This is a genomic window from Abiotrophia sp. (assembly GCF_057275535.1).
On sequence record NZ_DBHIRJ010000003.1, the window covers coordinates 81,708 to 139,378 of the forward strand.

Annotated in this window: 45 protein-coding genes (1 of these 45 only partly in view); 4 read left to right on the forward strand and 41 right to left on the reverse strand. The window is 46.2% G+C overall.

Annotated elements, in window-relative coordinates; all coding sequences use genetic code 11:
* From ACO53F_RS03080 to ACO53F_RS03120, 9 genes are all read right to left on the reverse strand, one after another.
* Positions 1-1,473: SEC10/PgrA surface exclusion domain-containing protein (locus ACO53F_RS03080; RefSeq protein WP_485137259.1), on the reverse strand; the 1,473-nt coding region annotated here is incomplete at its 3' end.
* Positions 1,474-1,989: 516 nt separating this feature from the next.
* Entirely contained in the window at positions 1,990-6,297 is a 4,308-nt protein-coding gene (locus tag ACO53F_RS03085) for a PolC-type DNA polymerase III (RefSeq protein WP_485137260.1), read from the reverse strand.
* Between the two features lie 118 nt (positions 6,298-6,415).
* A complete protein-coding gene (rseP, locus tag ACO53F_RS03090) occupies positions 6,416-7,684 on the reverse strand; it encodes an RIP metalloprotease RseP (RefSeq protein ID WP_485137261.1) in 1,269 nt (422 codons plus the stop codon).
* A gap of 129 nt (positions 7,685-7,813) precedes the next feature.
* Entirely contained in the window at positions 7,814-8,608 is a 795-nt protein-coding gene (locus ACO53F_RS03095) for a phosphatidate cytidylyltransferase (RefSeq protein WP_023392020.1), read from the reverse strand.
* Positions 8,605-9,336, reverse strand: coding sequence for an undecaprenyl pyrophosphate synthase (uppS, locus tag ACO53F_RS03100; RefSeq protein ID WP_485137262.1), 732 nt, complete (start codon positions 9,334-9,336; stop codon positions 8,605-8,607). The genes ACO53F_RS03095 and uppS overlap by 4 nt, the downstream gene beginning before the upstream one ends.
* A gap of 109 nt (positions 9,337-9,445) precedes the next feature.
* Entirely contained in the window at positions 9,446-10,351 is a 906-nt protein-coding gene (locus tag ACO53F_RS03105; RefSeq protein WP_485137263.1) for a YitT family protein, read from the reverse strand.
* Positions 10,352-10,357: 6 nt separating this feature from the next.
* Complete coding sequence (locus ACO53F_RS03110; protein WP_023392017.1) at positions 10,358-10,798, reverse strand: hypothetical protein; 441 nt, start codon at positions 10,796-10,798, stop codon at positions 10,358-10,360.
* 127 nt (positions 10,799-10,925) lie between these two features.
* Positions 10,926-11,141 carry a YneF family protein gene (locus ACO53F_RS03115; protein WP_023392016.1) on the reverse strand — a complete coding sequence of 72 codons (216 nt, stop codon included), beginning with the start codon at positions 11,139-11,141 and terminating at the stop codon, positions 10,926-10,928.
* A gap of 67 nt (positions 11,142-11,208) precedes the next feature.
* On the reverse strand, positions 11,209-11,460 hold the full coding sequence (locus ACO53F_RS03120) for a DUF896 family protein (protein ID WP_485137264.1): 252 nt from the start codon (positions 11,458-11,460) through the stop codon (positions 11,209-11,211).
* Positions 11,461-11,541: 81 nt separating this feature from the next.
* On the opposite strand from ACO53F_RS03120, the gene lexA reads away from it, so the two are divergent.
* On the forward strand, positions 11,542-12,159 hold the full coding sequence (lexA, locus tag ACO53F_RS03125; protein ID WP_485137265.1) for a transcriptional repressor LexA: 618 nt from the start codon (positions 11,542-11,544) through the stop codon (positions 12,157-12,159).
* Positions 12,160-12,212: 53 nt separating this feature from the next.
* On the opposite strand, the gene ACO53F_RS03130 is transcribed toward lexA, so the two are convergent.
* The 18 genes from ACO53F_RS03130 to ACO53F_RS03215 form a co-directional block, all read right to left on the reverse strand.
* On the reverse strand, positions 12,213-12,725 hold the full coding sequence (locus tag ACO53F_RS03130) for an adenine phosphoribosyltransferase (RefSeq protein ID WP_023392013.1): 513 nt from the start codon (positions 12,723-12,725) through the stop codon (positions 12,213-12,215).
* Between the two features lie 6 nt (positions 12,726-12,731).
* Entirely contained in the window at positions 12,732-15,059 is a 2,328-nt protein-coding gene (gene recJ, locus ACO53F_RS03135; RefSeq protein ID WP_485137266.1) for a single-stranded-DNA-specific exonuclease RecJ, read from the reverse strand.
* 3 nt (positions 15,060-15,062) lie between these two features.
* Positions 15,063-15,584: a LapA family protein gene (locus ACO53F_RS03140; RefSeq protein ID WP_485137267.1), complete on the reverse strand. Its 522-nt coding sequence runs from the start codon at positions 15,582-15,584 to the stop codon at positions 15,063-15,065.
* Positions 15,585-15,587: 3 nt separating this feature from the next.
* Complete coding sequence (locus ACO53F_RS03145; RefSeq protein ID WP_485137268.1) at positions 15,588-16,397, reverse strand: SDR family NAD(P)-dependent oxidoreductase; 810 nt, start codon at positions 16,395-16,397, stop codon at positions 15,588-15,590.
* Positions 16,382-17,332, reverse strand: a complete 951-nt coding sequence (gene rnz, locus ACO53F_RS03150; protein WP_485137269.1) for a ribonuclease Z — start codon at positions 17,330-17,332, stop codon at positions 16,382-16,384. Before rnz ends, ACO53F_RS03145 begins: the two co-directional genes overlap by 16 nt.
* A 33-nt stretch (positions 17,333-17,365) precedes the next feature.
* Positions 17,366-19,213: an acyltransferase family protein gene (locus ACO53F_RS03155; RefSeq protein ID WP_485137270.1), complete on the reverse strand. Its 1,848-nt coding sequence runs from the start codon at positions 19,211-19,213 to the stop codon at positions 17,366-17,368.
* Positions 19,214-19,228: 15 nt separating this feature from the next.
* A complete protein-coding gene (obgE, locus tag ACO53F_RS03160) occupies positions 19,229-20,533 on the reverse strand; it encodes a GTPase ObgE (protein WP_485137271.1) in 1,305 nt (434 codons plus the stop codon).
* 37 nt (positions 20,534-20,570) lie between these two features.
* Entirely contained in the window at positions 20,571-22,616 is a 2,046-nt protein-coding gene (glyS, locus tag ACO53F_RS03165) for a glycine--tRNA ligase subunit beta (protein ID WP_485137272.1), read from the reverse strand.
* Between the two features lie 3 nt (positions 22,617-22,619).
* Positions 22,620-23,513: a glycine--tRNA ligase subunit alpha gene (gene glyQ, locus ACO53F_RS03170; RefSeq protein ID WP_070755037.1), complete on the reverse strand. Its 894-nt coding sequence runs from the start codon at positions 23,511-23,513 to the stop codon at positions 22,620-22,622.
* 353 nt (positions 23,514-23,866) lie between these two features.
* Entirely contained in the window at positions 23,867-25,006 is a 1,140-nt protein-coding gene (gene rpoD, locus ACO53F_RS03175; protein WP_485137273.1) for an RNA polymerase sigma factor RpoD, read from the reverse strand.
* An 11-nt stretch (positions 25,007-25,017) separates the two neighbouring features.
* Positions 25,018-26,916, reverse strand: coding sequence for a DNA primase (dnaG, locus tag ACO53F_RS03180; RefSeq protein ID WP_485137274.1), 1,899 nt, complete (start codon positions 26,914-26,916; stop codon positions 25,018-25,020).
* A gap of 26 nt (positions 26,917-26,942) precedes the next feature.
* Positions 26,943-28,193, reverse strand: a complete 1,251-nt coding sequence (locus tag ACO53F_RS03185) for an MFS transporter (protein WP_485137275.1) — start codon at positions 28,191-28,193, stop codon at positions 26,943-26,945.
* A gap of 11 nt (positions 28,194-28,204) precedes the next feature.
* Positions 28,205-28,792: a ribosome biogenesis GTP-binding protein YihA/YsxC gene (gene yihA / locus ACO53F_RS03190; RefSeq protein ID WP_314211318.1), complete on the reverse strand. Its 588-nt coding sequence runs from the start codon at positions 28,790-28,792 to the stop codon at positions 28,205-28,207.
* Complete coding sequence (clpX, locus tag ACO53F_RS03195; protein ID WP_311465831.1) at positions 28,789-30,063, reverse strand: ATP-dependent Clp protease ATP-binding subunit ClpX; 1,275 nt, start codon at positions 30,061-30,063, stop codon at positions 28,789-28,791. Before clpX ends, yihA begins: the two co-directional genes overlap by 4 nt.
* Positions 30,064-30,170: 107 nt before the next feature.
* On the reverse strand, positions 30,171-31,451 hold the full coding sequence (gene tig, locus ACO53F_RS03200) for a trigger factor (RefSeq protein ID WP_485137276.1): 1,281 nt from the start codon (positions 31,449-31,451) through the stop codon (positions 30,171-30,173).
* Between the two features lie 144 nt (positions 31,452-31,595).
* Positions 31,596-32,717 (reverse strand): peptide-methionine (R)-S-oxide reductase MsrB, encoded by a 1,122-nt coding sequence (gene msrB / locus ACO53F_RS03205; protein WP_485137277.1) that lies wholly within the window; start codon positions 32,715-32,717, stop codon positions 31,596-31,598.
* A 35-nt stretch (positions 32,718-32,752) separates the two neighbouring features.
* Entirely contained in the window at positions 32,753-33,334 is a 582-nt protein-coding gene (locus tag ACO53F_RS03210; protein ID WP_485137278.1) for a redoxin family protein, read from the reverse strand.
* A gap of 18 nt (positions 33,335-33,352) precedes the next feature.
* On the reverse strand, positions 33,353-34,030 hold the full coding sequence (locus ACO53F_RS03215; protein WP_485137279.1) for a cytochrome c biogenesis CcdA family protein: 678 nt from the start codon (positions 34,028-34,030) through the stop codon (positions 33,353-33,355).
* Positions 34,031-34,227: 197 nt separating this feature from the next.
* Between ACO53F_RS03215 and recU the strand changes: the two genes are divergently transcribed.
* Entirely contained in the window at positions 34,228-34,869 is a 642-nt protein-coding gene (gene recU, locus ACO53F_RS03220) for a Holliday junction resolvase RecU (RefSeq protein ID WP_485137280.1), read from the forward strand.
* A gap of 24 nt (positions 34,870-34,893) precedes the next feature.
* Positions 34,894-37,491: a transglycosylase domain-containing protein gene (locus ACO53F_RS03225; protein ID WP_485137281.1), complete on the forward strand. Its 2,598-nt coding sequence runs from the start codon at positions 34,894-34,896 to the stop codon at positions 37,489-37,491.
* Positions 37,492-37,554: 63 nt separating this feature from the next.
* On the opposite strand, the gene ACO53F_RS03230 is transcribed toward ACO53F_RS03225, so the two are convergent.
* The 8 genes from ACO53F_RS03230 to ACO53F_RS03265 form a co-directional block, all read right to left on the reverse strand.
* Positions 37,555-39,018 (reverse strand): hypothetical protein, encoded by a 1,464-nt coding sequence (locus ACO53F_RS03230; protein WP_485137282.1) that lies wholly within the window; start codon positions 39,016-39,018, stop codon positions 37,555-37,557.
* 26 nt (positions 39,019-39,044) lie between these two features.
* The gene (locus tag ACO53F_RS03235; RefSeq protein ID WP_485137283.1) at positions 39,045-40,325 is read right to left on the reverse strand and encodes an ABC transporter permease; all 1,281 of its coding nucleotides are present in this window, start codon (positions 40,323-40,325) and stop codon (positions 39,045-39,047) included.
* Positions 40,318-41,226, reverse strand: a complete 909-nt coding sequence (locus tag ACO53F_RS03240) for an ABC transporter ATP-binding protein (protein ID WP_485137284.1) — start codon at positions 41,224-41,226, stop codon at positions 40,318-40,320. The genes ACO53F_RS03235 and ACO53F_RS03240 overlap by 8 nt, the downstream gene beginning before the upstream one ends.
* A gap of 86 nt (positions 41,227-41,312) precedes the next feature.
* Positions 41,313-43,619 (reverse strand): DNA internalization-related competence protein ComEC/Rec2, encoded by a 2,307-nt coding sequence (locus tag ACO53F_RS03245; RefSeq protein ID WP_485137285.1) that lies wholly within the window; start codon positions 43,617-43,619, stop codon positions 41,313-41,315.
* Positions 43,620-43,732: 113 nt separating this feature from the next.
* Positions 43,733-44,401 (reverse strand): helix-hairpin-helix domain-containing protein, encoded by a 669-nt coding sequence (locus ACO53F_RS03250; RefSeq protein WP_485137286.1) that lies wholly within the window; start codon positions 44,399-44,401, stop codon positions 43,733-43,735.
* A gap of 141 nt (positions 44,402-44,542) precedes the next feature.
* The gene (gene pyk, locus ACO53F_RS03255) at positions 44,543-46,300 is read right to left on the reverse strand and encodes a pyruvate kinase (RefSeq protein ID WP_023391987.1); all 1,758 of its coding nucleotides are present in this window, start codon (positions 46,298-46,300) and stop codon (positions 44,543-44,545) included.
* A 23-nt stretch (positions 46,301-46,323) separates the two neighbouring features.
* Positions 46,324-47,289 carry a 6-phosphofructokinase gene (gene pfkA, locus ACO53F_RS03260; protein WP_485137287.1) on the reverse strand — a complete coding sequence of 322 codons (966 nt, stop codon included), beginning with the start codon at positions 47,287-47,289 and terminating at the stop codon, positions 46,324-46,326.
* Between the two features lie 117 nt (positions 47,290-47,406).
* A complete protein-coding gene (locus tag ACO53F_RS03265) occupies positions 47,407-50,757 on the reverse strand; it encodes a DNA polymerase III subunit alpha (protein ID WP_485137288.1) in 3,351 nt (1,116 codons plus the stop codon).
* A 201-nt stretch (positions 50,758-50,958) separates the two neighbouring features.
* Between ACO53F_RS03265 and ACO53F_RS03270 the strand changes: the two genes are divergently transcribed.
* On the forward strand, positions 50,959-51,171 hold the full coding sequence (locus tag ACO53F_RS03270; RefSeq protein ID WP_485137289.1) for a YjzD family protein: 213 nt from the start codon (positions 50,959-50,961) through the stop codon (positions 51,169-51,171).
* Positions 51,172-51,244: 73 nt separating this feature from the next.
* Here ACO53F_RS03270 and ACO53F_RS03275 read toward each other — a convergent pair whose 3' ends face one another.
* From ACO53F_RS03275 to ACO53F_RS03300, 6 genes are all read right to left on the reverse strand, one after another.
* Positions 51,245-51,904: a hypothetical protein gene (locus ACO53F_RS03275; RefSeq protein ID WP_485137290.1), complete on the reverse strand. Its 660-nt coding sequence runs from the start codon at positions 51,902-51,904 to the stop codon at positions 51,245-51,247.
* On the reverse strand, positions 51,901-52,587 hold the full coding sequence (locus ACO53F_RS03280) for a SatD family protein (protein ID WP_485137291.1): 687 nt from the start codon (positions 52,585-52,587) through the stop codon (positions 51,901-51,903). The genes ACO53F_RS03275 and ACO53F_RS03280 overlap by 4 nt, the downstream gene beginning before the upstream one ends.
* Positions 52,588-52,748: 161 nt before the next feature.
* Complete coding sequence (gene ccpA / locus ACO53F_RS03285; RefSeq protein WP_485137292.1) at positions 52,749-53,753, reverse strand: catabolite control protein A; 1,005 nt, start codon at positions 53,751-53,753, stop codon at positions 52,749-52,751.
* 1,135 nt (positions 53,754-54,888) lie between these two features.
* Positions 54,889-56,232 carry a DEAD/DEAH box helicase gene (locus ACO53F_RS03290; protein WP_485137293.1) on the reverse strand — a complete coding sequence of 448 codons (1,344 nt, stop codon included), beginning with the start codon at positions 56,230-56,232 and terminating at the stop codon, positions 54,889-54,891.
* Between the two features lie 24 nt (positions 56,233-56,256).
* Entirely contained in the window at positions 56,257-57,591 is a 1,335-nt protein-coding gene (locus tag ACO53F_RS03295) for an FAD-dependent oxidoreductase (protein ID WP_485137294.1), read from the reverse strand.
* Positions 57,592-57,665: 74 nt separating this feature from the next.
* A protein-coding gene (locus ACO53F_RS03300) for an FtsK/SpoIIIE family DNA translocase (RefSeq protein WP_485137295.1) crosses the window boundary here: on the reverse strand, positions 57,666-57,671 show its end. 2,646 nt of this gene lie beyond the right edge of the window; the window shows 6 of its 2,652 coding nt (coding positions 2,647-2,652); its start codon lies beyond the right edge, outside the window — the gene reads right to left on this strand; it ends in the stop codon at positions 57,666-57,668.

The following is a 57,671-nucleotide window of genomic DNA, read 5'->3' on the forward strand; positions in this document are numbered from 1 at the left end:
AGTCGGTTGTGTTGGCTGAGTTGGTTCAGTCGGTTGCGTTGGCTGAGTTGGCTCAGTCGGTTGTGTTGGCTGAGTTGGTTCAGTCGGTTGCGTTGGCTGAGTTGGCTCAGTCGGTTGCGTTGGCTGAGTTGGCTCAGTCGGTTGTGTTGGCTGAGTTGGTTCAGTCGGTTGCGTTGGCTGAGTTGGCTCAGTTGGTTGAGTCGGTTGTGTTGGTTGACTATCGTTTGAGTAGTCATTACCAGGCGTAAACTCAGTCGCGCCATCTTTTGGTGCGAACATGGTATAGTACTGGGTACCAAACTTGCTACTGTCGTTCGCCCCCGCACGGTTGGTCGCAACCCCTAAGTAGACATCCTTGTTACCATATGGGTTTTCGAAGAGCAAGAAGTTTCTTGCGTGTCCGAAGTTAGCATGGCTATCATCGAAAAGCATCCAAACAGTTTGGTAATGGAATTGTTGCTTAAGTGAATCCATGGTCGTCGTATTTGGACTAATGGTTGCTAAGTTTTCACCCCAACCATTGGCCACATTAGCCAAGGCACGTGTCGTTGCATTGACGTCATGGCTATTAGTCCAAGCATACCAGTTATCTTCTTGGTAAGCATTAGCAACCTTCTGTGCCGCGTTCAAAGAACCTGCGTTAACCTTAAAAGGTTGTTTGCCAAATTGTTGACGGATTGGGTTGATTAAGTTAGCAATGTAGAGAGATAACTCTTTACGTTGTTCCTCAGTCAAGTTGTTGACATCAACAATACGATTCTTGTCAGCTTCATTTGACTTATAGGTGTTAAGGGCACGGCCAGGTTTAGCAATTGCGTCAATCTGACTAGCTGTATAAGCCCCTTCCTTAAATAAATCTGGTGTAAAGCCAGGAGGCAAGACAAGCTTGTTATCAGAAGTATTGTTAGCATTAGCCAATGGTTTAACTTCTTCCGCCTCATTGGCACCATTAACTACCGCGGCTTGCTTAGCTATAGTTGATTCTGCTTCTGCCAAACTTGCTTTTTGGTCTGAACTTGACGCTTCTTCTGCTGGATTTTCTTTTGCATCTGAAACATCCTTAGCCAAAGCCTTAATTGTTGCCTCTTGAGTCGCTGAATCTTGTGATTCTACATCCTCAGGCAAATCTAAATTAGCTAGTTCAGAGGCAATAGATTCTGCTTCTTCTACCGGAACGGGGGTGTTGATTTCAACGGGTTCAGTATTGGTTACAGGCGATTTGTCTGCTTCCAGTGCCTTAGTGTCCACATCTAAGTCAGAGTTAGGGAGCCCTTGACTCGGAAGCTTCTCTTCTATTTGCTCAATTTCTGATGAACCTGCATTGGCAACGAAAGCTGATTCTTGGTTCAAATCTGCTGCGTTAACTAGGTTATTCCCAGAACCCAGGAACATCAAGGCCGCTACTGCGATTGAAGCAGTGCCGACTTTGAGCTTACGGATCGCATAGCGATAAACCGTATTGGTGTGCTTCATTATAAAACCTCCAATGTTTTTTTAAGTTATGCCTCTATTATATCTAGAAATTTATAGCCTCACAATGCTATTAGGGCTTTCTTCACTAGACTGAAACATACTTAACACCTGTAAAAAACCTTGCTTTACGCTATATACCAAGCTTTGTAAGACATAGATTTAGGCTTAAAGAGAAATAAGCTGTAACTTAAACCCCTCTTACTTGCTGTAAATTTTATACTAATATTTGTGAGATGTTTTCTCATTTATAGGCTAGATTTACTCCTATATATCTAAAATCATAAAGTATCTCTTTAAAAAAGAGGAACATTACACATATCCGTATCCCCTTACACCTAGCGTTTCTGCAGGCTAGTTGCCAGTTTGCTGTTCTAAATCAGATTAAATATAGTGATACACAATTGCAAATAGGACGACTAAAGGATAGCAAATCTATGAAGAAGCAAACCTGCCTATATTACAAGGAGGTGTCAAAACAGTAAAAAACGCCTGCCACTAGGCAGACGTTGTCATACATTAAAAGAGACTGAGTTGATCCGAGTCAGGTAGGCCATTAAGGACACCATGTTCAGTCAAGTAATCAAGGATGGTCTTTGAGACCTTGCCGCGTTTTTGCAAGTCCTCTTTAGACAGGAATGGGGCTTCCTGACGCGCCTTAATAATCTGTTGGGCCACGTTGGCACCCAAACCAGGTACAGCCCGGAAAGGCGGAATCAGGCTATTGCCCTCAATGATAAAGCGGTCGGCATCAGATTTCTCTAGACTGATCATTTGGAAGCTAAGGCCACGCTCCAACATCTCATTAGCCAATTCTAAGACCGTTAAGAGGTTCTTGTCCTTAACCGAAGCATCAAAGCCCTTATCATTGATTTCCTTGATACGGCGCTTAACCATTTCCTTCCCTTGGTGCATGGCCACAATGTCAAAGTCATCTGCCCGCACTGAGAAGTAAGCAGCATAGTACATAATAGGCATGTGAACCTTGAAGTAAGCAACCCGCAAGGCCATGAGGACATAGGCCGCCGCGTGGGCTTTAGGGAACATATACTTAATCTTCAAACAGGAATCAATATACCATTCAGGCACCTTCTTGGCCCGCATTTCTGCCTGCCAATCCTCTGGAATCCCCTTCCCTTTACGGACGGACTCCATAATCTTGAAGGCTAAGCCGTCCTCTAAACCATAGTAAATCAGGGTGACCATAATATCGTCACGACAGCCGATTACCTTAGCAAGAGGCGCAATCTTGTTCTTAATTAACTCTTGGGCATTCCCCAACCAAACATCGGTCCCGTGAGAGAGACCTGAAATTTGCAGTAGCTCGGCAAAGGTCGCTGGTTTGGATTCTTCCAACATACCTCGTACAAAGCCTGTCCCGAACTCAGGAATCCCTAGCGTACCTGTTTTAGAGAAGATTTGCTCTGGTGTTACCCCTAGAACTTCGGGACTGGAAAAGATTTTCATGACATCCGGATCGGTTGGTGGAATTGTCTTAGGATCTATCCCTGATAAGTCTTGTAACATACGAATAACGGTTGGATCATCGTGCCCTAGAATATCTAACTTGAGCACGTTATCGTGAATGGAATGGAAGTCGAAGTGGGTAGTCCGCCATTCGGCTGTCACTTCATCGGCAGGATATTGAATAGGCGTAAAGTCATAGACATCCATATAGTCTGGAATAACAATAATCCCGCCCGGATGCTGACCGGTCGTGCGTTTGACCCCTTCAATTCCTTTCGCTAGACGTTCCTTCTCAGCTTGTGGTAGGAATTGTTGGGCTACTTCTAGATAGCCTTTGACATAACCAAAGGCAGTGCGTTCCGCAACCGTCGAAATGGTTCCTGCCCGATAGACATAGTCCTCCCCAAAAAGTTCCTTGGTGTAGGCGTGGGCGCGCGGTTGATAGGCCCCAGAGAAGTTCAAATCAATATCGGGTACCTTGTCGCCATAGAAGCCAAGGAAGGTTTCGAATGGGATATCCTGCCCATCCTTGTTAAGGGCGTGGCCACAGTGAGGACAGTCTTTGGCTGGCAAGTCATAACCCGAACCAACCGAACCGTCAGCAATAAACTCCGAATATTGGCAGTTTGGACAATAATAATGTGGAGCTAGTGGGTTAACCTCCGTAATACCCGTCAGGGTCGCCACTAAGGAAGAGCCCACCGAACCCCGGGAACCCACGAGATAACCGTCAGAAACCGACTTGTGGACCAACTTCTGCGAAATCAGATAAATAACGGCAAAACCATTACCAATAATGGACTTAAGTTCCTTTTCAATCCGCTTCTCTACAATCTCAGGCAGAGAATCGCCGTAGAGCTCCCTAGCTCGTTTATAGGAGAGTTCAGTAATCTCTTCGTTGGCGCCAGGAATATTTGGCGTATAGAGTTTGTCCTTGATAACTTCAACTTCTTCCACCATGTCGGCAATCTTCTGAGGATTGGTGATGACAAGCTCATAGGCCTGGTCCCGCCCCATAAAGTCGAATTCTGCCATCATCTCATCTGTCGTGCGGAAATGAACAGGCGGCAGATGCAAGGTCCGATTGGCATTAATCTTCATGGAACGCAAGAGAATCTCGCGGTAAATAGCATCCTTAGGTTCCAAGTAGTGGACATCTCCTGTTACCACTACTAGCTTGTTCTTGTCTTGACCCAGACGGACCATTTCTTTCATGATGGTTTCTAAGTCAGTTTCGCTACGAATTAATTCCGTCTCGATTAAGGGACCGTAGACCGACTTAGGTTGGAGTTCAATGTAATCATAGAAATCTACCAGCTTCTCCGCTTCATCGTAGCCCTTTTGCATCATGGCAGTAAAGACTTCCCCATTGGAACAAGCTGTCCCAACTAAGAGATTGTCCCGATACTTGGTCAACAAGCTACGTGGAATACGAGGTTCGCGGAAGAAGTATTGAACGTTGGAGGCTGAAATTAACTTAAAGAGATCTTTAAGCCCTTCTTGGTTTTTAGCAATCAAGGTAGCATGGAAAGGTCGAGCCTGTTTATAGCTGTCCCCTTTCCCTACTTGTTCATTGAGCTGGTCATGACGGACCATACCGTATTGTTCTTTGGCTTGATCCAATAGCTTGTAGCAGACATAACCAGTTGTCTCAGAGTCGTAAACGGCCCGGTGGTGTTGTTCCAAGGTCACGCCATAATGTTTAGCCAAGATATTCAAACGATGGGAACGCATGTCAGGGTTAACCAAACGTGACAGCTCCAGCGTATCAATAACGGGCTGATCAGGTACTGTCATGCCCAGACGCGCATAGGTCTTATTGAGGAAGCCCATATCAAAGCTCGCATTGTGAGCCACGAGAATGGTATCTTTGGAAAATTTAGCGAAGCGCGCCATGACCTCTGCTTCTGGTGGCGCATCGGCTAACATAGCGTCCGTGATTCCAGTCAATTCGGTAATCATGGCCGACAAATGATAACCCGGATTGATAAAGGCTTCGAAAGTATCAATGACCTCGCCATCCCGCATTTTAACCGCTGCTAATTCAATGATGCGGTCATAGACAGAAGACAGACCCGTGGTCTCCACGTCGAAGACAACATAGGTCGCCTGATCTAAGTCAATGGCTTGTGGATTATAGGCAATCGGTTCACCGTCATTGACCACATTGGCTTCAATCCCGTAGAGAACCTTAATACCATGTTTCTTACCTGCCGCATAGGCATCAGGAAAGGCCTGAGCGCCCGCATGGTCGGTAATGGCAATAGCCGAATGGCCCCAGGCAGCTGCTTGGGCAATCAAATCCCCTACTTTATTGGTAGCATCCATTTGACTCATATTAGAGTGCAAATGCAACTCAATCCGCTTAGCGCCGTCCACCCCCTGGTCTTGACGTGAGGCCTTGGAGATTTTGCGAATACTACGCGGCGAGAAATCCATCTCTCCCGTAAAGTTATCAGACTTAAGGCTACCTTCCAGACGGACCCAATCCCCCTTTTTGAAGAGGCCAAAGGATTCCTTCTTAATGTTACGCCCTGCCATCAGTTTAGCCGTAATGGAGGAAGTATAGTCGGTCACCTTCATAATCATGAGCTGGGAACCTGAGCGGAGTTCGCGGACTTCATAGTCAAAAATATAACCTTCAATAATCTGATTAAAGGGATTGTCGTAGACTTCCTGAATCGAAATAGCTGGCGTATCTGGGATGTCCTTACCAATTTGAGGAATGTCGCTATTCTCTACAACTACCTTGCTTTGTTCTTGGCGTCGTTGTTCTAATTGAGCCAATTCCTGCCGCTCGCGTTCAATCTCAGAAGCCAGATGCTGCTGAGCTTGTAGCTTAGCTTGTTCACTTACCTGATCATCTACTAGGTAGACTAGTTCCCAGTCATTCAATTGGTTTTGGGCCAGTTTGAGTTTGAAGGCTTGGTCATAGCGGGTTTTAACCACCTGAACTTGATCTTCAGTCGCCAAGCCAACTTGGATTTGGCCATCCTTGACCTGATAAGTAGCATTAGCCAAAGCGCGCTTAATAAAGCTCGACTCCTGGCCCATTACCCCTAAAATGGATTGCCAGTAATCTAGCATTTGACTCTCATCTAGTTTAGTCGGTGCTTGATAATTCCACCAGACTTCAGTCTTGGCAATGCCCTCGAAGGCTAGACGCATATGGTGCAGAAGGGCTTCATAGACGTGAGGATGGAGACGTTCTACCTGACTTAAGGTAAAATGCCATTCACCAGACTTAGCGTGAACCTTAACAGATTCGATTTGAGTCTGGGATAGTTGGGCCAGCATGTCTGCGTCCTGCAGCCCAATTTGGTCCAATAGATGTTCGAATAATTGGCGATTCTTGGCCATAAGTTCCCTCCGTCCACGGTGATTTGCATACCTTTTTATTATAGCATAAGCCCCCTCTAAAATCACCTGATGGCCACGCTAAAAAGAGACCTACCCTGGGTAGATCTCTTATTCAAGACTATTGTGGGAAGAGTCGACTGATATCATTCCAGGTGACAGCCAACATAAAGGCCACCAAGATTAGGGCCCCAATGATGGTTAAAACCCCTTCTTTTTCTTGTGATAGGGGCTTGCCTCGCACACCCTCAATGGCATTAAGGACAATCTTACCACCATCCAAGGCAGGAATTGGCAATAGGTTGAAGGCGCCAATATTAGCTGACAACAAGCCAGTTAGGAATAGCACAGGCATGATCCCCTCAGAGGCTGCTTTAGAGGTAATTTGAGCAATTGCCACGGGCCCACCAAACTGATTGAGGTTGAGGCCACGAAGGAAGATACCTACAATAGCTGCTGCTACACCCGTAATTTGAGACCAAGTTGCGGTGAAGCCATATGCTATTTTGGCCCAGATATCTTGAGTTACTGGTTGCGCTACGCCAATTCTCCCAATAGTTGCTTGCTCCACTTTGTCCGCCCGGATAGCAACTGGCAATGTCAAGTCTTGGTCACCACGATGGACAGAGAAATCTACCGTTTGACCTGGCTTGGATTGAATAGCTTGCACCATTTGACGCCAGTTGGAAACCTTGCTTTCCCCAATGGCATCAATCCGGTCACCTGACTGCAGACCTGCTTGTGCAGCAGGCGAATCTGGTTCAATATAACCTAAGACATTGGCCTCAACCGGTACTCCACCTGGGCGGACAAAGGCCACTACAACAAAGATTAAAATAGAGAGGATAAAGTTATTCATAGGTCCCGCTACATTGGTCATGAACTTAGCCCATGGCTTAGCGGCGCCATAAGTGACTTGACGCGGTGCCACTTGGATACTAGACCCGTCTGCTTCAATGATGCGGGCCTTGTGATCCACTTGATAGGTAACTAAGTCTTGACTGCCGAGCGGTAAGCCCGTAATAGTCATGGCATCTGTTAAATCCAACTGATCCACTTGCACTGGCACTTCGTCTTCAAGGGCCACTTTCGAGGTATTAATGCGGGTCACTAGCCCGGCTTCATTCAGGACAAGGCCTACTTGCATACCGGCTTGAACTGCATCTTGATCCTCACCTAGCCCTGCTAGACGAACATATCCTCCTAGGGGAATCATGCGAATGGTATAGAGTACGCCGTCCTTGCCCTGATGGCTGAAAAGCTTAGGCCCCATCCCAATGGCAAATTCGCGCACTAGGATACCAGCCTTACGGGCAAAGTAAAAATGGCCGAATTCATGAATACTTACGATAACTGTAAAAACAAGTAAAAAGACAATCAATGCTTGCATGGTCAACTTCCTTTATCTATTTCAATTCAAAAATTTGCTTAACTTAACCTCTTAAATATACCCTAATTAGGCCCATAATGCAAAAATAGTCAACCAAACTCAAAAGATAGAGTTTGGTTGACATGAGGACTATTTTAACCAGTTAAACCAGGTCATGAGTAGAAAGCTGGTAAAAAGGGTTGAGTCAAAGCGATCTAAGACACCGCCATGGCCCGGCAGGAACTTGCCAGAGTCCTTGACCCCAAAATGCCGCTTAAAGGCTGACTCTACTAAATCTCCCAGCTGACCTAAAACTGACAAGGCCATGGCTAGTAAAATATAGTGTTCCGAACCACCCAAATGTGGGTCGAAGAAGTAATTATAGAGCACTGCGATGACGACTGCACTGACAATTCCACCCAGCGAACCTTCAATAGTCTTATTAGGACTCAATTGAGGCGCTAGCTTATGCTTGCCGAAACGTCGGCCAACGATATAAGCCCCAGAATCCGTTGCAAAAATAATAGCAAATTGGAAAATAACTAAGTCCAAACTAATTTGTCGTAACTCAATCAAGTAACGGAAGCCATAGCCTATATAGAGGGCGCCAAAAATCAATAAGGCCGCTTCCTCAATATTAAAGGTCTTGTACTCGTAGACCGTTAGGACTAAAAGCAGCATACAGCAAATATAGAAGAGATAGGTAAATTTCAGACCTGGAATCAAGGCAGATTGGTAGTTACTGGGCAGAATCATAAGGGCAACGGCAATGGTCGCAATGACCCCAACCAAGTTGAAGTATTCAATCTTCTTCATATTAGCTAATTCAAAGAGGGCCATAATCCCTAAAATTAAGAACATGCCCGTAAAGACCTTGCCCCCTACCACTACAACCGGAATTAGGACGGCTAAGGCCGCCAGGGCGCTGATCACTCTTACTTTCATTCAGTATCCAACACCTTTCCAAATCGTCGTTGTCGGTTGGCATAGACCGCTAGGGCTTGGTCAAAATCGCCTTCATCAAAATCAGGCCATAGGCGTTCAGTGAAATAGAACTCACTATAAGCCGCCTGCCAGAGTAGGAAGTTGCTGAGACGCTCTTCCCCACTGGTCCGGATAATCAAGTCCGGATTGGCTAAGGCCCCAAACTTGGCGGTTTCTAGATTTTGACCAATTAAGTCAGGGGTGATGTCTTCCGGCTTCAAAGTGCCCTCAGCTACCTGACGGGCTAAGGCCTGAACTGCATGACTAATTTCGTCTTGAGAGCCATAGTTGATGGCAAAGTTCAAGATCAGGCCAGTACAATGAGCTGTATCGGCAATAGCTTGCTTGAGTACTTTGCGTGTCCCTTCAGGTAGGCCTTCCAAATCGCCAATGGTCTCTATCCGCACATTCTGTTCCAGTAATTCAGGCACAAACTTGGCAAAGAACTCCTTAGGCAACTTCATTAAGAAGCTGACTTCTTGTTCAGGTCGTTTCCAGTTCTCGGTTGAGAAGGCATAGACCGTCAGCATCTTAACGCCCAGTTGATTAGCACGTTTAGTGATTTTCTTGATGGTATCGACACCTTTTTTGTGTCCTGCCACCCGAGGTAGGAAACGTTTCTTAGCCCAACGGCCATTCCCATCCATAATGAGCGCAACGTGCGCAGGTACCTTACTTAAGTCAGCCATGCCAAGCCCTCCTGTCTTCAAATTCCACTATATTATAACAAACTCTGCCTCTGATTGAAACGATTTAAACTAAAAATCCCCTCTGAAACTATCAGAAGGGATTTGATCATTAGATAACTGTTTCTTTTCTCAAGTCGGCCTGTTGTTGACGATTTAAGAAATTACCGGTCACCATGGTGGACTGGACCACGTTAATAAAGGCCTGGGAATCAACCGAAAGCACCGCTTGCTGCAAATCATAGAGTTCATAACGGCTTAAGACTACCATTAGGACTTGCTTAGGCTGATGCGAAAAGGCACCCTGCCCTTCTAAGAGAGTGACGCCACGAATGACCCGTTCCTGAATGGCCTTGACCACTCGGTTAGGGTCTTGGCAAATCACAAAAGCAGTCAAACGTTGCTCACCTGTATGGATAGCATCAATGACCATGCCTGCAATAAAGATGGCAATGCAACTGTAGAGAGCATACTCCCAACTATTGAGGAAACCAGCTCCTACTATGACCAAACCATTGGTCAAAAAGGACATAAAGCCGACATTGCGCCCTGTTTTCTTAGCAATCAAGAGGGCAATAATATCAAAGCCTCCACTGGACATACCAAACTTAATCAAGAGGCCGACCCCGATACCCGAAATCACCCCACCAGCGATTGCAGCTAACAAGGTATTATCGGTCACTTGTTGAATCGGCACCCAGTTACTTACTAAGGTGGACAGGAAAATACTGGTCACGGTCAAGATTGAAAAACGCCGTCCTAGATAGAGCCAACTCAAAATCATCAAGGGAATATTGAGAATGAAATAGAGATTACCGGCCGTTAAGAGATTCGCTAGGGGCGTATCCTTGAAGATGGCCAAGATAATTTGCGCCAAACCAGGCACGCCATTAGAAAAAATCAGATTAGGAACATAGAATAAGTTGAGGGCAACTGCAAAACAAAGGGCTGAAAGCCATAATACGACGCCGGACAGGATTCTTTGTCCTTGACTGGAGCGAACAAAAGACGTCAGCATGAAGTTTTACACCTCAGCAGAAGGTCCTAAGCCAGCAGTTAAGGCTTCTACCATATCCTTCGCAATCGCTGAACCATAGACAATGGTTTCATAGAGCGGTTGTGGGTCCACGCTAGCGCGCATCAAGTTGCGTTGGAAGATTTCCCCATCACCCGCTAAATAAAGGGCAAAATAACCGGTGCGAGTTTCATTTAACTCGTTAATCAATTCCAAGGCCTGCGCACGTTGCTTATAGTCTTTCAGCATATGAACATGGCGGTAGATAACTTGAGCATCACAATAAGGTAAATCTGAATTTTGAACGATGACTTCCACAATCAAGTCACGTACTGGGGTTACGCCAAAACGGAAACGATAGAGATGGTGACCTCCCTCAATCTCCAAGTATTCAGCTGGTAGTTCTTTCTCAGCAATGAGTTTGTCGAAATTTTCCTTGATAATAGACATAGAGCTTCCTCCTCAATTTGACTTTCAATACTCTTATAGTGTACCACGTTTGCTGGGACTTTTCATCTGTAAGTAAAGCACCTGGATAAGAAAAAGTCCACCACTAGGCGGACTTAAATTCTTTTGATTATTGACGTACCTTCATTTGGGCCATGATCTGCTGAACCTTCTTCTTAGATGGTTTTTGCCCCATTGAAGCCATCATTTGTGTAATCATGCGCTCATCAATCGGTGGGTTTTCCTTAAAGTATTTCATCATGTAACGGCGCGCCATAAAGAAGCCACCAACAAATCCGCCGATTAAGGCGACTACGACAATGATTAACCAAATCCATGTTTGCACTGCCTTCTCCTCACTTTCTTTTCATATTACTCTTCTATTTTACACAACTTTCCGTCAAAAGCCTAGTCTAATCTTCTAAATGACGGTTATGAATTTTCTTTTCTTTTTGAATCTGTTTGAGTTTGTCAGGAGTCACATCGGTCCCCTCTTGGTCGACAATCTTCATACCTTCAATATGATTGCGCATGCCATGGCGTAAGCTAGCCAAGTATTCTTGGCGTAAAGCCGCTTGTTCTTGGGCTTCTTCAGGGGTTAAACCCTCACTTTTCTTCTTACGTGCTAAGACATTGATGCGCTCAATTTTTTCTGGTGATAACATTGGATACCTCCACGAACATTCGTTTGCATTTTGGACAATAGGTGTGCTATAATAGGCTTAAGATATAAGGAAGGTGAGGACATGACGACATTATCCACTAAACAATTAACCATACTCTCATGTATCCATGAGGCCATTGTAGCCAACGGCTATCCCCCTACTGTTCGGGAAATCGGTGCAGCAGTAGGACTTGCTTCTACTTCAACTGTACACGGCCATCTAGCACGTTTAGAACGGGCTGGTTATATTATTCGTGACGCCAGCAAGACTCGAGCCATCGAACTTTCTCCCCTAGCCCAGGAAGCCTTGGGTATTCAACCCCAACAAATTCCCTTGCTAGGTCAAGTTGCTGCTGGTGCGCCTATTCTGGCCATCGAACATGCCACAGATTACTACCCTATTCCACCTGGCTTAGAGCGCTATGAACCTAGCGAACTCTTCATGCTAGAAATTAAGGGTGAATCCATGGTTAATATTGGCATTCTTGATGGGGACTACATCACGGTCCGCCGTCAAGCAAGCGCCAATAATGGTGACGTCGTGGTTGCTATGACCGAGGATAATGAAGCCACCTGTAAGACCTTCTTCAAGAAGTCCGATTACGTCATCTTACGGCCAGAAAATGACCACATGGACGATATCATTCTGCCTCAGGTGACTATCCTGGGTAAGGTTGTCTCGCTTTACCGTTATTTCTAAGTCTCTTATAGCCATGCCCTCAGTCTAAGACTGGGGGCATATTTTTGATGCTTTTAGTATTGCATTAAAGCCTTGTAGTCGTAGCCTGCCAATTTTTCTTTCCCGTTTAAGTCAACGAGTTCAATTAGGAAGGCACAACCAACGACAACGCCGCCTAATTTTTCAACTAGGTCGATAGAGGCTTTAATGGTCCCACCTGTTGCCAAGAGGTCATCGGTGATGAGGACACGTTGGCCTGGTTTAATGGCGTCTTCGTGCATGGTTAAAGTTGCGGTACCATACTCCAATTCATAGTCCACATCGACCGTTGGGCGGGGTAATTTGCCTTTCTTACGAACTGGGGCAAAACCAATCTCTAATTCATAAGCAACTGGGCAGCCTACGATAAAGCCACGCGCTTCTGGCCCTACAATCACATCTACTTGTAATTCACGAGCGTAGTCCACTAATTGTTTAACTGATTCGTGGTAAGCTGGACCGTCTGCCATGAGAGGGGTAATATCACGGAAAACAATGCCTTCTTTTGGATAGTCCATGACTTTAGCAATATAATTTTTCAATTCCATTATGACTTAACTCCTAATTCTTTTAACATATTCTTTTATTTGGTCGAGGGTGGCAAAGACTAAGGCTTCTTCGCTGTCCATAGCAGCTTGATAAGCCCGGTAGGCAGCAGTTTCTTCCAAGTTAGTGTTCTGATGGCGACTCGCCTCTTGGACTGCCACTTGCCCCGCTTCAATAGATACAAAACCTGCTTCATAGAAAACATGAAACATTAATTTGAGTTGAACTGGATTAATGGCCAGTCCTTGACTGATTTCAGCTAATCTAGCCCGCAAATTGAAGGGTTCCTGACTGACTAACCAGCGATAGAGTTTAGCAAAGTCAGCACGTTGCGGCAAACCTGCCAGATACTTAGATTCTTGGGCATAAAGCACCAAGTAGAAGGCCTGCCAGTCCTGAGCAAGTAGCAGTTGGTCCAAATCCGCCATTTGCTTGGGTGGCTCTAAGAGCACCAAGCCTTGATAATGGCTAAGATTGGCCTCTTGAGCTTCTTGATAAGTCATCAGAGCCGAACCGGGCTGAAGGCGGGAACTGACTTGAGCCTTGACTGCTTGACGCTGACAAAGATAGACCACTTGATCCAGTTGCCAGAGGCGGCCTTGTTGACCACTGGCTCGCCAGTCATACCAGGCAGCACCTGAGACCCCAAGATCAGACAGGAGCAATTGAGGGCTGACCCGATTCTGCCATTTGTTTAAGTCCAAATAACCTACGGCCGTCAAACTATCTCCTACTTGTCTATCTCGCATACGATCTGCAAAGTCAAAGCCAATGGCATTAAGCTCTTGCCCATCCTGTCCTAGGACTAGTTTAGCATGCTGACCATTAGTCCCAATCAATCGCACTTGGTTGAGCTTGGCCTCCTCAAAGGCAAAGACTGGCTTATCATTATCCATACCGAAGGGACCCAGTAACTGGACTTCTTGGATAAAATCAGTCCCTACTTCCGAAAGTTTCAAGGACAAATCAATGGTCAAGGGTGCTTTTCTAGGCTCACTTACTGCTTGAGCTTGAGCCTTGGCATGCAGGGCTGTGACAAAGTCTTGCCATTGATCTTGATTAACTGTCATACCTGCCGCCTGAGCATGGCCACCAAATTGGGCCAGGTGCTCCTTAATATCTGTCAACCAGTCAAAGAGATGGACAGCTTCTGTCGAACGTCCACTCCCCTTGTATTGACCTTTATCTGCCTGATACTGGAAGATTAGGGCTGGACGTTGGTAGTGTTCGCTCAAGCGACCGGCCACAATCCCCACAACCCCAGCTGGCCAACTAGGGTCTGACTCAATAATTATAGGAGGAATCGGTCCCTGTCCCAGTCTTTGGCTAACCTGATCCATAATATTAGCTACCAAGTCCTTACGTTCTTGGTTTTTTTCATTAATTAACGCTAATAGTTCTTGGGCTTCTTCCTCATCCTGGGTTTTAAGCAGTTCTAAAGCCGGAGTCGGGTCTCCCAAACGGCCAATCGCATTGAGCCGAGGTCCAATGGTAAAACCAATCGTGTCAGCCGTCAAGTTTTCCATATCGACTTGCTCTTCTTCAAGCAGTAAGCGCAAGCCAATGCGCATGGTATCACGCATGAGCTGGAGACCGCTCAAGACAATGGTCCGATTTTCGTCACGCAGGGAGACTACATCACTGACTGTCCCAATGGCTGCTAACTCCACTAACTCAGTTGGTACTTCGCCTAATAAGGCTGTGGCCAACTTCAGGGCCACCCCTGCTCCACTCAAATCCGGGAAGGGATAATGGCCTTGTGGATGTCTGGGATGCACCACAGCATATGCCGAAGGCAAGCTGGCTTGGACCTCATGATGGTCCGTCACAATAACATCCACACCAGCCTGCATAGCCCATTCGATGGCTTCAAAACCTGCCACCCCATTATCACAAGTCAAAATCAACTGAACGCCTTGTGCCACAAAGTCCTGGTAGCGAGCCAAATTAGGCCCATAGCCATCAACCAAGCGATTGGGAACATAGTAAATGACCCGGGCGCCTAACATCTCCAAGGTCTCATAGAGAATCAAGGTTGAGGTTATGCCGTCAGCATCATAATCACCGTAAATTAAGATGACTTCTTGGTCCTCAATGGCTACTTGGATTCTTTCCACAGCGCCGTCCATGTCATAAAGGAGGAATGCGTCGTGGAAGGTTTGGGGCATCTGATTGGTCGCGTCCTTGATTTCTTCTAAAGTCTCAAGTCCACGCGCCAAACATAGCCGCAGAAAAGTGTCACTATAGCCTAAACCGGCTTGCTGCCATTCAGCCACCTTGTCTTGCCAATTGTCCGGCAAGCTTCGGTAGTGCCACTCATAGTGTGTCAAGTTCATGCTCTACCCCCTCGAAACCTGAGGATCCTCATCATCTTGCAAACTCTCTTCAAATTCATCCACACTGTCTTCAAGTTCTTGGGCTGATTGATCCAAATCAAGCTCTAAGTCACTTGTCTCTTCTTCTTGCATTTGGCTTTGAGACTGGGCTTCAAGCTGTGTCTTCAAATCAGCTAAGGCTTCTTGAAGGTTTGCAATTTCTTGATTCTTTTCTTCAAGATTAGCCTGATATTGGGCTTCTAATTCCGCCTTAGTCGTCTCAAAATTAGATTGTTCTTTGCTGAGGGCATCGCGCTCCTTATTTAGGTTCTTAATGGCTGTACGATTGGCCATGTGACTGGATAAAGAAGACAAGAAACCAATTAATAAGCCGAACAAAATTGAGATCAATAAGACTAAGACCATAGGCATTTGGGTTTGGAAGAACAAGAAAGTGACCTGCACATTATTAACGTTTTGTAGAGCGAATACTACCACTAGAATAACGGCACAGACACCTAAGATTAATTTCCATTGTTGACGCATGGGCTATTCCTCCTTCAAATTAAACAAGCGTGCAGCTAAAAAATCACCGACTTGTGGGCATAAGTGATAGAGTTTTGAGGCAAAGGCTAACTGCCAAGGTAGATTCAATTCTCGTTTGACATGCTTGCGTTTCATATTGGCTACAATGCGACTAGCCAGCTCATCTGCTTCAAGACTGAAGGCCTCGACTACTTGGGCGTAGGCTAGCATTTGTGGCGAACGGTCGAAGAAGGCTGTCTTAACTGGGCCTGGGTTAATGGTGGAGACTTGAATAGCTGTCTCATAGAGTTCCAGTCTCAAGGCGTCAGCATAAGCGATAATAGCCGCCTTAGACGCTGCATAAGCGCTAGTCATAGCGGTCGGGATTTTCCCTGCAATAGACCCTACTAAGTGAATTTGACCTAGCCCACCTTGGTTTAACTGCTGGATGGCCACCAACTGGCTCAAGTACATCATGCCGAAGACATTGACTTGGAACATATCCACTACTTGCTGAGGTTGATTTTCCGAGAAGGCTTGGAAGTCTCCATACCCCGCATTACTGAATAGAATGTCAATACGACCAAAGGTTTCAATTGTAGCCGCCACCAATGCCTCAATCGCTTGAGGCTGAGACATATCCGTTATCTGGACTAGAACCTCTGTACCCCACTGCTCTTGAAGTTTCTGAGCAAGGGCCTGCAAGCGGTCCTGACGTCTGGCAGCCAATACTAGCTTACAGCCCTCTTGGGCCAATTGGTTGGCCACAGCCTGGCCAATACCACTAGTCGCACCCGTGATGATTACGACTTGCTTATCTAGGTTTCTTGACATGAGCTATCTCCTCCTATCACATCAAACTCATCAAAGTCATAGACCAGTCTCGCTCCTTCAAAAATACGGCGCGCTTGGTCTTCTAATTGTTTGGCGTCTCTTCCCATATAGCGAGCGCTAATATGGGTTAGATAGAGGGCTTTAACATTACTTGCCCGTGCCACTTGAGCGGCCTGACGGCTAGTCGAATGGTGATAGGACGCAGCCATTCGGGCTTCACTTTCTTCAAAGGTGCATTCGTGTACTAAAGCATCAGCATCTTGAGCCAGTTCTTGAATGGCATCACAGGTCTTGGTATCTCCCAAGATGGTGACTACTCTTCCCTCTCTGGCTGGCGCTAGAAAATCCTGTCCGTTAAGGACGGTGCCGTCAGCTAAGGTGACAGCCTCACCGCGTTTAAGCTGACCAAAAATCGGGCCATTAGGAATCTGATACTGAGCCAAGCGATCTACTAAGAGCTCGCCACTGGTTCTTGGCTCCATGATTCGGTAGCCAAAGCTTAGAATACCATGGTTGAGAGCTTGATAATCAACTAGCCAGCCCTTACCTAAATCCAAACGACCTCCTTTAGGTGACAGTTCGACGATTTCTAGAGAATATAAGAGGCGCGATTTAGACAAGCGTAAGGCTGATTCGACAAAGTCCTTAATACCCGGTGGCCCGTAAAGGGTCAAGGGCTGATCGCCCCCCTGGAAGGAACGCGAGCTAAGGAAACCAGGCAGACCAAAGATATGATCGCCATGTAGGTGGGTAATGAAAATTTTAGTGATTTTGCGAGGTTTAAGCGAGGTTTCTAAGATTTGATGTTGGGTGGCTTCACCACAATCAAATAACCAAACCTCATTGAGTTCATCAAGGAGTTTGAGGGCTAGAGCACTCACATTACGATTGCGGCTTGGGACACCCGCCCCAGTACCTAAAAATAATAACTTCATGCTCATTTCCTTTCTGTTAGACTTGCCAATCGATTAGCGATTTTGCGAAATTTGATTGGCAACGAATTTAGCAAATTCCAAGGCGCCGGTTGGGTTTGGATGGATACCATCCTCATAGTACCAATCATTGTGGCCCTTAGCGAAGGTTCGCCAGTCAATCACTTTGACATTGGAGAAGCGATTAGCCGCAGCAAAGAGACGATTATTGGCATCTTCTACCCAGACCTTATCAACCGAAGAAGTGACAAAGTACTGCTCCCGGTCCGTCCCAATGGCATTAATATAGTCATTAAGCTGACCGTCGGTAAAGGTCCCATTAGAACCTAAGACTGTCACTACTGTTCCCTTGAGTTTACCAGAGGCCTTAAGGCTATTAATCACTTCGTTACTTTGGTAAAGCTGACGACCAATCTGGCCATCAACGATTGCCTTAGGAAAGACTTCTTTTACCTTATCAGCCGAAGCCAATAGGATGGAATCCCCAATAAAGGTTACTTCAAGGGCATTGGCTTGTAGGAGTTCTTGGCGGTTTAGGCCTTCAATATTATTAATGACCTTGGTTTCCTGACTTTCAGGCTCCTTGGTCTCTTCCACTAATTTTTGGTTAGATTCGATGACTGTTGCTAACTCATCGGCTGCCTTGTTCTTCTGTTCTGGCGTAATAGCCAAAGCTACTAAACCAATAGTTGAAACTAAGAGATAGCTAATCGCCAGCGTCTTAATGCCCCAAAGGCTAGCCCGGTGCTGAACCAGGTAACGCACCCGCGCTTGGGTTTGTTTCCAGTTGAAATCCTGACCAAATGGCAAAATCAAGCGACGACGTTCAAAGAGTTGATAGGAGATTTCCGCCATCAACATAATCAGTAAGAACTGAACACCGACTGAAATCCAAATATTATGGAAGCCATTCAAACGGTCTGGAATGACCAAGTGAATCGGATAAAACCATAGGTAGTAGGATAAGCTGCGTTTACCGAAGAAGGTAAAGACTGGCAGACTTAAGAACTTATGTAGCCAAGTAGAGGGATGGAGACTGACAATGACAAAAACCATGGACAGTAAAGTGAATAGTAGCATCCCAAAACGATAGGCAAAGGGTTGCGTCCCATACATAAAGAGCAACATAAAGGTCATCAGAATGACACTGGCAATCCCAATCCCGTTAAAGACTTGTTGCTGACGCTTGGATATAGCTTTTGGCTTGAGATGTACTGGGAAGAGATACCCTAATGCCCCACCAAAGGTAAAGGCAAAGGCCCGCGTCAACAAATCATAATAAATCCGACTTGGATCCTGCCCATCTTGGTAGAGATAACCTAGAAGCACTGCAGAAGCAATGGATAGAGTCACCAACATAATGGCAGCAGTAGCCGGATTACGATGCCAAGAATAGACTACTTTGACCACAAAAGGCGTCAAAAGAATCAGCTGAGCATAGATGGAAATGTACCATAAATGGGTAAAGGCACTAGGATTGGCCGCCTGGACAAAGTAGGATTGGTTGGACAAAATCTGATAGTAGTTGTTGACGAAGAAAAGGCTAGAAAAGCCCATATTGCGCAAATTATAGAAATAATCCGGCGCAAACAAGGCAATATAGGCTGCTACCAGCAAGACCATGAACAAGGTTGGAAAGAAAATCCGTTCCAGTCTAGACTTGAGATAGGACCGGACAGAAACTGATTTTCTTAGCGTTGGGGCTGTATAGAAATGACGGAAGGCGAAGAAACCTGCCACCATTAAGAAGGCATTAACAGCTAGAAAGCCCCCAGGCAAGATATGCTGGAAGAAATAATAGGTCAGAATTAAGAGGATTAAGACCCCACGATAGCCGTCGAAAAAGGCCAAACGAGGACTTTTGGTAGATGTTTTATCGGTCATGCACATCCCCTCCCCTTAATCCATGAATTCAAACTGATAGCCGGCTAAATCGACTAAATCACCGGATTCGGCCCCTGCTTCACGCAAGGCTTGGTCCACACCCATGGAACGCAATTGGCGGGCAAAACGCGCCACACTCTCATCGTGGGCCATATTGGTCATGGCATAGAGTTTTTCAATCTTAGCCCCTGACAATTGCCAGTAACCCGCATCGAGCTTGGTCAAGGTGAATGGCACTTCCTCTTCTAATTGGTAATGCACTTCTTCTGGCTCTTCCTCGAATAAAGGAATAAAGTCAGAATTTTGGACCAAGTCATAGGTAAAGGCCAAGAGTGTCTTGAGCCCCTTGGCTTGCCAAGCAGATACTTCAAAAATAGCTGGCAAGTCTAGGCCTTCTTTTTGACAATAGTCTTCTAGCTTCTGCTTGAAGCTAGGTAAATTCTCTTGGGCCTGGCTCTGATCCATCTTATTGGCCACAATGACCATAGGACGTAAGAGTAATTTCTCGTGATAAGAAGCTAGCTCGTGCATGATATCGAGGTAATCTTGGAAGGGATCCCGTTCATGAGTCGCTGCCATGTCAATGACATGCAACAAGACTTTAGTCCGCTCAATGTGGCGGAGGAAGTGAATCCCCAAGCCTACCCCTTGCGAAGCTCCTTCAATCAGACCTGGCATATCGGCTACGATAAACTCCTGGTCGTAATTGAGTTTGACCACACCCAAGTTAGGGGTCAAGGTCGTAAATTGATAGTCTGCGATTTTAGGTTTGGCATTACTAATGACAGACAAGAGGGTTGATTTCCCTACACTTGGGTAACCTACCAGCCCTACATCGGCCAGAACCTTCAATTCTAATTGCAGGTCGGCTTCTTCACCTGGCTCACCATTTTCGGCGATGGAAGGAGCCGGATTCTTATGGGTAGCGAATTTAATATTGCCACGTCCACCACGACCGCCCTTGGCAACCACACATTCCTGGCCTTGCTCTACTAGGTCGGCTAGCAATTTATCAGTCGTCGCATCGCGGATGATGGTACCTGGTGGAACTGACACAATCAAGTCTTCCGCAGCCTTACCATACATGCCTTTGCTCATACCATTTTCGCCGTTCTTGGCCTTGAAGTGACGATTATAACGGAAATCCATCAGGGTCCGCAGGCCTTCATCCACTCGGAAGATGACACTGCCACCTCGACCGCCGTCACCGCCGGCCGGCCCGCCATCTGGGACATACTTTTCGCGTCGGAAGGCCACCATACCGTCGCCGCCTTTACCAGCTTTGACTGTGACCCTTGCACGATCTAAAAAGGTCGACATTGAAAGCACTCCTTTCTCTAACTCATCTAGCTGAGTCTTAAAATTTATTAATCAATAAGCGTGAATCAAAGAGTTCCAAGACAGCCTCTGTCAGCACCTTGAGCGTAGCCAAACGGTTAGCTCGAATGGTTTCATCATCGGCATTAACCTTGTTGTCATTGAAGTAAGCTTCAATCACCGGTACTAGGTTATCCAGATACATATAGAGGGCATCAACTGAAATCTTGTATTGGTCAATTTTAGCAGCGGCTTCAAGTAGCTTAGCCTCAGAATCCGTTTGGGCTAGGTCTAAGTTAAGCTGAGCCTCTTCTTGAACCTTGGCCCCCAGATTGACCACCCGGGTAATGGCTTCTAAGAAGCGTTTGTAGGCCGTTGGGTTCTTATCCTTGTGGGTCTTGAGGAAATGGGCTACATAGTTGGCCTTGCCTACTTCTAAGTGATTAGCTGCCCCAATCCCTTGGATTTGGTCCATATCAACTGATTGGTTACGTAAATGCACAGCAACCCGTGCCCAGACAAAATCAGCTAGCTGCTTCAAGAGTTCTTGGTCGCCCTCATAGGCTTCCACTAAGTACTTAAAGACTGGTAACAAGTCTAATTCCCAACCACGATCTAAGAGGATTTCCACAATCCCCATAGCCGTACGACGAAGAGCGTAAGGGTCGTTAGAACCCGTTGGGATTAAGCCAACCTTGAAGTATTGGAACAAGGTGTCAAGCTTATCAGCCAAGGCCAAGAGTGCACCTGCATCTTGGTCAGGCAGCACGCCACCGCTAGTCGTTGGCAGGTACTGGGTCCCAATAGCTTGGGCCACCAAGGCATCTTCCCCGTAATGACGAGCGTAGATTTCCCCGATTTGACCTTGGAGTTCGTCGAACTCGCCAACCACTTGAGTCATGAGGTCAAACTTGTAGATTTGGCTAGCACGTAAAGCTGCCTCATAAGACGCTTGATCTAAGTTCAGGTCCCCTTGTAGTTGACTAATTAAGGCGCCGACGCGAGCTTGCTTGTCAGCCAAAGTTCCTAACTTAAAGTGTTCATTAACGTTAGCTAGTTTATCGACAAAGAAGTTCAAGTCATGTTTGAGGTCTTCTTGATAGAAGAATAAGGCATCTTCCAAGCGAGCCCGCAAGACTTTTTGGTTACCTTTGACGACGTTGGCTAGGTGCTGATCATTCCCGTTACGTACTGAAATGAAGACAGGCAAGAGCTCACCTTTAGCATCTAAGGCATAGAAGTAACGTTGGTGATCACGCATGGCGGTAATCAAGACACAGTGTGGCACTGATAAGTATTTTTCTTCGAAGTCGCCATAGAAGACGGTCGGCCATTCCACAATAGCAGTCACTTCTTCTAGCAAGTCTTCATCAACTGGTACCTGCCAGCCTTGAGCAGAAGCTAAATCAGCCAATTGATGGCGGATATTAGCCCGACGTTCTTCAAAGTCTACTAGGACATGTTGCTCACGCAAAGCCTCCACATAGTCTGTGGCCTTTGCCAAGGTCACATCATGGCCTAAGAAACGATGGCCACGAGAGATGCGGTCTGATTTAACGCCAACAAACTCTAAAGGCACCAATTCTTGGTCTAGGAGGGCCACAATCCAGTGAACAGGACGGATGAATGGAATCTCATAGTCATGCCAAGTCATGGTAACTGGGAAGGTCATGGCCTCTAAGACACGATTAAGTCCTGACAAGACTTGGTCTGCAGCTTGACCTGGCAAATGCTTGTTCACGAAGATATAGTCTTCACCTTTGATACTTTCTACAATCACATCTTCTTGGCTAGCCCCTTGGCCTTTAATAAAGCCAAGGGCTGCTTTAGTCCAATTGCCTTCCGCGTCTTTGGCGATTTTAAGGGATGGGCCTTTTGCCTTGGTAGACACATCTTGGCTACGTTCAGCCAAGCCATGGACTTGTACCGCCAAACGGCGTGGAGTAGCATAGGCGCTGAGACTCTCGTAAGCTAAACGCTCTTCTGCTAAGAAGTCAGCCACCCGCTTTTCTAATTGTTGTGATAAATCTAAGAGGAAGCGTGCAGGAATTTCTTCCATGCCAATTTCAAGTAAAAATTCTGCCATGGTCTAGGCCTCACTTTCTGATTTTTTAAGGAGTGGGAAGCCGAGGGCTTCACGTTCAGCCACAAAGGCTTGGGCAACAGAACGCGCCATCTTACGAATGCGACCTAAGTAACCGGCACGGTCTGATACGGAAATCATGCCACGCGCATCGAGTAGGTTGAAGGTATGGCTACACTTGAGGATGTAGTCATAGGCTGGATGGACCAAACCTAAGTCAATCAATTTAAGTGCTTCTTGCTCAAACTCTGTAAACAAGGTGAAGAGCAAGTCGCTATTGCTTTGTTCGAAAGCATAAACGGAGTGCTCACGTTCAGGTTGACGGAAGATATCGCCATACTTGACGCCTTCCACCCACTCCAGTTCATAGACATCTTCAACGTCCAGGATATACATAGCCAAACGCTCTAGACCATAAGTAATCTCGCTAGTCACTGGATGGCACTTAAGCCCCCCTACTTGTTGGAAGTAGGTGAATTGGGTAATTTCCATCCCATCAATCCACACTTCCCAACCTAAGCCGGCGCAGCCCAGAGAAGGATTCTCCCAGTTGTCTTCAACGAATCGAATGTCATGTTCCAAAGGATCAATCCCGATGGCTTCTAAACTCTCTAAATAGAGTTCTTGAACATTCAGGGGCGATGGCTTCATGACCACCTGCAGTTGGTGGTGTTGGAAGAGGCGGTTGGGGTTCTCCCCGTAACGACCATCTGCTGGACGTCTGGAAGGTTCGACGTAGCAGGCATTCCAAGGTTCTGGGCCAATTGCACGTAAGAAGGTGTAAGGGCTCATGGTCCCTGCCCCTTTCTCCGTATCATAGCTTTGTAAAACCAAACAGCCTTGCTTAGCCCAGAATTGCTGTAAGGTCATGATAATATCTTGCATGGTTTTCTTCTTCATGATGCTTCCTCCTTTATAACGGGGACGGCAAACCCCTGGCGACAAATAAAAAGTCCCTATGGTAATCCACTGACCACCATAGGGACGAAGATAACTTCGCGGTTCCACCCTATTTCTAGTTACATTGAACTAGCGCTTCATTTATGCCTATGAGTGACTTAAAAACTACCATCGATTTGCTCTGGCTTCCACCGTCCCAGAGTCGCTAGGCTATCTTCTTTTAATTGCGCTTTTAATCCCCTTTATTATAGGACATGACGGCCTTTAAGTCAAGCAAAGTCGCGCTTTTAATGACCAATAGGCGTCCTGTTTTTTTGTTCAAACAGGACGCCTATCAGGCTGAGATATCTTGCTTATTCTAAGAAGTCTTTCAATTGTTTAGAGCGACTTGGATGGCGGAGCTTGCGCAAGGCTTTGGCCTCAATTTGACGGATTCGCTCACGAGTAACACCGAAGACTTTCCCTACTTGTTCCAGGGTCCGGATGTTGCCGTCGTCTAAGCCAAAGCGCAGACGTAAGACATTCTCTTCGCGGTCGGTCAAGGTATCTAAGACGTCTTCCAACTGCTCCCGCAATAAAGCCGAAGAAGTGAAGACTTCTGGGCTCATTGCCCCTTCATCTTCGATGAAGTCGCCCAAATGAGAATCGTCCTCTTCCCCAATTGGTGTTTCCAAGGAAACAGGCTCTTGGGCAATCTTGAGAATTTCGCGGACTTTTTCAGTTGGTAGGTCCATTTCCGCCCCGATTTCTTCAGGTGTCGGTTCGCGACCTAAATCTTGCAATAGCTGTCTTTGGACCCGAACCAGCTTGTTAATGGTTTCCACCATATGAACTGGAATTCGGATAGTACGGGCTTGGTCTGCGATGGCACGAGTAATAGCTTGACGAATCCACCAGGTAGCATAAGTGGAGAACTTAAAGCCCTTGGTGTGGTCGAACTTTTCAACGGCCTTCATCAAACCCATGTTCCCTTCTTGAATTAAATCTAGGAACTGCATGCCACGGCCCACATAACGTTTGGCAATGGAAACAACCAAGCGCAGGTTGGCTTCAGCCAGTTCTTGCTTAGCGATGTCGTCACCGCCTTGGATACGAACGGCCAGGTTGATTTCTTCCTCAGCGCTTAAGAGAGGGACATTCCCAATCTCCTTAAGGTACATACGGACAGGGTCACTAACCTTAAGCTTGGAAGTCGCGGTTTTAGATTCAGCTGCCAAATCAGCCTGCAATTGTTCTTCTTCACGGACCATTTGTTGCTTGGTTGGTCCCCCATCATCACCGACAACAGAAACCCCATTATCTTCGACGATTTGAATTAAGCTATCAATCCCGTCAGCATCTAGTCCGTAAGGGCTCGCGATTTTCTCCGTTAATTCGTCATAGTGGACTTGCCCTTCTGACTTTTTAGCTAGAATGAGGGCTTTGACAGCCTCTAGATAGGGTGAGGCGATGTCTTGATTTGGAGTTAACTTTAGATCTTTTTCTTCAGCCATATAAGAACCTCCTAGTTTTTCTTTAATTGCCGGCTTAAGCGCAGTATTTCAACCAAGTATTCATTAATCTTGGTCTTATCCCCACGTATTTGGGCTTGTTTGAGTTTGTTTTGTAGCTCCTTAAGCTGAATCTCAGTAAAGGCAGCATCAATGGTTTTAAGGCAATCTTGCATGGCCTGGTCCGAATAATCGGTTTGGGCATAATCCCAAATCAGACTGGCCAAGTATTGTTGCTCATCAGGGCTGGCTTCCACATCTAAGATACCGGTCAGAGGCAGTCGGCCTCCTTTTTCATAATAGAAGTGTTCCAGCTGATAATAAATAGCTTGAGCGCTTGGATGGACAAAGAGCAGAGGCTGGTCTAAGCCTTCAATAAACTGCCAAGCTGGCTCATTAAAAATTAGATTAGACAGGATGTAGCGCTCGCAATGATAGGCCTTAAGCGACTTGATTTGGTCATCTAATGCCCCTGGCTTAGCTTGGACTGGGTTAGACGAAGGTGCCTGATCCGAGAATCCCGAAGAATGGGCCTTATCCCACTTGTCAGGTGAATCTTGCTTGGGTCTATCGCTCTCCTTAGCCTCTTCCTTGCGATGGCGATAGGAAACTTGAGCTAGTTGCTCTTCCAACATGGCCAAGTCTAAACCGAATTCCTCGGCTAAGGCCTGCAAGCGCATGGTTCGTTCGATTGGCGAAGGTAACTGGGCAACTAAGTCTAAAAGTCGATTGATATAGAGTGCTCGCTGTTCAAGATCAGCTAACTGGTATTCCTGTTGAAGATAATTCTTGAGGAATTCATAGCGCGGAATAGCCTGGTTAATCAGCGACTTGAAGCTATCAGCCCCACGGGACTTAATCCACTCATCGGGGTCCATCTTACCAGGAATCGAAACAGCCTTAATGGTATGAAGCGGTAAAGTAAGGCTTAATTCAAAAGCCCGAGCTGTTGCCTTTTGACCTGCAGCATCGCCATCAAAGACAAAAATAATTTCCTGGCTTACCTTGCCTAACTGGCCAAGGTGTTGGCTGGTCAAGCTAGTCCCCATGGTCGCCACAGCCTGCGGGAAACCGGCCTGGCTCAGGGCAATCACATCCAGATAACCTTCGCAGATTAGAACCTGGTTGAGACGGCGAATATGTGGCCGAGCTTGAGCAAAATGATAAATCAAGGATGATTTATGGAAAATATCGGTCTCGGGAGAGTTGACGTATTTGGCAACTTTTGGGTCATCGCCAGGATTGGCTTGGTAGATACGCCCGGAAAAGGCGACCGTCCTACCTTGGCGGTCCTCCAAGGGAAAGATAATCCGACCATGGAAACGATCCATCAAACCTTGGCTAGCTTGATAGAAAATCCCTGATTGCAGCATTTCTTCATGGTTAAAACCCGCTTCCGTCAGGTACTGAATCAGCAACTGAGGATTATCAGGCGCTAGTCCCAAATGAAAGTCTGCCAGTGTTTCTTCCTTAAGCTCACGTTGCTTTAAGTAAGCATAGGCTGCCTCCCCTGCTACCGTTTGAGTTAGGTAGAAGTGATAGAAGTCACGGGCTTTTTCATGTAAATCAAGCAAACGTTGATGGGGCTGACTGACAGCCTGTCCCGTCTCAAAATAGCGACTATCGAGGGCTATATTGGATAGCTCAGCTACCTTCTTAACGGCTTCTGGAAAGCTAATTCCTTCCATTTCCTGTAGGAAGCCAAAGACATTGCCCCCTCTACCACAGGAAAAACACTTATAAATCTGCTTGTCCGGGCTAACCGAGAAGGAAGGATTGTTATCTTCGTGGAAGGGACAAGAGCAAGTATAGTTATTCCCGCGCTTGGTCAGGGCTACATATTGGTTGATAATGGCCACGATATCGGCTTCTTTTTTGACCGATTCAATGATGTCATTAGGAATACCCGCCATCTGATGCCCTCCCTTACTGAACTAGCTTAAACAGAGTTGGTGCGGGGCTTAGCCCGATAGAGACAGTAAGCACCCAATAAGAATTGAATAATGATGGCGAAGAGCCCCTTGAGCGAGTCCCCTGTCATCTGTGCGACTAGGGCCAAGATGGTGGTCCCTAGTACGGAAGAGAATTTACCAAAAATATTATAGAAACCAAAGAATTGGTTAGTCTTTTGCTTAGGAATCAACTGGCCAAAGTAAGAACGACTGAGGGCCTGAATGCCCCCTTGGGCAGTCCCTACTAAGATAGCCAAGATCAAGAAATCCCGGAAACCGGACAACCTAAGAGCGAAGACACAAATGACCACATAGGTTCCAATGCCGAAGAAGAGCAAAGCGCGGCTGCCATAACGTTTAGCCAAGGCACCATAGGCCAGTGATGACGGAAAGGCCACGACCTGAACCACTAGGAGAATAATAATCAACTGGTTGGCAGGCAAGCCCAAATCGCTCCCCACAGAGGTCGCCATTTTGATAATGGTCCCTACCCCGTCAATATAGAGGAAGTAACCCACTAAGAACCATAAAATGGTTGGATAGTGCTTGAGCTCTCCCACTGTTTCCTTAAGCGAGCGCAAGGTAGACTTAACCAAACCATCGTGGTGCTCGATGTAGGAGACTTGCTTAACATGCCGCCAATAAGGCACAGTAAAGCCAAACCACCAAATGGCCGTAATTAAGAAGCCAACATTGACTAAATCACGCGATGACAACCAACCTGATACTTGCAAAGCAAAGAAAATCAGAAAGGCAAAGACACTGCCAATATAACCATAGGCATAACCTGCTGAGCTGACCATATCCAAACGTTGTTCAGTCGTCACATCCATAATGGAAGAGTCGTAAAAGACATTGGATAAGGAGAAGCCAATAGCAGATAAGGTATAAACCACCAAGAGATAGAGCCAGGCATTTGGCCCGGCAAAAATCATGGCCAATACACTCCCGACCCCAAGCAGGGTCCCAAAGGTAAAGAGCGGTCCCCGTACGCCTTTGTAGTCAGCACAGGTTCCCAAGAAAGGCGACATGACGGCCACCACAATGGTAGACAGAGAATTGGCGTAGCCCAGATAGGCTGTGGAAGTGGCAGGTGCCATCCCCACACTATCCGTGACGGCCTTATAGAAAATAGGAAAAATAGCGGCTGTAATCATTAGAGAATAGACGGAGTTGGCCCAGTCTTGGAGAATCCATGCCCACTCCTTCTTTGTATAGCCTGAGAGAAATTTCTTCATAGCAAGCCTCCCTAGTCTTCAATTTGGGCTTCAATCACGTCCCAGATATCTTGCGCGCCATAGCCCGTTTCGGCTGAGAATGGGAAAAGCGCATCGACCGTCGGCAAATCTAGAGCCTTCTTATACATGGATAAATGCTTATTCCATTGGCTCTTCTTAATCTTATCCACCTTGGTCAAGATGATGGCATAAGGAATCTCTGCTTCATCAGCAAAATCCTTCATAGCCTTATCTAACTCGGTTGGCTCATGGCGAAAATCCATTAAGAGAAAGAGCACGCGAACATTGTCCCGATTAAGGAGATAATGTTCAATCATCTTGCCCCACTCTGCTCTGGCTGTCTTGGAGACCCGAGCATAGCCATAGCCAGGCACATCGACAAATCGGAAAGTCTGATTAATGTCATAGAAATTAAGGGTTTGGGTCTTACCAGGTTGGCTGGATGTACGCGCCAAACCCTTTCGACCAATCATTTTATTAATGAAAGAAGACTTGCCCACGTTAGAGCGACCCGCTAGGGCTACTTCAGGCAAGGCATCTTGTGGATATTGCTTTGGGCTGACGGCACTAATGACTAATTCTGCCTGACTTACCTTCATGAAGCAGTCTCCTTTTGCGGTTTGATACGCTTGTTGTGCTTGTTGTAATAGAATGGCTGGTGGCTACCTAGCACCGTATCTTCTGTAATGACAATGCGGCTGATATTTTCGTCACTTGGGACGATAAACATAATATCCAACATGACGGATTCCAGGATAGAACGGAGGCCACGTGCGCCAGTATTGCGCTCAATGGCCTGCTTAGCAATGGCAATCAGGGCCTTTTCCTTGAATTCTAGCTCTACGCCATCAATTTGGAAGAGACGTTGATATTGTTTAACCAAGGCATTCTTAGGTTCTGTTAAGATGCGAACCAAGTCCTCTTGGGTTAACTTCTCTAACATGGCCATCACGGGCAAACGCCCAATAAATTCTGGGATTAAACCAAACTTCAAGAGGTCCTCTGACGTGACTTGTTGCATGAGTGACTTGGATTGGTCTAACTTGCCATTGCTGCTGCCAAAACCAATAACCTTGCTACCTAAGCGTTCCTTGACGATGGTCTCAATGCCATCAAAGGCGCCCCCTACAATAAAGAGAATTTGCGAGGTGTCCAGTTGGATGAACTCTTGGTTAGGATGCTTACGGCCACCCTTAGGTGGGATGTTAGCGATCGTTCCTTCCAAAATCTTGAGTAAGGCTTGTTGGACCCCTTCCCCACTGACATCGCGGGTAATGGAGACATTCTCACTCTTGCGGGCAATCTTGTCGATTTCATCCACATAGATAATGCCGTGTTGAGCTTTTTCAATATCATAGTCTGCTGCTTGAACCAGCTTGAGTAAGATGTTTTCCACATCTTCCCCCACATAGCCGGCTTCAGTTAGGCTAGTCGCATCAGCAATTGCAAATGGCACGTTAAGTAATTTGGCTAAGGACTGAGCTAGGAAAGTCTTCCCAGAACCCGTTGGCCCAATCAGACAGATATTGCTCTTTTGTAATTCAATATCCGCTTCATGTGTGGCAATGCTAGCGTTAATACGTTTGTAGTGGTTATAGACGGCAACTGCCAAGGATTTCTTGGCTTCAGTCTGGCCGATGACATATTGATTAAGATGGGCCATGATTTCAGCAGGTTTGAGGACGCTCACGCCACTAAAACCTTCAGAATCACTGACCATATCTTGACGAATGATTTCCTCGCATAAGCCCACACATTCATCACAAATATAGACATCTGGCCCTGCTATAATCTTATTGACTTCATCTTGGGACTTGCCACAGAACGAGCAATAGTAGCCGCCATGATTCCCGGTATGGTTACTGGTCATGGTAATCGATCCTTCCTCTAACGTCATAATGAGGGATGCAGATAGTCATCGTTGAACATAAGACTCTCGCAACCCTCATTTATAGTTATTCTAATAGGTTTATTTTATTATTTTTCTACCGCAGAATCAACAATTAAGCTCATTGCCTTCTTCATACGGATGTCAGCAGTTAACATATCAGTTGACACAAATTGTTTCACTTGATCAGCAGACATGTTGTATTGAGATGCCAAGTCAGCGACTTCAGCGTCGATTTCTGCATCAGTTACTTGAATGTCTTCAGCCTTGACAATTGCTTCTAATACTAAGTTAGTCTTAGTACGTAATTCAGCTTCTTCGGCGAATTGAGCACGTAAGCCTTCAGCGTTAGTCCCTGTAATTTGGAAGTATAAGTCTTCGTTAATGCCTTGACGTTTCAAGTTGTTAGTGAAGTGAGATACTTGACGGTTGATTTCGTCTTCTACCATTACTTCTGGTAATTCAACGATTTCAGCGTTCTTAACAGCTTGACGTAAAGCTAAGTCTTCTACAACTTCCTTAGCAGCAGTCTTTTTAGACTCTTCTAATTGAACGCGGATTTTGTTTTCTAATTCAGCTAAGCTTTCAACTTCGGAATCCACGTCTTTTGCAAATTCGTCATCTAATTCAGGTAATTCTTTGGCTTTTACTTCGTGAACGGTCACTTTGAAGACAGCGTCTTGACCTTTAAGGTTTTCTGCATGGTAAGCTTCTGGGAAAGTTACTTTTACTTCCACTTGGTCACCTGCTTTAGTCCCTACTAATTGATCTTCAAAACCTGGGATGAAGCTGTTAGAACCGAGTTCTAATGAGTGGTTTTCACCCTTACCGCCTTCAAATGCTTGGTCACCCAAGAAACCTTCGAAGTCGATGACAACCGTATCACCTAATTCAGCTGCGCCTTCTTTAACAACGAGTTCAGCCAAACCTAAACGACGAGATTCTAATTCGTCCTTAACATCTTGATCAGATACTTGACGGTCTTGTGCTTCTACTTCTAAGCCCTTGTAGTCGCCTAATTTAACTTCTGGTTTTAAGACAACTTCAGCTTTCAATACCCAAGGTTGACCTGCTTCGAGTTTTTCGATATCAATCTTTGGTTCAGTCACTACTTCTAATTCAGCCTCTTGGATGGCTTTAGATAAATGAACTGGTAAGAGAGCGTTTAAAGCATCTTCGTAAAGCGCAGCTTCCCCATATACATTGTTGAAGATTTGACGTGGCACTTTCCCCTTACGGAAGCCAGGTACTGACAAACGTTTTTGTACCTTCTTGAATGCTGTGTCTAAAGCTTTCTTCACATCTTCTACTGGAATTTCAAAGGTTAATGCCCCTGTATTTGTTGCTTGTTTTTCGAATTTCGCTACCATGTAACTTTCCTCCATAGCTTCTTGTTTATTTACACACTCCACAATTTTAACTGAAAGCGTCCAATTTGTAAACAGATATACCCTATTTTTACTGACTTTTCCTCAGATTTGACTCAACTAAGTGGGACCAGCTATTTTCTCTAGCTATTCCACGTAAGGCAGTAAGTAGCCATAGCCCTTACTTTCCATCTGATCTTTAGGGATGAAGGTGATGGAAGCTGAGTTAATACAATAGCGGAGGCCACCCTTGTCCTTAGGTCCATCATCAAAGACATGGCCCAAATGAGAGTTACCAGAACGTGACCGGACTTCAATCCGCTTCATATTATAGCTGGTGTCTTCCTTATAGCGGGCTACATCTGCTGAGATAGGCTTGGTAAAGCTAGGCCAGCCACAACCCGAGTCATACTTATCCTTAGAGGAAAAGAGTGGCTCCCCGGTGGCGACATCAACATAGATTCCTGGCTCCTTATTATCCCAATATTGATTGGAAAAGGCCTGTTCGGTGTTGTTTTCCTGGGTCACAGCGTATTGGGCAGGGCTCAATTTTTCCCGCAGTTCTTGATCACTTGGTTTGGGATAACGACTGGCATCAATTAAGGGATCTCGCGCCTTTTTGAGATCGATGTGGCAGTAGCCGTTAGGATGTTTGGTCAGATAGTCTTGATGTTCTTCCTCGGCCTTCACATAGTTTTTAAGAGGCTCCAATTCTACCTTGAGTTCTTGGCCCAGTTCATCCGCCTTTTCCTTCATTACTGCTTGGGCGACGGCCTTATCCTCTTGGCTTTCATAATAAATCCCCGTCCGATATTGTCGGCCCTCATCATTGCCTTGCTTGTTAAGGGAGAGCGGATCTACGACCCGGAAGTAATAGAGTAAGAGTTGACGCACATCTACTTTACTGGCATCATAGGTGATTTTGACCGTTTCGGCGTGGTCGGTCTGAGCGATTAAGCGATAGTTTGTGATGTCTGACGTCCCATTGGCATAGCCAGATTCCACATCTAGCACCCCATCAATTTGCTCAAAATAAGCTTCTAGGCCCCAGAAGCAGCCACCCGCTAGATAGAGGGTTCTGAGGTTCTCTTCTTTAACTTCTTCCTTACTTGAAGTCTTGGAAGAACTACTAGCACTTGCATTGACGGCTGCCTCTACTCGACTTTCAATATTTTGGGCAGTCAGTCCAGAATTAGCGGTCCGCCACCAGACAAGCGTAATCACGCCTAGAACAGCGATCAGACCGGCAAATAAATAACGTTTATCCATTGAATTTTCCTTCTTTCAGATTTTAAGAACCATTCTTAGTCCATGCTAGCCAATTGATCTAAGACACTTTGCCGATCCATATGACCTAATTGGACCTTTACTAGTTCCCCCTTGGAATTGATAAAGGCCGAAGTGGGATAGGCCACAACCCCTAATTGCTTCATAAAATCACCTGACTGGTCCACTAAGACCGGCAAATGCGTATAATCTAGGCCGGAAAACCACTTAGTGAAATCAGCCAGTGGCTTTTCATTTCGAATTTCAGGTGCCACCATGGATAAGACGACCACATCATTTCCTTGATTGCTTTCATCAGCTAAGGCGTCGACATCCTTGAGTCCTGCTAGGCAGATAGAACACCAGGAGGCCCAGAATTTAATGTAGACTTTCTTGCCTCGCAAATCTTCTAACTTATAAGTTTTACCATGAATATCTTGAAAGGTCCCGCTTAAGCTTTGCCCTGCTTCTTGCTTTTGGGAAGACGTGTTTGTTTGTGTGGCGCTAGCTGCTTGCTTGGCATTACTCGCCTCCTGATGAGGTTGGCAGGCCGCTAGACAGCCTGAACTTAAGCTTACAAGTCCTAGGACTTGCCAAAATTTACGTGTAAAATGTGACATGTTATTTGCCTCTTTTTCCTAGATTTTGTTGAACATAACCAGAATACCAACCAATATGATGAGGACAGCCCCCACCCGTTTAATCAGCATCATGTGTTGTTTGGCCACATTAAGCCATTTGACGAGAGATGATGATAACACTGCTAAGAGTAAGAAAGGCACTGACAGGCCCAAAGCATAGACGAAGAGTAAGCTGCCACCGTACCAAGCACTTGCCCCTGTGGTGGTCACTAAGGCCAAGACAGAACTCAAGACTGGCCCGACACAAGGCGTCCAACCAAAGCTAAAGCTTAATCCCAAGAGAAAGCTCCGCGTTAATTCCCCAGCATTTTTAGCCTCCATCTGGACGGTCTTTTGGCGACTAAGCCATGGAATCTCCACTAATTCCAGCTGATAAATTCCCATCAGCACGATTATGCCCCCTAGCACATAGCGGGTATAGTGACCATAGACGATTTGTCCCAAGAGACTGGCCCCAAAACCTAACATGAAGAAAATCAGCGAAATACCTGACATGAAAGCAAGAACCTTCAAAACTGGCAAGAGATAAAAACTATAGTTACCAATTTTTACCTTCTTGTCCCCAGTCTCCCCCATAAAGGTTCCCATATACAAAGGAAACAATGGCAAGACGCATGGCGATAAGAAGGACAGAATTCCCGCCCCAAAGACTGTTAAATAATAAGATATGGACATAAAACCCCTCCTGCGAATAATTACATCCTTATTATACGTCCTAATTGCTAGATTATCATTTATTTTGATTGGGAAAACTGATTTACTTAAAAATAGTGCCTATTTATGAACTTTTTGTGTAATTTCAGGGCACTTATAGCGAAATACTAGGCGGGAGGGGCTTGCTTCTTGTATAATAAGGTGAAGGAGTGAGTGGAATGGTTAAATATCCAGCTGGTTCAGCCCGGCGAAGCGCCATTAATAAGCCAGCAGGGCAAAGCCTAGAGCCAGTTCAAGCTAGGACTATGCAAGATCTCAAGGCAGCTAAAAAGCCTACCCAGTATGGTAGCCGGGGCATGTCCTTGGAAGATCGCATTAATCAATCCAACCAATACTACCTCAGCCACAATCTGGCGGTAATCCACAAGAAACCGACGCCGATTCAAGTCGTCAAGGTGGATTTTCCACGTCGTAGCGCTGCTCGGATAACCGAGGCCTACTATCGCCAAGCCTCGACAACAGACTACAACGGCCTATATCTAGGTCGATACCTAGACTTTGAAGCCAAGGAAACGACCAATAAAACTAGTTTCCCACTGGCCAACTTACCAGACCACCAGATTGAGCACATGCGACAATGCCACCAACAGGGCGGTATCGTCTTTCTCTTAATTAGCTTCAAAGTGCATGACAAGGTCTATTTACTTCCCTTCCCTGCCCTCAATCAGTGGTTGGAAAGTCAGAAGCGTAAGAGCTTGCCCCTCACATACCTGGAAAGCCATGGCTACCTCTGCCAACAAGGAGTCTTTCCTATGATTGATTATTTAGCAGCTGTGGATCTCTGGCTCCAAGCTCACTAGTTTGACAAGAAAGGAGGGATTGACTTGGTAACTGGAAGTCGTCTCGAACGCAAGAAATATCAAGCCTCCCAACAAGAATCTACGCCTCTTGATTCGTCTGAGAATCAAGGCCGACAAAAGAAGAAAGGTAAAAAAGCTGGTAAGAAGCCTCGTTGGCGTCGTATCCTCAAATACTGCCTGATTGCCTTCTTCAGCCTCTTTATTCTAGCGGTTGCCTCAGGTGCCGCCATCTTTATCTACTACTCCTCTTCTGCCCCACAAATCACGGAAGCAGATTTGGTCGGTCAGATGCCAAGTAAAATCTATGACCAAAAAGGCAACCTAATCAAGGAGTTAGGTAATCAGAGCCGTGACCTCATGCAGGCCAATGAAATCCCTGAAAACCTAAAAAATGCCGTGATTGCCATTGAAGACGGTCGTTTCTATAATCACAACGGGATTGACCCCATTCGGATTGCAGGTGCCTTTGTCCGCAATATCCGTAGAGGTCGAATTTCCGAAGGTGGCTCGACCATTACCCAGCAATTAGTCAAGAACTCGGTCTTCTCGACTGACTTTAAGGACCAAACCTTAAAACGTAAGGTCCAGGAAGCCTGGTTAGCCATGCAACTGGAGCGCGAGTATACCAAGGACCAAATACTGACCTTCTACCTCAACAAGCTTTTCTATTCTAATAATACCTACGGCGCTAAGACAGCTGCCCGCCTCTTCTTTGGCAAAGAACTTAGTCAGTTAACCGTTGGTGAAGCAGCCCTCTTAGCCGGGATTCCGCAAGCTCCATCATCTTATGACCCTTATGCCTTTCCCGAAGCGGCTCAGGAACGTCGTGATACTGTCCTGAGTGTCATGCTACGTCGCAAATTGATTAGTCAAGCCCAATACGACGAGGCCGTCGCTCAATCCGTCAGCTCCATGCTCAAACCTTTGGATCAGAACACCATGGATAATACCGATATGGTCTTAGATTCTTATTTGGATGTGGTCGCCAAGGAAGTCAAGGATAAGATGAATCTGGACATCTTCACTGATGGTGTCGAAGTCTATACTAACCTCAACTGGGATGCTCAAAAGCAAGCCTATGACTTGGTCAACAACGACTCTTCCCTCTTCCCAAATGATAAGATGCAGACAGCTATTTCCATTGTGGACGTCACTAATGGCCAGCTCCAAGCTGTCATTGGTGGTCGTAAGCAAAACGTCTATCTAGGTCTCAACCGCGCCAATACGCTGAACCGCAGTATCGGCTCAACCATGAAGCCACTGGCTGACTATGGGCCTGCCTTCGAGTACCTCAACTACTCGACCGGGACCACCGTGGTCGATGAGCCTTATACCTATAAAAATGGTGGCGAGCTCCAAAACTTTGACTTTGAATATAAGGGCAAGATGACTCTTCGTGAAGCCTTAGCCGGCTCGCGTAATATCCCAGCCCTTAAGATGTTACATGCAGTCGGCATGGACAATGCCTATGCCTTCCTACAAAAACTCAACATTAACATCAGTAATAATGACAAGAAAGAGTTAGTGGAAGCCAACGCCATTGGTGGGGAAGTCTCCCCTATCCAGCTTTCAGCGGCTTACGCGGCGATTGCTAACTACGGGGAATACCATGCCCCTTATGCAGTACGTCGTGTCGTAACCTCTGCTGGCACCGTGCGAGACTTCGATTCACCGGGTTCTCGTGCCATGAAAGATTCTACCGCCTATATGCTGACCGATATCCTTAAAGGTGTTCCTGGCGAATTCGCTGCAGCTGCTAAACTAGACGGCATCCCTAACGCAGGTAAGACCGGGACAACCAACTATACGGCAGAGCAACTGAGCCAATTAGGTCTGGATGCTAGCACCTATGCGGCACCAGATGGTTGGTTTGCAGGTTTCACTACCAAGTATGCCATGGTTACCTGGGTCGGTTACGATAACCCCTATGAAGCCGGCAATTATCTGACCTTGGAGCAAACCCGCCTTCCTCAACAAATCTATGCCAAACTCATGACCTCGCTTATGGCTAACCAAAGCAAGGCTGACTGGACCATGCCAAGTAGCTTGGTCAAGGCTGATATTGAGAAATATACGGAACCATTGCTACTCCCTGGACCATACACACCACGGGAAATGATTTCCTCCGAGCTCTTCATTAAGGGGACGGAACCTAAGGAACAATCCCTCAACTATGGCCGCCATATTGCTGCTCCTACTGGATTCGACGCTAACTACAACCAACAAACGCGTACCATTCACGCCACTTGGGGACCATTAACTGGTTCCGGCACCTTTGAGTTATCCGTCAACGGGACAGTGGTCTATCAAGGTACAGGTACAAGTTTTGATATTCCTGCCCATGAAATCCAGGATTACGTCTTAAGACTCAGGATTGTGGATGGTAACAGTAGTTCCGACACCCTAGTCATTACGGTTAGTCTTAAGTCAGAATCTAGCTCTTCAAGTAGCCAACCAAATCCGAATGAGCAAGGAGAAAACAACCCGCAATCGCCTAACAACCGAGGCAACCAACCTAACCAGCCAGGTCAACCGGGTCAGCCTAACCAACCCGGTCAGAACGGAAACCAACCAGGTAACCCAAATCAACCTGGTCAAAATGGCAACACGGGACAACATTAGCCTGAGCTCATCAAAATACCCCATCACCTCTTGGTGATGGGGTATTTTCTTATGTCGTATTTCTTATGGTTTGGCTGCCTTAACTAGTTCAGGATCTACTAAAAACTGAATCAGAGATGGGGCTTGCTGATTGAGATGGCGGAAACTATAGCGATTGACGTGCGTGATAGCTGTATCTTCTGCCGTCAAACTCCACAGATAGAAGCCTTCAAGCTCTAGACTGGCCTTATTGACCACATAATCCACCCCATAGACGGCTTCTCCTTCGCGTTTGAGATTGGAGATATCGATAGCACCAGCCAATTTAGCTAGGCCATCGTAGTCATTCTCAAAGGTCAAACGATAGGTTGTCGTTGTGGCGCTTGCCGGATCATTAATGGGTTGGCCAGCTTCATCGGTTGGATTAAAGGTTTGAACCTGGTCGGAATGATCTATCAAGGACTGCACTGCTAAATAATAGAAATCGATTGGCTCCATCGTTTCTTCTTTAAGGCTGCCATCCTCTGCCTTGCTATAGCGCTTTTGACCGAGTTGGTAGAGATAGCCTTTGATTTGCTTGTCCTGGATAGTCCCAATTGCTTGTGCCAGGACCTGACCATTTTGGCTATTGGTTAGATAAAGCAAATTACTATCCTGGTCGCCTGCTTGACGACCTTCTGTCACTTCATAAGTACTAATAGCCTGAGTTGGATTGGCCGCCTTAAAAGCTTCTAACCACTGGCCTTCTGCTACTTCTAAGGGACTTGCTTGAGCCTCTAAATCAGGCTTAAGGCTATCCTTAGTCACAGATTCCTCTGGGACTTTGGTGGTGCTCTTGGCTTGATAGACATGGCTGGATTCCCCATCTGTTACGGTCAGCTTAAGAGCAGCCTCAAGCATCTGACCAGTCTCACTGTCAACCAGATAAGTCAGGTCCGCCTGATAAGTAGCCTGAGCTGAAAAACTTTCAGGCAAATCCAGCAGGCCAACTAGGCCTTGGATCAAGTCAGGATTGGTCACTGTCTTATTAATCCGCCATTGACCTTGAGGCGCCTCAGCATCCAGTACCGAGTTGTCATCTCCCTCAATTAGGAGTTTGGCCCAATAGAGGTAGCTCATGGAGTTCTTGGCGTTGTCGTTTTGACTCCAAGCCGCATGAGGTGAGGCCACATAATGGTGGTCCCCGTCGAAGTAGAATTCCAAGTCATAGTGGGCATCCTTGACCTTGGTCACGGTCTTAGTACGATAGGATTTCAAGGCACCCGCTTCATAAAATTGTTGACTGTCAGCGGTTGATTGCCAGTCTCCTCCTTCTTGATTAAGAGAAGTGTTAACTTGAACAGCGCTCAATTTCTCGTAAAATTCGTGCACCTTATTGAGGGCTTGATAACGTTGACGTGTCGCTTCATCAAGCGAAGATTGGCTAGTGGCTGACTCGGGTGGACCATAGAGGGCGTCCCCACCCTGAGCAGCGTCGCGCGACTTAGGCTGGCAGGCTGCCAAGAGGCAGGCCACACTTAAGAAGGAAATAATGGTGGATTTTTTCATGTAATAATAAAACTCGCTTTCTAAACTTAAGCCTTTTGGCCCTTTTCACTCTTCCAGAGTGAATAAGACCGCTTGAAGGCATGGATAACCCCTTTGTCACTAGTCGAGAGAACGGTCGCTTGGTAGAAGGTCAGGGCCAACCAGAAGGCAAAGACCATAAAGGCAAAACAGCCAAGTAGGCAGAGAACAATTTCCAGATTTGAGACAGTCTCTGTCGCTAGACGAACCGGCATGACAAATGGAGAAGTGAATGGCACCCAAGAGCCGATGACTACAACAGGTGAATTAGGTTGTTGAAGGCCATAGATGGCAATATAGAAACCAATGATGGTAGTGAAGATGACCGGCTGAATGGACTTTTGGACATCTTCTAGTCGTGTGGCTATGGATCCTAGCAGAACAGATAGAATCATATAGGCCAACATCCCCATCAAAGCAAAGACTAGACTTAAACCAAAGCTAGGCAAAATCCCTAGCAAGAGCGGTTTGAATGGCACGAGGTAGCTAAAAATGCTGGAGACGCCGGTTATGAAATAGAAGCCGATTCCTAAGATCAGGTAAATACCAATCTGGGTAGCCATTATCAGTGAAGCACCTAGAATCTTACCTAATAAATGTTGTTTGGCAGGAATGGAGGATAGGATGATTTCCATGACGCGGTTGCCCTTTTCCAAGGCCACTTCCTGAGCAAAAATTGAACTGTAAGCTAGAATCAGCATATAGGATAGCATAATGGCCACAAAGGCAGCCCCCATGCGGGCCATGACTTGAAGGGACTTAGCGTCCTCTTCTGAATAGGTCCCGTCCTTGCTTTCCTTGAGTTTAATCTTACCGATTGACACCTTACTGGAACGAATGGTGGCAATTTGTTGATCATTAAGGTTAAGGCTTTGACCTATTTTGCTGAGTTGATAGCGATTGAGACTTTCGGCTAAATCAGACAAGGTCAGGCTATGGGCGGTAGACTTTTGGTAATAAGTAGCTTGCACGCGCCCGTTGTCTTCTTTGACCTTTAGATAGCCGTTAACTCCTTTTTGGTTAAGGGCTTGGCGGGCACTGGCTTCGTCTTCATAATAGTTCAACTTATAAGTCAAATTATCCTGGGCCAAACTATCTTTTAAGCCCTGATCTTGACTGACAATAGCGATGGTCTCATTGGCATGACTCGATTCATCATTGGCAATAAAGTAGCCAATCAAGACAGAAACACCCATAACAATAAAAGGCGCAAAAACCATGAAGAAGAAACCCCAACTTTTCACATTTTTGCGATAGACTTCCTTGGCGATAATCCATAATTTACTCATGGTCAGACACCTCTACTTTCAACTTGAAAATCTCATCTAAGGTTGGCGGTTGTTGACTAAATTGGGCAATATACTTTCCTTGTGTCACTGCGTCAAAGATGGCATGACCGGCGGACTCATCACTTAGAATCAGATGATAACGATGACCGGTTAGGTGACGGACCTTTTCTACGCCTGACAGGGCTTCAAGTTGGGCTTGATTCCAGTCAGGACTTTCTAGGAAAATACGGGTCCGGCCGAAGGATTCCTTGACCTCGTCAACCGTTCCTGACAGCACCTGTTTACCATAGTGAATCATGACCAAATGGTCACAAATTTCTTCTACGTTATTCATATTATGACTAGAGAAAATAATGGAAGAACCCTTCGCCTTGAGCTCTAGAATACCTTGCTTGAGTAAGTCCGCATTGACCGGGTCTAGGCCTGAAAATGGCTCATCCAGAATCATGAGTTTTGGCTCATGAATTAAGGTCGCGATGAGTTGCACCTTCTGTTGGTTACCCTTGGACAGGCTCTTAATTTTATCGCTCCTTTTACCTCTTACATCGAATTTTTCCATCCAATAATCAATTTTTTCAAGGACTTGGGCCTTCTTCATGCCGCGCAATTCCGCAAAGAAGACAATCTGATCCTCAATGGTCATCTTATCATACAAACCACGTTCTTCCGGCAAATAGCCTACCGTATCATAGACCTGGCTACTCATAGGCTGCCCTTGCCACTCAATGGATGCACCAGGTTCTAAATTCAAGAAATTGAGAATCATCCGAAAAATTGTAGTCTTACCTGACCCGTTCTGACCAATGATCCCCATAATACTCCCCGGCTGCACCCTAAAGGAGACATCATTGACAGCGCACAAGTCGCCAAAGTGTTTGACTAAATGCTTCACTTCTAACACAAAAAACACCTACTCTCTACAAGTCTTTGCATAATAATGTTTACGTATTCAGTATAGCACTTTAGCTATTAGCATACAAGATTAGGTCATCTTTTTGACTGGCCAGGCTCACTTTTAGGATAGGTAGATTGAGGTGCTTCTAGAGCCGTTTGCCAGCCATCCCAGCCCCATTCACTCCACTCATAACGGATGGCGCCATGATAGGGAGTTGCAAAATAGGGAATCCCCCTTCTGCTTAGTTTAGCTAGGGTATCAGGATGAGGATGGTGATAAGTATTGTGGACACCAGCAGACAACAAGGCCAACTTAGGCTGCAGGTGGTTGAGCAAGGCATCTGAACTGCTAAAGCGACTGCCATGATGGGCGCATTTGAGAATATCGGCCTGAATTTCAGGGAAACGTCCAATCAAGGCCTGTTCATAATCACCTGACATATCACCTAAATTAAGTAAACGGTGCCTGCCCATGTCTAGGGTTGCCGCAATGGAGGCGTCATTTGGGGCCGTCGACTGATTAAATTCATTGGTGTAGAAAGTCAGCCCATCCTTGATTGAATAGGATTGAGCTGGGCCTAGAACATGGACTTGGGTCTTTGCCGCCAAATAGGGCTTGATCTCTTGCCAAACTGGCTGATTGGCTGTATGCTGACTAATCCAGAGATTGTCAATGGCGACTTCCTGACTGAGACTAGCCAGACTACCAATATGGTCTAAATCTGAGTGGGTAATCATGACCCCGGTCAGTGAACCAATCCCCTGCGCTTTGAGGGCTGGAATCAGATTATAGTAGCCATACTGCCTATCAAAACTTGGCCCTTCCTTGCTTGCCGGATAAGGGGGTCTGCCGCCTGTATCAATCAACCAGGCTTCCTTGGACCAGGCAGCTTGGTAGACCAGACTATCTCCCTGACCCACATCCAATATGGTGACACTAGACTGCCAATGCAGATATGGTTTAAGTCCCAGTATTAAGCCATAAGAGCATGCAATAACTGCTGCCGTTGACCAAGGATGGCGCCATCCCCATCGTAACCAGACTAGGAATAGAATTAGAAAAATTAACCAGTAAATGAAACTTAATCGCCCTGTGATGACATGCCAAGAGAAGAATTTGCTCAGAGGCGCTAGCATATCTAGTAAGTATTGATAAATCCCATCCAATAAACTTGCTAGCCTGTCTAATCCTGGCAAAATGAGCGCTAGGCCTGACACCAAGGCCAGAGGCATAATAAAAGCTTCGAAGACAAGTCCTAAGAGAAATATGGCTAGCACTTGTAGCGGATACCACTCGTAGCGCCAATCCATCATAAGAGGCCAGGTAATTAGCAAACAAGCCACTAGCATATAGACTTGATTACGCCAAGTATAGTGTTTTGGGTCCTCCATGGCTTGATTGGAAAATATGAGTACAGCTGACAAGCCAAAGCTCAGTAGGTAGGCCGGCTGAAAGACTAGGCCAGGTTGGCAGAGCAGACAGACCAGTCCCACTAGACTGAGCCGGTCTAAGGAGGTCATAGTGTGGTCACCAAAACGCTTAGAAAAAGCCACTAGGCCCCAACTTCCTAAGACTCTAATACTGCCAATAGGCCAACCACATAGCCAGCTATAGCAGAGGAGAAAGAGAGGCAGCCAGAAAGCAACACTTTCTTTAAGGCAACCCAATCGCAAAAATAGACGACTCAGCATCCGTCTTAAATAAAGCAAATGAAAGCCAGAGATAGCAAAGAAATGACTAATGCCCAGCACCCCCAAGCTCACCGACTGGTCGCGAAAGCCCGGCGTCTGCTGATTAAATAGAAGCCGTAAAACCAAGCTAGTCCAGGATGACCCTTGCCCTCTCCACCTAGCCAAAGGAGCCAAACACCAATGTCGTAGGGCTTCCATAGCTCCTAAAGCCAGTGGCTTCGGTTGAATAGCAGTCACTACCTTAAAGTCTAGTACCCAATCAACCCCCTTATCTGCTAAGCTTTGCTGATAGTCATAGACACCAAAGTTTCGGGCTCTCTCAGCTTTTTTTAGACTAGCTTGTCCCCTAATTTCCATCACTTCATGGCCTAAAGCCCATTGAATGTCGCCCTGCCCTTTTGCAAGTACTGGCAGAAGACGGCCATCTGGTAATCTTAAATAGCCAATCCCCTGCCAACCTGTAGACCTATAGTTGACTTGGCTAGGAGCTAGCACAAGCTGATAGCTTTGAGCCTGATCAGGCACTATGACTTGCTTAACTTGAGCCTGTTCATAGTGATGCCAGCCCCATATTCCCAAGCACCAGACGCTTAGAAGCAAGCAGACCAAGAGGCATTTTCGACAACTGCATTTAGGTCCTAGACAATAAATTCGCACGATTAGGATGGCTAAGACTAGGCTCCAAGCCCAGTTTTTGTGGTATAACATGTTAATGAAAACTGCAACATAGATCCATAGTAGAAACCATTTATGTCTCAAGGACTCAAGGCTGCTTGCTAGCAGGAGACAGTCATTTGTCCAATATCTTTTGAGCTTATCCTTCATTGAAAAATCACCAGATCCTTCAACTTCTCTAGCATCTTAGGTCCGATACCCTTGACTTTGCCTAAGTCCTCAAGCGAATGAAAGGAGCCGTTTGCCGTCCGGTAGTCGATAATGGCTTGGGCTTTTTTAGCACCAATCCCAGGCAAGGTCTCGAGTTGACTTAAATCGGCTTGATTGATATTGACCTTACCACTGCTAGCACTTGGGCTAGAAACAATGGCAGCCTGACTACCTGTCCCGTTGGCTTGCGGTCCCTGGCTCTCAGCCTCCCATTCCTCCATGGTGGGGACATAGAGACTCTGCTGATCCACTAGGAGTTGAGCTTGGTTAAGGGCCCGCTCAGCCGCCTCTTCCGTCAAACCACCCGCCATTTCCAACAGGTCGAAGACCCGACTACCCTGGTCTAAGGCATAGACACCTGGATGCTTGACAGCTCCCTTGAGGTCTACATAAATCTTGTCGGGCTGGGAGGATTGCTGGGAAGAGATTGGCTCCGCAAGCATGCTAGAACTGATAGAAGACTCTTCTTGCATTATGGGCCGTCTTGGGCGCAAGTTAAGCCATATTAAGCCAATGACAATGCCTATAATTCCTATGGCAAATAAGCCGACTAACCACCATTTTAGCTTAGCTGCACCTGTCTTAAGTTGATACTGGGGTTCCATATAATGCCTCCTCTAAAAGTCTTCATATATATATACCCCTTTGGCCTGATTTAATCCGAAAATCCTCTATTAAATTTGCATGACAGCACAAAAAACGCCCTACCTAATGGTAGAGCGTTGATGATTATAAGTGAGGTGAGCTTAGATGATCGCTGCTGCACCGCGGTAGATTAAACCACGACGCGCATCTACAGTGATTAATTCACCATCTGCCACGTTAGAAAGCACATCTTTAGCTGCTACGATGACAGGAATCCCTTTTTCAAGCCCCATGATGGCTGCATGAGAAGTGATCCCGCCTTCTTCAGTAACAAGGGCACCGATTTTATCGAATGCTGGCAAGAAGTCCTTGTCAGTTGCACGAGTTACTAAGATAGTCCCAGCAGTGGCTTTCGCATTGGCAGTAGCCGCATCAGTTGCTAATACAGCCTTACCGATAAAATTGCCGTTACCGACACCTTCACCTTTCGCTAATTGAGTCCCAATCGCTTGAATTTTCATCAAGTTAGTGGTCCCTGCTTCACCAACTGGTACACCAGCAGTGATTAAGATCAAGTCGCCTTCTTTTGCGAAGCCTTTTTCTTGAACCAAAGCAGTTGCGCTATCCATCATTTCGTCTGTTGAAGTTGGACGGTCGATGACGTAAGGGATAACACCCCATGCTACAGCTAATGAACGTTGAGTTTCTTCGTCGAAAGTAGCTGCCACGATGTGAGCGTTTGGACGGTATTTAGAAATCATCAAAGCAGTGTGACCTGAGCTTGTAGGTGCTACGATGGTTTCGATACCTAAGTTCTTAGCAGTGTGACCAACTGCTTGACCGATTGCTTCAGTCATGTCAGAACGGTCGAAGCGTTTGATGCTGAATGCGTCGTGTTCGTGCAATTCTTTTTCAGTACGTACACAGATAGCAGCCATAGTCTTAACTGCTTCTTCAGGGAAGTCCCCTGCTGCAGTTTCACCAGAAAGCATTACCGCGTCAGTCCCGTCGAAGATAGCGTTGGCAACGTCCCCTGCTTCCGCACGAGTTGGACGTGGGTTGCGTTGCATAGAGTCTAACATTTGAGTTGCAGTTACAACTGGTTTACCAGCTTGGTTACATTTCTTGATGATGTATTTTTGAACGATTGGCACTTCGTGAGTTGGGATTTCTACCCCTAAGTCACCACGCGCTACCATGATACCGTCAGATACAGACAAGATTTCGTCGATGTTGTCGACCCCTTCTTGGTTCTCAATCTTAGAGATAATCTTAACGTTTGGACGACCTTCTTGTTCCAAGATTTCACGGATTTCCATAACGTCGCTAGCACGACGAACGAAAGATGCAGCGATGAAGTCGATCCCTTCGCGAACACCGAAGCGGATGTCAGCAGCGTCTTTTTCAGTGATCCCTGGCAAGTTGATGGAAACGTTAGGAACGTTAACACCCTTCTTAGATTTGATTACACCAGAGTTTTGAATTTCAGTCACTAATTCTTGGTTAGCGTGGTCGATTTCAGTTACCAATAAGTCAACTAAACCATCATCCAAAAGAATGTGGCTACCTACTTCAACGTCGTTGATTAAGTTAGCGTAAGTTACAGAGAATTTGTCCTTAGTCCCTAAGACTTCAGTCATAGAAATACGAACAGTTGCGCCCTTAACTAAGTCGATGGCATTGTCTTGCATGTCGTTAGTACGGATTTCTGGACCTTTGGTATCCAAGAGGATGGCACAAAGTTTGCCGGTAGCTTGACGGGCAGCCTTCAAGTTGTTGAAGCGTTCTAAGTGTTCTTCGTGAGAACCGTGAGAGAAGTTGAAACGTGCAACGTTCATCCCTGCTTCAATCAACTTTGCCATTTGTTCTGCTGTGTTAGAAGCAGGACCCATGGTACAAATAATCTTAGTTTTTTTCATTTTAAAAGAACTCCTTCTCTTTTTTATTTAGCGCTAAGGCCTTGGTTTAATTCATAAAGATCGCGACGGACTTGGTGTTTTTCATTGGTCAAGGTTTCCACAATGTCAAAAGTTGCCAATTGTTCATTCTTAAGACCTAAGAAGATACCAGCTTGACCTTCTAATAAGAGGTCAACCGCCTTGGAACCCATCAAGCTAGCGAAGACACGGTCACGCACTGTTGGGTTGCCTCCACGTTGAATGTGTGACAAGGTCACATCACGCACATCGTCACCAGAGACAGCTTCGTATTCCTTACGGAATTGAGCCGCTGTCATGACGCCTTCGGCCAAGACGATTAAGGAATGATCCTTACCGGCGCGACGATTAGCAGCGATGGTTTCTGCGATTGCTTTTAAATCATAGGCTTCTTCTGGAATCACAATGGCATCTGCACCAGCAGCCACCCCAATCCAGCTAGCCATATCCCCTGCATGACGGCCCATTACTTCGACAATAAAGGTCCGGTTGTGGGAGGAAGCAGTGTCAGTAATTTTATCAATAGCATCTAGGGCCACATTAACCGCGGTATCAAAACCAATGGTGTATTCTGTCCCTGCAATATCGTTATCAATAGTCCCAGGAATCCCAATCGCTGGGAAACCTTTCTGGGTTAATTTCAAGGCCCCAGTAAAGGAACCGTCCCCACCCACAACAACTAAGGCATCAATGCCATGTGCCTTCATCTGTTCAATTGCCTTCTCTTGGATTTCAGGCTCCTTAAATTCTGGGAATCGAGCAGAATATAAGAAGGTGCCACCCCGTCTTAAGGCATGAGAGCAAGTCGCTACGTCTAAAGGTCTGAAGTCACCTTCATATAAGCCTTTAAAACCATAGTAAGCACCTACGACTTCAATGCCATGATGCAAGCTACGCTCTACGACAGCCCGCACTGCTGCATTCATACCAGGAGCGTCGCCACCACTGGTTAAGACTGCAATACGCTTCATGTTTCTCACCTCTAAGTTGAATTGTAATCAATCGACTTGGACTGATATCCAAGGCTTATTTTACCACTTTTATTGGCTAAAGTCATACATTTTTTCGAAAATAATAGATGTAATCGATTACTTGTAGATAATTTTGAAAGGAGCCAGTAATTTGGCTAATTCTGCTTGCGCTTTCTGGCCATAGGAGACCCGATAGGCATCATCTAATTGGAAGGTCTGACGATTGGCATCTACTAAAATCATGGCTACTGGTCCAGAATATTGATCGGCAAATTTTCTTAAGCCTGGCAGAAAAGGTTTGAGGTCTTGGAAGGCCTTGACCTGGACAAAGCAACGTTGGAAAGGATGCTGATTAGGGCTAGTTGGCGCCTTGACTTCTTGCTCATTGACTAGCGCCAAACGCTTAATAATCAGCTGATGACGTCCCTGGCGGTCTAGTTCGACCGTCCCTTCTACTAGCAAGACCTGTCCCTCCTTAAGCAGTGAGACATAGTGTCGATAGCTTTGCGGGAAGACTACCCCGCTAATGCTAGCTAGTTCATCCTCTAGTTCGAGGAAGGCCATTAATTCCTGCTTCTTAGTGTTAATGACCCGGATGCCTTTGACTAAGACTAGGGTTTGGACCTTGAGGTTTGGTTGGGCCGCTAATATATCTCTTACTGACAGCAAGTTGGGATGGGACTTGGCAAAGGCTTGATAAGTTGCCACTGGATGCCCCTCTAAGGAGAAGCCCAGTATTTCCACTTCCTTATCCCGTTTTTGACTAGGGCTCCAGTCCTCCACCCATTCAATTCGTGGCTCTAGCTCTGGGAAGAGCGACAAATTGCCACCACTAAAGGTAACACTTTGCATGAGCTTGTCTAGGTTCTTGAGTAAGGTTGGCCGGTTCATGCCGGTATAGTCCAATGCCCCTACACTAATTAGGCTTTCTAGCCACTCATGTTTGAGCCATTTCTTAGGTAGACGCTGCATAAAATGTAAGAGACCGGTATATGGCCCTAAGAGCTGGCGGTCTTCTACAATGTGGCTGACAAAGTCATGGCGTAAGGTCCGGATAGCTGAGAGACCTACTTGGAGTCGCTCTCCACTGACACTAAAGCCTATCTGACTCTCATTAAGGTTGAGACCAAGGAGTGGACCTGTATGACGCTTGGCCTCCAGAATATAGTCGGCCATGGTCGTCTGGTTGGAACTGCCCATATTTAAGAGGGCTTGATAGAAGGCTAGAGGGTAATGGACCTTGAGATAGGCCAGTTGGAAGGCTAAGGTCGAATAGACCACCGCGTGTGAACGGTTGAAGCCATAGCTAGCAAATTCATAGATGTAATCATAGGTAGCTGACGCAATCTCAGGTTCTATCCCCTGCTCTCTGCCCCCCCTAATGAAATGCTCGCGTTCTCGTGCCATGACATGAGCTTGCTTTTTACCCATGGCACGTCTTAGCAAGTCGGCCTGTCCCAGGCTGAAACCGGCCATGCGTTGGCAGACCTGCATGACTTGTTCCTGATAGACAATAATGCCGTAGGTAGGAGCTAAAATCTCTTCTAGAATAGGATGAATGGCCTGGTAGCTTTCCCTGCCATGGCGACGCGCTACATAGTGGTCAATCTGCTTCATAGGTCCCGGACGGAAGAGCGCATTGACGGCCACAATATCTTCAAAGCGCTCTGGTTGCAACTTGCGTAAGACTTGCTTAATGCCGTCTGATTCAAACTGGAAGACCCCATTAGTATCCGCCGCCCTGAAGAGCGCCAGAGTCTGGGCATCTTCCATGGAAATCGTTTCAATCTCAAAATCAGCTTGACTCTTCTGAACCTGTTTAATGATGGTATCTAGCAGGTTGAGGTTTCTCAGGCCTAGGAAGTCCATCTTAAGCAAGCCAACCTTTTCCACATCGTACATGGTAAATTGAGTCATAAGAGGTTGGTTAGGTCGTTCTACGACTGGAATGACCTGATCCAAGGCTTGGTCATGAATGACTACCGCCGCCGCGTGGGTTGAAATGTGACGCGGCAAGCCCTCGATGGTTTGCGCCACTTGGAAGAGCTGCTGGTTAGTCTCAGATTGACTGACTAACTGGCGTAAGGCTGCCGACTTCTGATAGGCCTGAGGCAAGCTAATGTCCAACTCTTTTGGTATGGCGCGTGCCCAGACTCGCAAGGTCTCACTATCAGCACCTAGAACCCGTAAGGTATCCCGCATGGCCGCTCGAGCCCCGAAGGTCCCCAGGGTCGCGATTTGCGCAACCTGCTCTTGACCATAGCGCTCGACCACATAATGCAAAACTTGTTGTCGTTTGTTATCGGGAATATCCATATCAATATCGGGCATATTATAACGTTCCGGATTCAAAAAACGCTCAAAGAGTAAGTTGTATTGGATTGGATCGACGCGTGTAATCCCTAGTAAGTAGGAAACCAAGGAACCAGCTGCCGAACCCCGACCTGGTCCCACTCGGATAGCATGACTTTGGCAGTAAACAATAATGTCCCAGACAATGAGGAAATAGTCGCTAAAGCCCATACTATCGATAACTTCTAGCTCATAGTCAAGCCGCTGCTGGTAGACCGCCAAATCTGCAGGCCTCAAGCCTTCTAATGCCGACTGAGTTAAGTCTCGCAAGTATTGGCTAGCTGGCAAGTGGTCTGGCGTCGGAAATTTTGGTAGGAAAGCCTGATTTTGTGGCAAGGACACCTGCATACGATCAGCTAGTTGGCGACTATTAGCCAAACAGTCAGCCAAGCCTAAACGGACGTACTGAGCCTCCAAATCCGCCCAATTATAGACATAGTGGACCCCCTGCATGGCCCGTAGTTCCACGTCTAAGGTCTCATTAGCCCCAATGGCCTCCAGCACCTTGAGACTGAAGGCGTCATCCTGATTTAAGGTTGATACTCCTTGCCCCACTACTAGTGGCACTTGTTGGCTCTTAGCCCAGGCCTTGACAGCCTCGCCTTCAACTGGATTATAAGGGAAAGCCGCCACCCCCAGATAGACATTACCATGCCCAAAGACTTGCTCCAAGCGCTCCAAAACCAAGCTAGCTTCTTGGTCCCCACTATGAATCAGGGTTTGCTCCACTTCACTGGCATGGCCACAGGAAATATAGACTAGATTGTGGCAGGACTGGGTCAGATAATCCCAAATAGCACCTGGCGACAGAGGCTGGTGGCTCAGGCGTCGAATAAGGCCGATTAATTCATAATAGCCGGCTTGATTGAGGGCATAAACCAGGAAGGGATAAATGTGGGTTTGCTTGAGCGCCCCAGGCAACTTAATGGTCGCGCCAATCATGGCCTTGAGACCAGCAGCCTGACAGCGATTATAGAAATCTAGCGCCCCTTGAAGGCTATGGACATCTGCCAAACCTAGGATTTCATAGCCCCTTTGCTTGGCAGCTTCCACGTAGGATGGCATCGTCAAGGTGCTGGCGAGTAGTGAATTAGCAGAATGAACATTAAATAGCATGGCATTACCTCCTCTCAAGCCCTTTTTGCGGTCCGAACAGGTATTCGACCACTCTCTCCTTATTGTGCCATGAAATGCCTTAAAGTACAAGGTAGAGCTTGGCTTTGAGGAAATTTGGTTAAGAACTAGAAACAAAAACTTTTTCATTGTATTATTTGGCAAATATGCTACACTTATACTGTAAAGGAAAGAAGGGAAAGTATGAAATATATCGTCACATTTTTCTGGAGCTTCATCCTAGGGCAAATCGTCTACTACCTAGGTAGCTCACTCACTCGTGCCCAATATGATTTAGTGGGCGGGACTATTTTGGCTTTTGTCATTACCATTGTTGTCGCGCTTGTAGCGCGAATCATGGAGAGTGTTCAAGGTGACAGCTCCCAAGCTCAAGCAAGCAATAAGGCGCATTCCTAATAGCCTAAATAAATAGCCCTAGCAGTCTGGATTCTTTATCCAAACTGCTAGGGCTATTTTTACTAGCTTGGGCCTACCAGCTTCCTAATTGATAGACCTGATAGAGTACCAAAACGGCCAAGAGACTAAAGAGCGAGCCAATGAGATAGTATTCAGCAAAGGCGCTGTTCTTGGAAATTTTATCATAACGGGCGATGGATTTGGCCGTGAAGACCAAGCCCAAAGCGGCATAATTCTGGCTGACTAAGAGCAAACCTGTTATCAGACGCTCTAGTATCCCAATCGTGGCCCCTGCCCCTTCAATGGTCGCGTCATCAATCTCAATTTCAGGTTGAAAACGGCGGAAGAGAAAATGGAAAATCTGGTTAACAGGAGCTCCTAACCACAAGGCATAGAGAGCCGCCCATAGCCAGTTTGCATGGTAAGGCCAAGTCCAGCCTGCCTTAGCTGCATAAAGGCTGGTGCCAAATAAAAGTAGCGCCATCAATAGAGAAACTTGCTTGGGCTTAAGTAGCTTACCTAAGCTGGCATTCACCAGTCCTAGGCCGATCAGCAGGCCAGCTGCGACCGGATTAAGCCCCAGCAGTAAGGCGCCCCAAACCAAATAGAGCATCCAAGGCTCTAACCAAGTCAATCGCCCCTTTAAGAAAGCCCGCCCGTAAGGTCGATAATAGGATTCGATTAGGGTCCATCCTAGCCCATAGTAGAGGCCCATTGAATAAGTCGACATCATGCCTTCTCCCCTCCTTGAGCTGCCTGTCTGGCCAAATCTTCAATGGCCTTATTGAGATCGTTTTTGACATCTAAATAGAGTTTGATGCCACTCGATTTCATGCGTTTGGCGAAGGCGCTAGAGGATAGACCAAGGGCTGTCGCCACTCGCTTCTGATCAAAGCGTGACTGATAGTAACCCAAGTCTAAGATAGTCCGGAAGGTTTCCATTTGCGATTGGATCCAAGAAGAACGAACAAACTCACTCAAGGCCAGGCTATGATTCAAAATCGTATCCTGGTCCTCTTGCCCCGTCAATAGATAGACATGGACTGTCTCGTAATGGTGTTGTTGATGAACCTGTTGGATGGCCTCACGCGCCCGCCAATAAGCAGGCCCATCGGCCCCCAAACTAAGGGCTGGATTAATGCTAGTCAGAATCTCACCTAGCCCAAGGCCAAAACGCAGATTTAATTCTGGCAAGGCCAGGCGCAGTTCATCAATCATTTGAAAGATGGGTGCCCCTACTTTGACTAGGCCTTGAAATTCATCGCCAAGAGTTAAACTAAAGCGTGAGGCCAAGTGGGCCTGATAACGGTCATTCAAATTATCGAGGACCTGGCTTAAGGCTTCTTGCTGCTGGGCACGATTGGCTAGATGGCGTGACTCAATGATGTCACCAATTAAAGCATAGTATTGATTCATAGTGCCCTCCTCTCTTAAGTCCATTATAATAGACTAAATCAATAAAGTCCATTATAATAGACCAATCAACAAAGTCTATTATAATAGACCAAATCGATAAAGTCCATTATAATAGACCAAAAACCAAGGGTTAAAGAAGCCCTTGGTTTTTGCCATTAGTCTTAATCTTCTAAAGTTGAACCACGGGCAATGAATCTGTGTGGTAAGATAATTTGGTGCTCATCCACTTCTTCATTGTTCATGATTTTGGTCAAGAGACGCATTGCCACCGCCCCAATATCATAGAGTGGAATTTGGATACTGGACAACTTAGGGCGGACCACTTGGGTCAACATTGAGTTGTTACCAGTAATGATTTCGAAGTCTTGAGGGACTTTGACGCCACGATCGGTCAAAGCATTGAGGACTGCTACCGCAATTTCATCGTCGGCAATGACAGCCGCATTAGCCTTAGCTGCAATCAACTGGGCAGCAATCTTATCGCCATCAGCGTAAGTGAATTGCTTTTGAATGACTAGGTCTTGTTTGAACTTGACGCCAGCTTCCTTAAGGGCTTCTGAGTAGCCTTGGAGACGGAAGTCACGGTTGATATCATATTCACCAGGACCTGTTACTAAGCCAACTTTACGGCCATGCGCTAAGAGTAAAGCAGTCGCTTCCTTAGTAGCTTGACGGTAGTCAATGTTGACGTTGGAAAGCTCTGTGTTAGATAGAATAGTCCCCGCAAAGACAACTGGTGTCCGCGTACGGCTAACTTCATGTTGGATACTTTCTTGGATGTCATTCCCCATGAAGATAATTCCATCCACTTGTTTTGCTAACAAGGTGTTGAATACTTGGACTTCTTTCTCAGGGTTTTCATCAGAGTTGGCCAAAATGATGTTGTATTTGTACATAGACGCGATGTCATCAATCCCACGTGCCAGAGATGAGAAGAAGACATTGGTGACGTTAGGAATGATGACCCCAACTGTAGTAGTCTTCTTACTTGCCAAGCCACGCGCAACTGCGTTAGGACGATAATCCAAGCGTTCAATGACTTCTGATACTTTTTTTCGAGTTGACGGTTTAACGTTAGGGTTGCCGTTTACCACACGAGATACTGTCGCCATGGAGACGCCAGCTTCTCGTGCAACGTCGTAGATGGTAATAGTCTGTTTTTCCATACTTGATGCCTCACTTCCTAGGTAAACACTTTTATACTCTTATAAAGTACCATAAACAGAACGGTTTAGCAAGCGTTTTACTTACAATTTATCACCCATTCTATGCCCTTACCTTGAAAAAGCTTGAGGAAAATGAAAACTTTCCAAAGGCAAATGTAAGCGGAATTTGCACAAAAGAGAGTCGAAAAACCAAAAATCCTAATTTAGCGCTCTTCTAACTTGAAAGAAAGTAAAATTCACAAATAAATTCCTATATCTAATTTGAACTACTTTCATATAAAGAGATTATAAAAAGCCTTAGTCTGAAGAGAAAATAAAAAAATCCTAGCTCAAGACTGGGACAAAGAAGGCAAAAATATAAAAAAACAGCCGAGAGGGAGCTCGGCTGCAACGGATTCGGCATATCCGTATCAAGAGGGGACTTCTATCATAGGCATTAGGGGATACCTATCATAGAAGGGATTGCTTAGTCATTAACCTGACTAAGAAGGTTTAAATTGATTGCTTATGCCCATATGACGTCTGATTGGAAGTCTACAGGGGTTATGAACAATATGAAATCGGCATACACATACTGCGATAAGGCCCAAAGACTTACGACATGAAAAGTTCATCAAGGGGATCATACGGACATATAGTCAATTTGTTAGAAGGCTGCTACTACCCTCCTTTAAATCCTCGTTGTCGAAAACTTAAAGCAAGGAACTAACATCTTATGAGACTATTATAACGCATTTCTCTCTTCAATGCGTCTCACATTTTTGTCGGCTCGTTACAATTAGTTGAACGAAACAAATTTTCAACCCAAAATCTACAAAAGATTGAAAATAAGGTCAAGATAACCCTTTCAAATAGATTATACATGATAAGGAAAGAGAATGCAATAGGCAAAATGATTGAAAAGAAATTTCAACTCTGGGCTATGATATTTGAATAGACAAGCGCCGATAGCAGCCTTTCACAAACCAATAAAAAGTTCGAAATTCCCTTACATAGGATGATTCATCAGCTTTCAAACTTTTAAAATTAAGCAAAAGTCCCTTATTATCACAATAATGATTCATACATATGTTAGTCAATCGTCAAATCACATACAAAAAAGAGACTAACAATTGTTAGTCTCTCAGATTATTAGCTAAGCTTTACGCGCTTGGCGCCGTTCTGCCCTTTTCTGTTTACGGGCTTCCTTCTGACGGTGCTCCTTAATTTGGTAATTGAGCTTACGTTTGTAGCCAGGCTTAACCTTCTTCTTCTTGTTACGGTTAATCATGGCCCGTACGGTTGGATCTTCCTTATCCTGCTTGGTATCCGTCCGCTCTACACGGCGATGACGTGATTGGACAGGTCGGATTTCCCCCTTCACTAAGTCCACCTGTTGGAATTCAATGCCCTTGGCTTCTAATTCCACGATAGCCCGGTCGTCATCCGGTGTCATGAAGGTATAGGCTGTCCCAGCCAGCTGATTACGGCCTGTCCGCCCTACCCGGTGAACAAAGAACTCTAGCTCCTTAGGTAATTCCGTGTTAATAACCATGGAAATACCCGGAATATCAATACCGCGCGCAGCTAGGTCAGAAGCGACGACAAATTGGAATTCTAAGTCCTTGATTTGACGCATGACCCGTTTGCGTTCTCGTGGCGTTAAATCCCCGTGAATGGAGGCCACCTTGAGGCCACGTTCTTTGAGGTATTGGGTCAATTCTGCTGCATACTTCTTAGTATTACAGAAGACCAAGGCTAGGAAAGGATGGCCCATGGTTAAGAGATCGTAGACCAAGGCCGAGCGATCCCGCCCTTTAGTATTAATCAAGTAGTTATCTATCTTGCTGGCTAAGACCTCCTGAGGCTCAATCTGGATGAATTCAGGGTTGGTCACATACTTGTTGAGGAAGACCTCAAGCTGCTGAGGAATGGTCGCCGAGAAGACCATTAACTGCAACTCTTCTGGCATACGAGAGGCAATGTCGTCGACCACTTGCAGGAAACCTAGGTCCATGGTCATATCGGCTTCATCCACCACCATAATTTTGGCTGTCTGAACATGGAGGGCATGGCTTGCCATCAAGTCATAGATACGGCCAGGTGTCCCAATCACGACTTGGGGTTGGCCCGCCTGCAACTTGTCCACTTGACGTTGCTTATCAGTCCCGCCCATGTAATGAACAATCCGCAAAGGCTCTGGACTTGTGCTAGCCAGTTGCTTAGCTGCTTGGTAGAGTTGTGTCGCTAATTCTCGGCTAGGCGCCGTAATCACCACTTGGACTTGGTCCAAGCTAGGGTCTAGTTGCTGGAAGATAGGAATCAAAAAACTATGAGACTTACCTGAGCCCGTTTGCGATTGGACAATCAGGTTGCGCCCTTTGAGGGCATAGGGAATGACTGCCTCTTGCACAGGCGTTAGGCGGGAAAACCCCAGTTGCCCGAGTGCCTCCTTAATAAAAGGCGCTAGCTCGAGACTGTCAATGGTTGGCCTAGTCATAGGTCACCTCTTTCTTGCATTTGCTTATTTTGCTACCCGTTGGGCATAAGATTCCAAGGCAGCGCGGTAAATAATTGGGTTAGCCACGGTCTCTAATGGATAGTAGAGACGGTCTTGGAAGGCTAATTCTTGGTCTGTTAGACCTTGTCCAATTGCCAAGGCCAGCGTGTCAGCGTAGGATAGGATATTAGATTCTGAACGCATTTTTGCCCCCAGAATGCGCCCTGTCTCCGCTTCTGTAATCAGCTTGAGATAGACAGGCGTTGAATCAGTTAGGGAGTAGTCGGCTGTAACCGTAACAGTCTGAGCTGGTTGAGCACTAGTCCCATTAGCTTCATGTTCAGTCTTAGCCACACTGACCACATATTGGCTGAAGATACGTGAACCAATGACACGAAGAGAAGTCGCTTGCTTAACGCGATTTTCCTTGAGGTTAAAGGCTGCAATCTGGCCGGAACGAATGGCATTGTTAACCAAGGCAATAAAGTCACGACCTTGGTCAGCATAAGGTACTTGAACTAGGTCCCCTACCGCAAAGACATCGGTCACACTGGTCTCTAAGTAAGGACTGGTCCAGATGGTCTTGTCTGGGTTGAGCTCTACTTGGTCAGCAACCAAACTACTATTAGGGAAGAGATTGACCCCCATGAGGATGGCATCCGCATAGATTTCATCGCCATCTTCTAAGATAACCCGTAGTGGGTCGGTTTCAACAGCAGCTACCTTGCTTCCAACGCGCAGGTCGACACCCACGATTTCAATAGCGGCTTCGATTTCTTCAACAAAATCAGCATCAAAATAACGTTCAGCTAGGCTATCATTGGCTTCAATCAAAGTCACTTGCTTATTAGAGTTAACTAGGGCTTCACAGGCTTCAATCCCGATTTGCCCCCCACCAACTACCACCACATGCCCAGCGTCTTCTAGGACCTCTAAGGCATGGTGGGCAGACCCAATGTCCTTGGTCGAAATAATAGCTGGATGGTCTAGATGGGCCACTAAGTGCCCAGTTTGCTTAGAGCCCATAGCCAAGACCAGTTGATCATAAGGATAATCTCTAATCACTTGGGTCTTCTTATCCTTAACTCGTAACCACTTGGCTTTCATGTCGACTTCAACCACTTGATGGCCTAGATAGAGTTGGACGCCAGCCGCGCGCACTTCTTTTTCCGATATAAAGCTAGCCGCTTCTAATTGGTCTACCTCATGATTGAGGACTAGGTTCATCCCACTTGGAATGAAACCCACTGTTTCTTGGCTATCGAAGACTTGCACTTCCATGTCTGGGTAGAGTTGCTTGGCTTGGAGCGCACAGCTTAAGCCCGCAAAAGAACCCCCTATGATAATAGTTTTTGACATGACATATCCTCCCTTAAACTTATGACTTACACACTCTTAAGTATACGCCCTTTGGCGCCCTTTTCAACCGAAAATTAGTC

Coding starts and splice junctions, on each gene's coding strand:
- ACO53F_RS03085 (WP_485137260.1), bottom strand. CDS start 6,297: ATGGCCAAGAATCGCCAATTATTCGAACATCTATTGGACCAAATTGGG.
- rseP (WP_485137261.1), bottom strand. CDS start 7,684: ATGCAAGCATTGATTGTCTTTTTACTTGTTTTTACAGTTATCGTAAGT.
- ACO53F_RS03095 (WP_023392020.1), bottom strand. CDS start 8,608: ATGAAAGTAAGAGTGATCAGCGCCCTGGCGGCCTTAGCCGTCCTAATT.
- uppS (WP_485137262.1), bottom strand. CDS start 9,336: ATGGCTGACTTAAGTAAGGTACCTGCGCACGTTGCGCTCATTATGGAT.
- ACO53F_RS03105 (WP_485137263.1), bottom strand. CDS start 10,351: ATGCTGACGTCTTTTGTTCGCTCCAGTCAAGGACAAAGAATCCTGTCC.
- ACO53F_RS03110 (WP_023392017.1), bottom strand. CDS start 10,798: ATGTCTATTATCAAGGAAAATTTCGACAAACTCATTGCTGAGAAAGAA.
- ACO53F_RS03120 (WP_485137264.1), bottom strand. CDS start 11,460: ATGTTATCACCAGAAAAAATTGAGCGCATCAATGTCTTAGCACGTAAG.
- lexA (WP_485137265.1), top strand. CDS start 11,542: ATGACGACATTATCCACTAAACAATTAACCATACTCTCATGTATCCAT.
- ACO53F_RS03130 (WP_023392013.1), bottom strand. CDS start 12,725: ATGGAATTGAAAAATTATATTGCTAAAGTCATGGACTATCCAAAAGAA.
- recJ (WP_485137266.1), bottom strand. CDS start 15,059: ATGAACTTGACACACTATGAGTGGCACTACCGAAGCTTGCCGGACAAT.
- ACO53F_RS03140 (WP_485137267.1), bottom strand. CDS start 15,584: ATGCGTCAACAATGGAAATTAATCTTAGGTGTCTGTGCCGTTATTCTA.
- ACO53F_RS03145 (WP_485137268.1), bottom strand. CDS start 16,397: ATGTCAAGAAACCTAGATAAGCAAGTCGTAATCATCACGGGTGCGACT.
- rnz (WP_485137269.1), bottom strand. CDS start 17,332: ATGAAGTTATTATTTTTAGGTACTGGGGCGGGTGTCCCAAGCCGCAAT.
- ACO53F_RS03155 (WP_485137270.1), bottom strand. CDS start 19,213: ATGACCGATAAAACATCTACCAAAAGTCCTCGTTTGGCCTTTTTCGAC.
- obgE (WP_485137271.1), bottom strand. CDS start 20,533: ATGTCGACCTTTTTAGATCGTGCAAGGGTCACAGTCAAAGCTGGTAAA.
- glyS (WP_485137272.1), bottom strand. CDS start 22,616: ATGGCAGAATTTTTACTTGAAATTGGCATGGAAGAAATTCCTGCACGC.
- glyQ (WP_070755037.1), bottom strand. CDS start 23,513: ATGAAGAAGAAAACCATGCAAGATATTATCATGACCTTACAGCAATTC.
- rpoD (WP_485137273.1), bottom strand. CDS start 25,006: ATGGCTGAAGAAAAAGATCTAAAGTTAACTCCAAATCAAGACATCGCC.
- dnaG (WP_485137274.1), bottom strand. CDS start 26,916: ATGGCGGGTATTCCTAATGACATCATTGAATCGGTCAAAAAAGAAGCC.
- ACO53F_RS03185 (WP_485137275.1), bottom strand. CDS start 28,193: ATGAAGAAATTTCTCTCAGGCTATACAAAGAAGGAGTGGGCATGGATT.
- yihA (WP_314211318.1), bottom strand. CDS start 28,792: ATGAAGGTAAGTCAGGCAGAATTAGTCATTAGTGCCGTCAGCCCAAAG.
- clpX (WP_311465831.1), bottom strand. CDS start 30,063: ATGACCAGTAACCATACCGGGAATCATGGCGGCTACTATTGCTCGTTC.
- tig (WP_485137276.1), bottom strand. CDS start 31,451: ATGGTAGCGAAATTCGAAAAACAAGCAACAAATACAGGGGCATTAACC.
- msrB (WP_485137277.1), bottom strand. CDS start 32,717: ATGGATAAACGTTATTTATTTGCCGGTCTGATCGCTGTTCTAGGCGTG.
- ACO53F_RS03210 (WP_485137278.1), bottom strand. CDS start 33,334: ATGTCACATTTTACACGTAAATTTTGGCAAGTCCTAGGACTTGTAAGC.
- ACO53F_RS03215 (WP_485137279.1), bottom strand. CDS start 34,030: ATGTCCATATCTTATTATTTAACAGTCTTTGGGGCGGGAATTCTGTCC.
- recU (WP_485137280.1), top strand. CDS start 34,228: ATGGTTAAATATCCAGCTGGTTCAGCCCGGCGAAGCGCCATTAATAAG.
- ACO53F_RS03230 (WP_485137282.1), bottom strand. CDS start 39,018: ATGAAAAAATCCACCATTATTTCCTTCTTAAGTGTGGCCTGCCTCTTG.
- ACO53F_RS03235 (WP_485137283.1), bottom strand. CDS start 40,325: ATGAGTAAATTATGGATTATCGCCAAGGAAGTCTATCGCAAAAATGTG.
- ACO53F_RS03245 (WP_485137285.1), bottom strand. CDS start 43,619: ATGTTATACCACAAAAACTGGGCTTGGAGCCTAGTCTTAGCCATCCTA.
- ACO53F_RS03250 (WP_485137286.1), bottom strand. CDS start 44,401: ATGGAACCCCAGTATCAACTTAAGACAGGTGCAGCTAAGCTAAAATGG.
- pyk (WP_023391987.1), bottom strand. CDS start 46,300: ATGAAAAAAACTAAGATTATTTGTACCATGGGTCCTGCTTCTAACACA.
- pfkA (WP_485137287.1), bottom strand. CDS start 47,289: ATGAAGCGTATTGCAGTCTTAACCAGTGGTGGCGACGCTCCTGGTATG.
- ACO53F_RS03265 (WP_485137288.1), bottom strand. CDS start 50,757: ATGCTATTTAATGTTCATTCTGCTAATTCACTACTCGCCAGCACCTTG.
- ACO53F_RS03270 (WP_485137289.1), top strand. CDS start 50,959: ATGAAATATATCGTCACATTTTTCTGGAGCTTCATCCTAGGGCAAATC.
- ACO53F_RS03275 (WP_485137290.1), bottom strand. CDS start 51,904: ATGATGTCGACTTATTCAATGGGCCTCTACTATGGGCTAGGATGGACC.
- ACO53F_RS03280 (WP_485137291.1), bottom strand. CDS start 52,587: ATGAATCAATACTATGCTTTAATTGGTGACATCATTGAGTCACGCCAT.
- ccpA (WP_485137292.1), bottom strand. CDS start 53,753: ATGGAAAAACAGACTATTACCATCTACGACGTTGCACGAGAAGCTGGC.
- ACO53F_RS03290 (WP_485137293.1), bottom strand. CDS start 56,232: ATGACTAGGCCAACCATTGACAGTCTCGAGCTAGCGCCTTTTATTAAG.
- ACO53F_RS03295 (WP_485137294.1), bottom strand. CDS start 57,591: ATGTCAAAAACTATTATCATAGGGGGTTCTTTTGCGGGCTTAAGCTGT.